This window comes from Bradyrhizobium sp. SBR1B, assembly GCF_014198205.1.
In the GTDB taxonomy this organism is placed as follows: Bacteria; Pseudomonadota; Alphaproteobacteria; order Rhizobiales; family Xanthobacteraceae; genus Bradyrhizobium.
The window spans coordinates 113,765-167,623 of sequence record NZ_JACIHC010000004.1; the positions used below are offsets into that span (position 1 = coordinate 113,765).

59 protein-coding genes and 3 pseudogenes (2 of these 62 only partly in view) are annotated in these 53,859 nt (G+C 64.4%); 29 read left to right on the top strand and 33 right to left on the bottom strand.

The window, feature by feature from the left end; genetic code table 11:
- Nucleotides 1-157, top strand: the 3' portion of a protein-coding gene (locus tag GGD61_RS12250) for a hypothetical protein (protein ID WP_246785924.1). The gene continues 236 nt to the left of window position 1, outside the view; 157 of the gene's 393 nt are visible here — the last part of the coding sequence; its start codon lies beyond the left edge, outside the window; its stop codon occupies nt 155-157.
- A gap of 70 nt (nt 158-227) precedes the next feature.
- On the opposite strand, the gene GGD61_RS12255 is transcribed toward GGD61_RS12250, so the two are convergent.
- Together GGD61_RS12255 and GGD61_RS12260 are read right to left on the bottom strand one after the other, a co-directional pair.
- Nucleotides 228-1,052 (bottom strand): lytic murein transglycosylase, encoded by an 825-nt coding sequence (locus GGD61_RS12255; RefSeq protein WP_018317895.1) that lies wholly within the window; start codon nt 1,050-1,052, stop codon nt 228-230.
- 130 nt (nt 1,053-1,182) lie between these two features.
- A complete protein-coding gene (locus tag GGD61_RS12260) occupies nt 1,183-2,091 on the bottom strand; it encodes a DUF2189 domain-containing protein (protein WP_092257862.1) in 909 nt (302 codons plus the stop codon).
- A 334-nt stretch (nt 2,092-2,425) separates the two neighbouring features.
- On the opposite strand from GGD61_RS12260, the gene GGD61_RS12265 reads away from it, so the two are divergent.
- A complete protein-coding gene (locus GGD61_RS12265) occupies nt 2,426-2,827 on the top strand; it encodes a DUF3597 domain-containing protein (protein ID WP_026201930.1) in 402 nt (133 codons plus the stop codon).
- A 66-nt stretch (nt 2,828-2,893) separates the two neighbouring features.
- Here GGD61_RS12265 and GGD61_RS12270 read toward each other — a convergent pair whose 3' ends face one another.
- Complete coding sequence (locus GGD61_RS12270) at nt 2,894-3,169, bottom strand: GNAT family N-acetyltransferase (protein WP_092257868.1); 276 nt, start codon at nt 3,167-3,169, stop codon at nt 2,894-2,896.
- A 315-nt stretch (nt 3,170-3,484) separates the two neighbouring features.
- On the opposite strand from GGD61_RS12270, the gene GGD61_RS12275 reads away from it, so the two are divergent.
- Complete coding sequence (locus GGD61_RS12275) at nt 3,485-3,880, top strand: SPW repeat protein (RefSeq protein WP_026201931.1); 396 nt, start codon at nt 3,485-3,487, stop codon at nt 3,878-3,880.
- A 49-nt stretch (nt 3,881-3,929) separates the two neighbouring features.
- On the opposite strand, the gene GGD61_RS12280 is transcribed toward GGD61_RS12275, so the two are convergent.
- Together GGD61_RS12280 and GGD61_RS12285 are read right to left on the bottom strand one after the other, a co-directional pair.
- The gene (locus GGD61_RS12280) at nt 3,930-4,205 is read right to left on the bottom strand and encodes a GNAT family N-acetyltransferase (protein WP_092257871.1); all 276 of its coding nucleotides are present in this window, start codon (nt 4,203-4,205) and stop codon (nt 3,930-3,932) included.
- An 85-nt stretch (nt 4,206-4,290) separates the two neighbouring features.
- The gene (locus GGD61_RS12285) at nt 4,291-4,650 is read right to left on the bottom strand and encodes a hypothetical protein (RefSeq protein ID WP_092257874.1); all 360 of its coding nucleotides are present in this window, start codon (nt 4,648-4,650) and stop codon (nt 4,291-4,293) included.
- A 94-nt stretch (nt 4,651-4,744) separates the two neighbouring features.
- On the opposite strand from GGD61_RS12285, the gene GGD61_RS12290 reads away from it, so the two are divergent.
- The 6 genes from GGD61_RS12290 to GGD61_RS12315 all read left to right on the top strand — a co-directional run bounded on the left by GGD61_RS12290 (nt 4,745) and on the right by GGD61_RS12315 (nt 10,966).
- Nucleotides 4,745-5,242, top strand: coding sequence for a hypothetical protein (locus GGD61_RS12290; protein ID WP_092257877.1), 498 nt, complete (start codon nt 4,745-4,747; stop codon nt 5,240-5,242).
- Nucleotides 5,243-5,347: 105 nt separating this feature from the next.
- A complete protein-coding gene (locus GGD61_RS12295) occupies nt 5,348-6,955 on the top strand; it encodes an acyl-CoA synthetase (protein WP_092257880.1) in 1,608 nt (535 codons plus the stop codon).
- Between the two features lie 9 nt (nt 6,956-6,964).
- Nucleotides 6,965-7,825 (top strand): PCC domain-containing protein, encoded by an 861-nt coding sequence (locus GGD61_RS12300; protein ID WP_092257883.1) that lies wholly within the window; start codon nt 6,965-6,967, stop codon nt 7,823-7,825.
- Nucleotides 7,826-7,932: 107 nt separating this feature from the next.
- Complete coding sequence (locus tag GGD61_RS12305) at nt 7,933-8,700, top strand: AAA family ATPase (protein ID WP_092257886.1); 768 nt, start codon at nt 7,933-7,935, stop codon at nt 8,698-8,700.
- A gap of 728 nt (nt 8,701-9,428) precedes the next feature.
- Complete coding sequence (locus GGD61_RS12310) at nt 9,429-10,010, top strand: SRPBCC family protein (RefSeq protein WP_092257889.1); 582 nt, start codon at nt 9,429-9,431, stop codon at nt 10,008-10,010.
- Between the two features lie 2 nt (nt 10,011-10,012).
- Nucleotides 10,013-10,966, top strand: a complete 954-nt coding sequence (locus GGD61_RS12315) for a cytochrome D1 domain-containing protein (RefSeq protein ID WP_183230746.1) — start codon at nt 10,013-10,015, stop codon at nt 10,964-10,966.
- A gap of 72 nt (nt 10,967-11,038) precedes the next feature.
- Here GGD61_RS12315 and GGD61_RS12320 read toward each other — a convergent pair whose 3' ends face one another.
- Nucleotides 11,039-11,677, bottom strand: coding sequence for an HAD family hydrolase (locus GGD61_RS12320; protein ID WP_092257895.1), 639 nt, complete (start codon nt 11,675-11,677; stop codon nt 11,039-11,041).
- A 60-nt stretch (nt 11,678-11,737) separates the two neighbouring features.
- On the opposite strand from GGD61_RS12320, the pseudogene GGD61_RS41640 reads away from it, so the two are divergent.
- Nucleotides 11,738-11,795, top strand: a pseudogene (locus GGD61_RS41640) (RNA--NAD 2'-phosphotransferase); the annotation flags it as partial.
- A 69-nt stretch (nt 11,796-11,864) separates the two neighbouring features.
- Nucleotides 11,865-12,068 (top strand): RNA 2'-phosphotransferase, encoded by a 204-nt coding sequence (locus GGD61_RS41645; protein WP_409362463.1) that lies wholly within the window; start codon nt 11,865-11,867, stop codon nt 12,066-12,068.
- A 49-nt stretch (nt 12,069-12,117) separates the two neighbouring features.
- On the opposite strand, the gene GGD61_RS12330 is transcribed toward GGD61_RS41645, so the two are convergent.
- From GGD61_RS12330 to GGD61_RS12355, 6 genes are all read right to left on the bottom strand, one after another.
- Nucleotides 12,118-12,681: a DinB family protein gene (locus GGD61_RS12330; RefSeq protein WP_092257901.1), complete on the bottom strand. Its 564-nt coding sequence runs from the start codon at nt 12,679-12,681 to the stop codon at nt 12,118-12,120.
- Between the two features lie 47 nt (nt 12,682-12,728).
- On the bottom strand, nt 12,729-13,115 hold the full coding sequence (locus tag GGD61_RS12335; protein WP_092257903.1) for a barstar family protein: 387 nt from the start codon (nt 13,113-13,115) through the stop codon (nt 12,729-12,731).
- A 9-nt stretch (nt 13,116-13,124) separates the two neighbouring features.
- Complete coding sequence (uvrA, locus tag GGD61_RS12340; protein ID WP_092257906.1) at nt 13,125-16,100, bottom strand: excinuclease ABC subunit UvrA; 2,976 nt, start codon at nt 16,098-16,100, stop codon at nt 13,125-13,127.
- Between the two features lie 286 nt (nt 16,101-16,386).
- A complete protein-coding gene (locus GGD61_RS12345; protein WP_026201934.1) occupies nt 16,387-17,133 on the bottom strand; it encodes an outer membrane protein in 747 nt (248 codons plus the stop codon).
- 222 nt (nt 17,134-17,355) lie between these two features.
- Nucleotides 17,356-18,030, bottom strand: coding sequence for an outer membrane protein (locus tag GGD61_RS12350; protein WP_018317911.1), 675 nt, complete (start codon nt 18,028-18,030; stop codon nt 17,356-17,358).
- A 235-nt stretch (nt 18,031-18,265) separates the two neighbouring features.
- Nucleotides 18,266-19,015, bottom strand: coding sequence for an outer membrane protein (locus GGD61_RS12355; protein ID WP_018317912.1), 750 nt, complete (start codon nt 19,013-19,015; stop codon nt 18,266-18,268).
- 447 nt (nt 19,016-19,462) lie between these two features.
- On the opposite strand from GGD61_RS12355, the gene GGD61_RS12360 reads away from it, so the two are divergent.
- Together GGD61_RS12360 and gyrA are read left to right on the top strand one after the other, a co-directional pair.
- Nucleotides 19,463-19,960, top strand: coding sequence for a single-stranded DNA-binding protein (locus tag GGD61_RS12360; protein WP_018317913.1), 498 nt, complete (start codon nt 19,463-19,465; stop codon nt 19,958-19,960).
- Nucleotides 19,961-20,314: 354 nt separating this feature from the next.
- Nucleotides 20,315-23,053 carry a DNA gyrase subunit A gene (gyrA, locus tag GGD61_RS12365; RefSeq protein ID WP_092257908.1) on the top strand — a complete coding sequence of 913 codons (2,739 nt, stop codon included), beginning with the start codon at nt 20,315-20,317 and terminating at the stop codon, nt 23,051-23,053.
- Between the two features lie 9 nt (nt 23,054-23,062).
- Here the strand turns inward: gyrA and GGD61_RS12370 are convergent, their stop codons facing one another.
- From GGD61_RS12370 to GGD61_RS12380, 4 genes and pseudogenes are all read right to left on the bottom strand, one after another.
- A complete protein-coding gene (locus tag GGD61_RS12370) occupies nt 23,063-23,701 on the bottom strand; it encodes a phosphotransferase family protein (RefSeq protein ID WP_244550679.1) in 639 nt (212 codons plus the stop codon).
- 11 nt (nt 23,702-23,712) lie between these two features.
- Nucleotides 23,713-24,027, bottom strand: a complete 315-nt coding sequence (locus GGD61_RS40465; protein WP_244550680.1) for a hypothetical protein — start codon at nt 24,025-24,027, stop codon at nt 23,713-23,715.
- Between the two features lie 110 nt (nt 24,028-24,137).
- Nucleotides 24,138-25,990 (bottom strand): annotated as a pseudogene (locus GGD61_RS12375) (potassium transporter Kup).
- A gap of 174 nt (nt 25,991-26,164) precedes the next feature.
- Nucleotides 26,165-26,422: a hypothetical protein gene (locus GGD61_RS12380; protein WP_092257914.1), complete on the bottom strand. Its 258-nt coding sequence runs from the start codon at nt 26,420-26,422 to the stop codon at nt 26,165-26,167.
- Nucleotides 26,423-26,683: 261 nt separating this feature from the next.
- Between GGD61_RS12380 and coaD the strand changes: the two genes are divergently transcribed.
- The 5 genes and pseudogenes from coaD to queA all read left to right on the top strand — a co-directional run bounded on the left by coaD (nt 26,684) and on the right by queA (nt 29,912).
- Complete coding sequence (coaD, locus tag GGD61_RS12385; protein ID WP_018317918.1) at nt 26,684-27,181, top strand: pantetheine-phosphate adenylyltransferase; 498 nt, start codon at nt 26,684-26,686, stop codon at nt 27,179-27,181.
- 35 nt (nt 27,182-27,216) lie between these two features.
- Entirely contained in the window at nt 27,217-27,780 is a 564-nt protein-coding gene (locus tag GGD61_RS12390; protein WP_092257917.1) for a peptidylprolyl isomerase, read from the top strand.
- Nucleotides 27,781-27,789: 9 nt separating this feature from the next.
- Nucleotides 27,790-28,211, top strand: a pseudogene (locus tag GGD61_RS40470) (hypothetical protein).
- Nucleotides 28,208-28,672 (top strand): peptidylprolyl isomerase, encoded by a 465-nt coding sequence (locus GGD61_RS12395; protein WP_018317921.1) that lies wholly within the window; start codon nt 28,208-28,210, stop codon nt 28,670-28,672. Before GGD61_RS40470 ends, GGD61_RS12395 begins: the two are co-directional and overlap by 4 nt.
- 166 nt (nt 28,673-28,838) lie before the next feature.
- Complete coding sequence (queA, locus tag GGD61_RS12400; RefSeq protein ID WP_092257923.1) at nt 28,839-29,912, top strand: tRNA preQ1(34) S-adenosylmethionine ribosyltransferase-isomerase QueA; 1,074 nt, start codon at nt 28,839-28,841, stop codon at nt 29,910-29,912.
- A 124-nt stretch (nt 29,913-30,036) separates the two neighbouring features.
- On the opposite strand, the gene GGD61_RS12405 is transcribed toward queA, so the two are convergent.
- The 4 genes from GGD61_RS12405 to GGD61_RS12420 form a co-directional block, all read right to left on the bottom strand.
- Complete coding sequence (locus GGD61_RS12405; protein ID WP_092257926.1) at nt 30,037-31,074, bottom strand: aspartate-semialdehyde dehydrogenase; 1,038 nt, start codon at nt 31,072-31,074, stop codon at nt 30,037-30,039.
- Nucleotides 31,075-31,316: 242 nt separating this feature from the next.
- Complete coding sequence (locus GGD61_RS12410) at nt 31,317-31,919, bottom strand: PepSY domain-containing protein (protein ID WP_177237199.1); 603 nt, start codon at nt 31,917-31,919, stop codon at nt 31,317-31,319.
- A gap of 251 nt (nt 31,920-32,170) precedes the next feature.
- Nucleotides 32,171-32,917: a TetR/AcrR family transcriptional regulator gene (locus tag GGD61_RS12415; protein ID WP_177237165.1), complete on the bottom strand. Its 747-nt coding sequence runs from the start codon at nt 32,915-32,917 to the stop codon at nt 32,171-32,173.
- A 136-nt stretch (nt 32,918-33,053) separates the two neighbouring features.
- Nucleotides 33,054-34,238, bottom strand: a complete 1,185-nt coding sequence (locus tag GGD61_RS12420; RefSeq protein ID WP_409362464.1) for a patatin-like phospholipase family protein — start codon at nt 34,236-34,238, stop codon at nt 33,054-33,056.
- Nucleotides 34,239-34,453: 215 nt separating this feature from the next.
- Here GGD61_RS12420 and tgt point away from each other — a divergent pair, with 215 nt between their 5' ends.
- On the top strand, nt 34,454-35,599 hold the full coding sequence (gene tgt / locus GGD61_RS12425; RefSeq protein WP_092257937.1) for a tRNA guanosine(34) transglycosylase Tgt: 1,146 nt from the start codon (nt 34,454-34,456) through the stop codon (nt 35,597-35,599).
- Between the two features lie 10 nt (nt 35,600-35,609).
- Here tgt and GGD61_RS12430 read toward each other — a convergent pair whose 3' ends face one another.
- The gene (locus GGD61_RS12430; protein ID WP_018317928.1) at nt 35,610-35,828 is read right to left on the bottom strand and encodes a hypothetical protein; all 219 of its coding nucleotides are present in this window, start codon (nt 35,826-35,828) and stop codon (nt 35,610-35,612) included.
- 221 nt (nt 35,829-36,049) lie between these two features.
- Between GGD61_RS12430 and cysK the strand changes: the two genes are divergently transcribed.
- Together cysK and GGD61_RS12440 are read left to right on the top strand one after the other, a co-directional pair.
- The gene (gene cysK / locus GGD61_RS12435; RefSeq protein WP_018317929.1) at nt 36,050-37,027 is read left to right on the top strand and encodes a cysteine synthase A; all 978 of its coding nucleotides are present in this window, start codon (nt 36,050-36,052) and stop codon (nt 37,025-37,027) included.
- Between the two features lie 3 nt (nt 37,028-37,030).
- The gene (locus tag GGD61_RS12440) at nt 37,031-37,273 is read left to right on the top strand and encodes a BrnA antitoxin family protein (protein ID WP_092257940.1); all 243 of its coding nucleotides are present in this window, start codon (nt 37,031-37,033) and stop codon (nt 37,271-37,273) included.
- A 94-nt stretch (nt 37,274-37,367) separates the two neighbouring features.
- Here GGD61_RS12440 and GGD61_RS12445 read toward each other — a convergent pair whose 3' ends face one another.
- Nucleotides 37,368-38,801 carry a caspase family protein gene (locus GGD61_RS12445; protein ID WP_018317931.1) on the bottom strand — a complete coding sequence of 478 codons (1,434 nt, stop codon included), beginning with the start codon at nt 38,799-38,801 and terminating at the stop codon, nt 37,368-37,370.
- A 201-nt stretch (nt 38,802-39,002) separates the two neighbouring features.
- Nucleotides 39,003-39,878, bottom strand: coding sequence for a DMT family transporter (locus tag GGD61_RS12450; protein ID WP_092257943.1), 876 nt, complete (start codon nt 39,876-39,878; stop codon nt 39,003-39,005).
- A 152-nt stretch (nt 39,879-40,030) separates the two neighbouring features.
- Between GGD61_RS12450 and GGD61_RS12455 the strand changes: the two genes are divergently transcribed.
- Entirely contained in the window at nt 40,031-40,429 is a 399-nt protein-coding gene (locus GGD61_RS12455) for a RidA family protein (RefSeq protein WP_092257946.1), read from the top strand.
- Between the two features lie 53 nt (nt 40,430-40,482).
- Here the strand turns inward: GGD61_RS12455 and GGD61_RS12460 are convergent, their stop codons facing one another.
- The 3 genes from GGD61_RS12460 to GGD61_RS12470 form a co-directional block, all read right to left on the bottom strand.
- Nucleotides 40,483-41,028: a hypothetical protein gene (locus GGD61_RS12460; protein WP_177237166.1), complete on the bottom strand. Its 546-nt coding sequence runs from the start codon at nt 41,026-41,028 to the stop codon at nt 40,483-40,485.
- Complete coding sequence (locus GGD61_RS12465; RefSeq protein ID WP_183230748.1) at nt 40,973-41,323, bottom strand: hypothetical protein; 351 nt, start codon at nt 41,321-41,323, stop codon at nt 40,973-40,975. The genes GGD61_RS12460 and GGD61_RS12465 overlap by 56 nt, the downstream gene beginning before the upstream one ends.
- 172 nt (nt 41,324-41,495) lie before the next feature.
- On the bottom strand, nt 41,496-42,083 hold the full coding sequence (locus tag GGD61_RS12470; protein WP_018317936.1) for a formyltransferase family protein: 588 nt from the start codon (nt 42,081-42,083) through the stop codon (nt 41,496-41,498).
- Between the two features lie 186 nt (nt 42,084-42,269).
- Between GGD61_RS12470 and GGD61_RS12475 the strand changes: the two genes are divergently transcribed.
- From GGD61_RS12475 to GGD61_RS12485, 3 genes are all read left to right on the top strand, one after another.
- Nucleotides 42,270-42,554: a hypothetical protein gene (locus GGD61_RS12475; RefSeq protein ID WP_092258603.1), complete on the top strand. Its 285-nt coding sequence runs from the start codon at nt 42,270-42,272 to the stop codon at nt 42,552-42,554.
- Nucleotides 42,555-42,940: 386 nt separating this feature from the next.
- Nucleotides 42,941-43,159: a hypothetical protein gene (locus tag GGD61_RS12480; protein ID WP_026201937.1), complete on the top strand. Its 219-nt coding sequence runs from the start codon at nt 42,941-42,943 to the stop codon at nt 43,157-43,159.
- 253 nt (nt 43,160-43,412) lie between these two features.
- Complete coding sequence (locus GGD61_RS12485) at nt 43,413-43,757, top strand: hypothetical protein (RefSeq protein WP_246785925.1); 345 nt, start codon at nt 43,413-43,415, stop codon at nt 43,755-43,757.
- 25 nt (nt 43,758-43,782) lie between these two features.
- Here the strand turns inward: GGD61_RS12485 and GGD61_RS12490 are convergent, their stop codons facing one another.
- From GGD61_RS12490 to GGD61_RS12500, 3 genes are all read right to left on the bottom strand, one after another.
- The gene (locus tag GGD61_RS12490) at nt 43,783-44,085 is read right to left on the bottom strand and encodes a hypothetical protein (RefSeq protein WP_018317940.1); all 303 of its coding nucleotides are present in this window, start codon (nt 44,083-44,085) and stop codon (nt 43,783-43,785) included.
- 137 nt (nt 44,086-44,222) lie between these two features.
- Nucleotides 44,223-44,450, bottom strand: coding sequence for a hypothetical protein (locus GGD61_RS12495; protein ID WP_018317941.1), 228 nt, complete (start codon nt 44,448-44,450; stop codon nt 44,223-44,225).
- Nucleotides 44,451-44,582: 132 nt separating this feature from the next.
- Nucleotides 44,583-44,795 (bottom strand): hypothetical protein, encoded by a 213-nt coding sequence (locus tag GGD61_RS12500; RefSeq protein ID WP_026201938.1) that lies wholly within the window; start codon nt 44,793-44,795, stop codon nt 44,583-44,585.
- Nucleotides 44,796-44,945: 150 nt separating this feature from the next.
- Here GGD61_RS12500 and GGD61_RS12505 point away from each other — a divergent pair, with 150 nt between their 5' ends.
- Both GGD61_RS12505 and GGD61_RS12510 read left to right on the top strand, forming a co-directional pair.
- Entirely contained in the window at nt 44,946-46,025 is a 1,080-nt protein-coding gene (locus GGD61_RS12505) for an AI-2E family transporter (RefSeq protein WP_018317943.1), read from the top strand.
- A gap of 143 nt (nt 46,026-46,168) precedes the next feature.
- Nucleotides 46,169-46,561, top strand: a complete 393-nt coding sequence (locus GGD61_RS12510; protein WP_018317944.1) for an NUDIX hydrolase — start codon at nt 46,169-46,171, stop codon at nt 46,559-46,561.
- Between the two features lie 6 nt (nt 46,562-46,567).
- Here the strand turns inward: GGD61_RS12510 and GGD61_RS12515 are convergent, their stop codons facing one another.
- Nucleotides 46,568-46,852: a hypothetical protein gene (locus GGD61_RS12515; protein ID WP_092257955.1), complete on the bottom strand. Its 285-nt coding sequence runs from the start codon at nt 46,850-46,852 to the stop codon at nt 46,568-46,570.
- Between the two features lie 165 nt (nt 46,853-47,017).
- On the bottom strand, nt 47,018-47,257 hold the full coding sequence (locus tag GGD61_RS12520) for a hypothetical protein (RefSeq protein ID WP_018317945.1): 240 nt from the start codon (nt 47,255-47,257) through the stop codon (nt 47,018-47,020).
- A gap of 562 nt (nt 47,258-47,819) precedes the next feature.
- On the opposite strand from GGD61_RS12520, the gene GGD61_RS12525 reads away from it, so the two are divergent.
- Entirely contained in the window at nt 47,820-51,149 is a 3,330-nt protein-coding gene (locus tag GGD61_RS12525) for a DEAD/DEAH box helicase (protein WP_092257958.1), read from the top strand.
- Between the two features lie 1,208 nt (nt 51,150-52,357).
- Complete coding sequence (locus GGD61_RS12530) at nt 52,358-53,026, top strand: hypothetical protein (protein WP_177237167.1); 669 nt, start codon at nt 52,358-52,360, stop codon at nt 53,024-53,026.
- Nucleotides 53,027-53,086: 60 nt separating this feature from the next.
- Here GGD61_RS12530 and GGD61_RS12535 read toward each other — a convergent pair whose 3' ends face one another.
- Nucleotides 53,087-53,329: a hypothetical protein gene (locus tag GGD61_RS12535; protein WP_026201940.1), complete on the bottom strand. Its 243-nt coding sequence runs from the start codon at nt 53,327-53,329 to the stop codon at nt 53,087-53,089.
- Between the two features lie 400 nt (nt 53,330-53,729).
- A protein-coding gene (locus GGD61_RS12545; protein ID WP_183230850.1) for a hypothetical protein crosses the window boundary here: on the bottom strand, nt 53,730-53,859 show its 3' portion. It continues 116 nt past the right edge of the window; the window shows 130 of its 246 coding nt (coding positions 117-246); its start codon lies off the right edge, out of view; its stop codon occupies nt 53,730-53,732.

Sequence of the window (53,859 nt, forward strand, 5' to 3'; positions counted from 1 at the left end):
GAAGACGGAGACCGCGATCGAGAACATGGCCGACGGCGACAGCAAGTTCGTCGCGCAGAAGGAGATCGCGGCTGCCCAGGATTCGCTGCTCAACGGCAAAATGAGTGCGTGCGGCGCGCATCTGAACAAGGCGATGCACGCCACCATGGCCAAGTGAACGGGTAGGCAAACGCACGAGAGAGGGCCGGTCGTCAGACGATCGGCCCTACGCGTTTGTTGATGGGTCTTTAAGGGGCGCGCGCCAGCTGGGTGGCGAAATAGGCGACGGTCTTGGAATAGACCTCGCTCTTGTTCCACTGCTGCAGCACCGCGAAATTCGGACTGCCCGGCTGCCAATCCTTGCCCTTCTGCCAGCCATAGCCGGCAAGATAATTGGCGGTGGAGGCGAGCACGTCGGGCGCGTTGTGCAGGAGGTCGCGCTTGCCGTTGCCGTCGAAATCGACGGCGTATTTCATCCAGGACGACGGCATGAACTGGGTCTGGCCGAGCTCGCCGGCCCAGGCGCCCTTCATCTCGGCTGGCACGAGATCGCCGCGCTGGACGATGCGCAGTGCGTCGAGCAGCTCGGCGCGAAACTGCTCGGCGCGCCGGCAGTCATAGGCCAGTGTGGCGAGCGACCGGATCGTGGCGAACTTGCCGGTGTTGACGCCGAAATCGGTCTCCAGGCCCCAGATCGCGACCAGAACCTCGCCGGGGACGCCATAGGTTTGTTCGATGCGCGACAGCACCGAGCCGTACTGCTTCATCCTGTTGGAGCCGCGTTCCAGGCGCGGCGGCACCATGCGGCCGGAAAATTCCTCGAAGGTCTGGGCGAAGACCTTTTGCGAGCGGTCGCGGTTGAGCACGCTCTGATCCAGCGTTACGCCGGCAAGACCAGATGCGATGGCCTGCTGTGAGATCCCCTTGGCCGCAGCGTCGGTCTTGAAGTCCGCAAGCCAGGCATCGAAATTGCCCGAGCCGCAGGCAACCGCGGCGAACGCTGGCTGGGCGGACAGGATTGACGCGGAGAGGGCGAAGGCTGCGAGAGCGAGACGAGAAATCGTCGAGGTCATTCGAGGTAACGAATTCCGTGAAGCGATCTGACCGGGGCGCTCAATCTCGATCGGAACCGCGGCCAAAGCAAGGCGTGCGACAGGCCGCGATCCTGCCCGAACCAGGGCAGGATCGCATGTCACGATATCGTCAGGCGCCCGTCCTGTTACGCCAGGGGAAGAGGTTGGCCGGGAAGTCGGCAGCCGGCTTGCGCGGACGATGCGGCGGGGGCGGCACCGGACGTGCACCGGGCTCCGAGACGATCACCTTGCGGTAGAGATGCCAGGTGGCATGGCCGAGCAGGGGGATCACCACGGCAAGGCCGAGGAACGCCGGGATGGTGCCGAGCGCGAGCAGGACCGCGACGATCACGCCCCAGGCCGCCATCGGCACCGGGTTCCTCGCGATCACGCGCAGCGAGGTGCTCATCGCCTCGAACGCGCCGGCATGGCGATCCAGCATCAAGGGGAACGACACGACGCTGATGCAGAGCGCGGCGAGCGCGAACAGGAAACCGACGCCGCAGCCAACCACGATCAGCCACCAGCCCTGCTGCGTCGTCAGCACGCGCGTCATGAAATCCGAGATTCCGGTGACTCCCTCATAGCCGAACGCTGCGACATAGATCGCCTGCGCGGTCGCAACCCAGGTCACGAACAGCGCGAGCAGCAACGTACCGAGGCCGAGCATCGCTCCGAACGAGGGCGAACGCAGCACCTCCATCGCATCCCAGGCGCTTGCTTCCTCATAGCGTTCGCGCCGGCTGGAAAGCTCGTAGAGACCGAGCGCTGCGAAGGGGCCGATCAGCGCGAAGCCGGCGGCGAGCGGAAACAGCAGTGGCAGCACCGAATAGCCCATCACCACGCGGGCGAGCACGAGGCCGAGCACCGGGTAGATCACGCAGAGGAGGATGGCGTGGCTCGGCACCGCCTTGAAATCTTCCCAGCCGCGCCTGAGCGCATCGTGCAGATCAGACAGCTGGATGGTTCGGATCACCGGTCCAGCCGCATCAGTGGGCTGGGCCATCGTGGGGACATTGCCCTGGTAGAGTGTAGCCATGGTCGCTAGCTCCCTTGCCGAGCGGCCGAATTCGGCGCCGGCAAACGGCGCAAGCGGCCGCCATTCTCTGAAGTCCCGCAATTCCGACCAGACGCGAATTCCGGACGACATCGCGAGCTGAGCTGGAAGCGTACGCCCATTTCCGAGTCCTGTCCTCACGCTTGGGTGAAATTCGATGCCGCATCGCAACCTCGACGATGTCATTCGGCCGTCATTTCGCCGCAGATAAGCTGATGCTGGCGGTGGTTCGCAGAACTTCGCGGGCGCCACGCAGTAACTTGGTCTATAAGTGCCACTCAAGGCCCTTCCAACGGATCCTTTTCGGGGAGCAGACATGAGCATTTTCGGGAAAATCATGAGCGCGATCTTCGGCGGCCAGCCGGCTTCCGCCGCGCCCGCCGGTGGCGCGGCGCCGGGCAGTGCGCCCGCAGGGGCCGCGCCTGGAGCGTCGGCGCCGGCTTCCGCGCCCATGGCCGCGGTCGATGTGGCGGCGATCGTCGACAAGGCGGTGGCCGCGCACAAGGGCGAGAAGCTGGAATGGCGCACCTCGATCGTCGACCTGATGAAGGCGCTCGACATCGATTCCAGCCTCGCTGCGCGCAAGGATCTCGCCAAGGAGCTCGGCTACAGCGGCGACATGAACGACTCGGCCAGCATGAACGTCTGGCTGCACAAGCAGGTGATGTCCAAGCTCGCCGCCAATGGCGGCAAGCTGCCGCCTGAGATCAAGCACTGACCTCAAGCACTGACCGAATGCCGGTCGTGCCGCAGGGGCCCGCGATCGCGCGGGCCCTTTTTGCTTTCAGCCGACTAGATCCGCATTCTCCGGATGCCTGTCGAGATAGTCGACCACGAAGCCGCAGCCGGCGATCACCTTGCGGCCGTCGCGCCGGATCAAGTCCAGCGCGCCCTTGATCAGCTCGGAGGCGATGCCGCGGCCGCGCAGCGCGCGGGGCGTCTCGGTGTGGGTGATGATGACCGCCGTCGAGGTCAGCCGGTAATTGGCGAAGGCGACCTCGTTGCCGACATCGAGTTCGAAGCGCCTCCTGTCCTTGTTGTCCCGTACCGATGCCACCATGCAAGATCCTTCCGACGTGGGTCTTAGGCGTTGATCTAGGACCGTCCCGGTCCTTGGCAAGGCGCGGCCATGGGAGCTTGCCGCACGGCAGATATCTGCAAACGCGCGTGCCTGTAGCTGCAGTGCAGTATGAGAAGCCACCCTTGGTGAACACCACGCCGGCTCCAATAATTACCGGCGCCGCTCTTGCAAGTTCCACGGCGGCTCCCACGTCCTCTCAAGGACATACGCCCGAATGCGGCCGGCAGGGTCGCTAGACATTCGGAGTGTCATGATTGCCAGCCGCAGACGTATGCCTCTTTGGAGGAGGTTACGATGTCGGACTTTGGTTTCTTGAATACTCATCGGACATGGGAAGACTGGTGCGGGATGCTGCTCGGCGCGCTCATCGTGGCTTCGCCGTGGTTTCCCGTCCAGGATCCGGCGATTGCCGGGCACCCGACGGCGATCCTGAATGCGGTCGCAATCGGCCTGGTCGTATTTGGCATCAGCCAGCTCGAATATGTCGCCTTGCAGCGTTGGCAGGAGGTGACGACGATCCTCGTCGGACTGTGGCTCATAGCCTCGCCTTACGCCCTCGGCTATTCCGCTGACGGCTTTCTCCGCATCTACCACACGAGCCTCGGCGCGGCGGTGGTGCTGTTGGGCATCCTTCAGCTGTGGCAGGACTGGGATCTGAATGATCAGGACATGCTCAAGCACGGACGATAGGCCGTAGCTGTCGGCAGGCCCGCTGGCTACGGGCGGCGGGCCTGTGCTCTCACCTCGCCACGAGGTCCGCATAATCCGGATGTTTTTCGATCCATGCCTTCACGAACGGGCATTGCGGGATCAGCTTCAATCCGGCGGCGCGGACCTGGTCGAGCGCGCCTTGCACCAGCTTCGAGCCGACGCCCTTGCCGCCGAGCTCCTTTGGTACGTCGGTGTGCTCGAACGTGATGACGCCGCCGTCGAGCTTGTAATGCTCGGTCGCAACATGGCCCTCGACCTCGAGCTCGAAGCAGTGATGGTCCTTGTTGTCGATGACGTCGCTCATGTCGTCGCACCTCCAATTGCGATCCTCGCGCGAAGCGGTAACGCGCGGTCAGGTCGCCTGGTTTCAGTAGCTGAGGTCGTTCGGTTCAATCGGCCGCTTTGGCGAGCCTGGAATCTTCGGGCTGCTGCGGCGGACGCAGGCATCCCTGGCAGATGACCAGGGAGCGGTTGACCCTGGCATCCTGCTCGGCCTCGCTGCCGTCCTGCGCTTGCCACCACTCCTTCGAATGGGGCTGAAGTCCGGCTTGCGAGCCGTTCCGCTCGGATCGGGCCGAGGTCCGCGCTGGCTGTGCTGCTGCCCGCTGCCGATTGGGATCCTCGCCGGCGCCATCCCAGGCATAACGTGCAGGCTTGAACGCGGGATCGGAGGCCAGATGCGCCTGTGGCGCCACGGCGCATCCGGCGAGCGCCAGCGACAACAGGAGGAAGGCGGGCGCTTTGACCATGATGCGACACTCTGTACGCGAGAACTGAGGAAGGGTGCGCCGATCATGTTTAAAATTTTCTGAACGATTGCGGCCGCGCCGGCGACAAACGCGCATGCGCTATTTGATGCTTCTGCTCGCTCTGTTCGCCTCCGCCGCGCGCGCCGAGGATGCAAAGCCGTTCAATCCCTCCGACTATCCGCCCGGCGTGCAGAAGGCAGTGCGCTACGCCAATGAGGAATGCACCAGCCAGGACGGTGGCGAGGTGACCTTCGCGCCCGATACGGTGCGCAAGATCGACCTGACCGGTGACGGCCGCGACGACTACATCGTCGATTTCCAGGACACCAAATGCGGCGATCGCGAGACGACCTATTGCGGAACTGGCGGCTGCGTCATCAACATCCTGGTGACGCTGCCGGACGGCAACATTCGCCCGGTGTTTGACGGCTATGTCCTCCGCTACAAGATCATGGCCCCGCCGATGAAGCGCGGCGCTGCGCGCACCGTCCGCTTCGATCTTCATGGCAGCTTCTGCGGCGGCTTTGGCCCGCAGACCTGCGTCAAGCAGAAGGCGATCACGGCGACGCCGTTTGCGTTCAAGCAACCGTAGGGGAGCCGTGCATCCGGCGGCCTTGCAGGGGCGCGGGCGATGGCGATAAATGGGCTGCAATGAGCCGGCGGCCAGCGCGCCGTCCGCCCTCGAAGAGGAATCCCCATGCAGCCCCTGCGCATGTCGCGCCGCGTCATGAATCTCGCTTACATGCTGACCCAGAATGCCCGGCGACATGGCGCGCGTCCCGGTTTCGTCTGGGGGGACAAATCCTGGAGCTGGCGGCAGATCGATGCGCAGGTCTCGGCGTTGGCCGCAGCGCTCGCCGCGCGTGGCATTGCCAAGGGCGACCGTATCCTGGTCCATTCCAAGAATGGCGACGAGATGTTCTTCTCGATGTTCGCCGCGTTCCGGCTCGGCGCGGTCTGGGTGCCCACCAATTTCCGCCTGATGCCGGATGAGGTCACCTATCTCGCAGAGGCCTCCGGCGCCAAGGCGTTTCTGTGCCATGTCGATTTTCCCGAGCATGCGGCGGCGGTGAAGGGCGGTGCGCTGGAGTTCACCTGGAGCGTCGACGGCAAGGGCGCGTTCGGCGAGCGTTCGGTTGCTGAGGCCATTGCCTCGCAGGCCGGCGCCAATGTTGCGAATGTCGCTGTCGAGCATGACGATCCCTGCTGGTTCTTCTTCACCTCGGGCACCACCGGCCGCTCCAAGGCCGCGGTGCTGACACACGGCCAAATGGGCTTTGTGATCACCAACCATCTCGCCGATCTGACGCCCGGCGTCACCGAGAATGACGCCTCGCTGGTGGTGGCGCCGCTGTCGCATGGCGCCGGCGTGCATCAGCTGGTTCAGACCGCGCGCGGCGTCTGCACTGTCTTGTTGCCGACCGAAAAATTCGACATCAACGAGGCGTTCCGCCTGATCGAGACGCATCGGGTCGCCAATCTCTTCACGGTGCCGACAATTTTGAAGATGATGGTCGAGCACCCCGCCGTCGACAAATACGATCACTCCTCGCTTCGGCACGTGATCTATGCGGGCGCGCCGATGTATCGGGAGGATCAGAAGACCGCGCTGAAGAAGCTCGGCAAGGTCATCGTGCAGTATTTTGGCCTCGGCGAAGTCACCGGCAACATCACCGTGCTGCCGGCAGCGCTGCACGATCCCGAGGACGGCCCGCACGCGAAGATCGGCACCTGCGGCTTTGAGCGCACCGGCATGCAGGTCTCGATCCAGGACGACGAGGGCCGCGAGCTCGCGGCCAACCAGAGCGGCGAGATCTGCGTGATCGGGCCGGCGGTGCTCGCCGGCTATTACGACAATCCCGAAGCCAATACGAAGGCGTTCCGCAACGGCTGGTTCCGCACCGGCGACCTCGGCCACATGGACGAGGAGGGGTTCGTCTACATCACCGGCCGCGCCTCCGACATGTACATCTCCGGCGGCTCCAACATCTATCCGCGCGAGATCGAGGAGAAGATCTTGACTCATCCCGCGGTCGGCGAGGTCGCCGTGCTCGGCGTGCCCGATCCGACCTGGGGCGAGGTTGGCGTCGCCGTCTGCGTGGCGCGCGAAGGTGCGAAGGCGGTGAGCGAGGCCGAAATGGCGGCGTTCCTTTCGCCGAAGGTGCCGCGCTACAAGATGCCGAAGCGGTTCTTCTTCTGGGAGGCCTTGCCGAAATCCGGCTATGGCAAGGTGCCGAAGCGCATGGTGCGTGATGAGCTCGAGGCGCGCGGGCTGCTCGATCTCGACAAGACGAAGGCGGGCTGAGCGCAGGTGATGCGGAATATCAAGCAGCCGGGCGCGCCCATCGCGGAACGCATTCAATGGGTGGAGGCGAGGGGGCGCGCCTTCTCGTTCACGCTTCAGGCAGGTCTGCCGCTGCTGGAAGCCGCGCGGCGCGGCTTTGCGGCCGAAGGTTTTACGAGCGGCGTGCTGAACTTCAGGCAGGGCGCGCTCAAGCCTTTCGCCTATGTCATGCCGGCGCTGTCGAAGACTGGCGAGAATGCGGCGTTCTATAGCGACACGTACCGGCCCGGCGGCGTGACGCGCACGAAGCTCGGCTCCATGACGCTCGGCACGCGCGACGGAGCGCCGTTCTTTCACTGCCATGGGCTGTGGACGGAGGCGGGCGGCAAGACCAGCGGCGGCCACATGCTGCCAGACGAGACTGTTGTCGCCGAACCGTTCGAAGTCGACGCCTTCGGCATTGACGGCGCGATGTTCACCGCCGAGCCCGATCCCGAGACCAATTTCAAGCTGTTCGGGCCGGTGGCGGCTGCGAGCACCGGCGCGCGCACCACGAGCCGCGCCTTCGCGCTCCGGCTGCGCCCTAATCAGGATTTTGCCGGCGCGCTCGAAGAGTTCTGCCGTGCGCACGGCATCGCGGGCGCGAAGATCCATGGCGGCGTCGGCTCGACCATCGGCGCCCGCTTCACCCATGGCGGGGTGACCGAGCCGTTCGCGACTGAGCTTGCGATCACCGCCGGGACGATTGCACCCGGACCCTTTGGCGCGCTCGAAGCTTCGCTCGACGTCGCGCTGATCGATTACACTGGCGGCTTGGCCGAGGGGCGCCTGGTCCGCGGCGACAATCCCGTGCTGATGACGATGGAGCTGGTGCTGGAGGCGCTGGACTAGGCTGCGAACGGGGCTCGCGCCGGGATCCCCTGCCACTTGCGCGGCATCATTGTTCCCGTTACGTTCCGGCTTGGAATGCCGGTGGCGGAATGGACGGAGAGGCGGCTATGAGCCGGCGAGGTCATCGCACGATCAACCTGCCGGCGCCGTATCTGAAGCGGATCTGGCTCGACCCGTCGAAAGTTCACGATCGCGAGGCTTATCCGTTTTGCCTGCCCATCTTCCCGGATGATTTCGAGCTCAGCTTCGACACCGCCATCACGATCATCGTTGGAGAGAACGGCACCGGGAAGTCGACGATCCTCGAAGGCATCGCATCGCTCGCCGGCTACGACGATGCCGGGGGCGGCAAGGGCTACATGCCGGTCGATCATTCAGAGGCGCGCGAGAAGATGGGCGGCCAGCTCGGCAAGGCGCTGCGCGCGAGCTGGCTGCCGAAGATCAGCAATGGCTGGTTTTTTCGTGCCGAGAGCTTTTTCTCGGTCGCGCGGTATCTGGACAAGGCCGCGCGTGATGCCGGCCAGGTCGGTCCCGATTTCCTGTCGCACTCCCACGGCGAAGGCTTCCTGCGCTTTTTCGAGGAGCGCTGTCAGCGCCAGGGCATCTTCATCTTCGACGAGCCGGAATCGGCGCTTTCCCCGGCGCGCCAGATCGAGTTCTTGAAGCTGCTGCGACGCATGGAGGATTCCCGGATCTGCCAGGTCATCATGGCGACCCATTCGCCGATGCTGATGGCTTATCCGAATGCGCGGCTGCTGCGGCTCGGGAAATACGGGCTGGAGCCGGTGACGGTCGAGGAGACGGATCACTACCGGCTATTGCGCGAGTTTTGTTCGGATCCGCACGGGTTCGTCGAGGCGACGCTGGAGGAATGAATGTACCATCCGGTGCTCCTTCGCGCGGTTTCCCGTTCTCGCGGCACATCGTGCCCGAGTTTTGCTTCAGTTGCCGCCCTCAAAAGTGCCGAGGGCGCAGGGAAGGCCGGGTGCCGGCTGGCACCCGCGGTCCACTGTGCGAAAGCGTGTGCTTAAAAAGCTGCACAGCGGCATACAGGTGAAGCCAAACATCCGGCCTTCCCTGCGCAGTGGTTTTACGGCTTATGTCGTGATCTCCCCGGGGAGCGATGCACTATTGCCCCCGTCGCCTTGCGGATGGCTGATGCGCGCGCCCGGTCGGGCCGCAACATCACCGCAACACTTGGCGCACAGACCCCGGGCGCCAGGACCACACGATTTTGCCGTACGCAGGCTGCACCGGTCGTGTGCGCGTTAGTCCTTGCTCACGGTGTGACCCGCCCTGCAAACCACCTTCGCGCCGACGCAGCCCGCGTCCACCACGTCCCATCCCGCGTGTCGTGACGATCGCGATGCGCCCCTCGGCCGGGTTGGGATGCCCTTCTATACGATAATCCGAAGTTCTGATAAAGAGAAATATTTCGGTTCGGTGGCGTTGACCGCCGGGTCGCGCAACAGCTTGTGGGTCGTGCCGAGCTCCGCCGCAACGGCGCCACGAACCGGTCTCCCCTCGGCCCCAAAATGCGCTAGGATGACCGCAGCGCGCATTCCAAGTCGCGCACGATCAACTGGACGTATGAGGAAACGAGATGAGGGTGACGATTGGACGGCGCACGGCCATGGCTGCGGCGCTGGCTGTGGTTGGGGCGGCAGGCTTGACGGCGACCTTGGGTCCGGTTTTTTCACCGGCGGCCTGGGCGCATGGGCCGACCCGGCAGAAGGTGCGGGAATCCATCGAGATCAACGCGCCGCAGGACAAGGTCTGGGCCGCGATCCGCAACTTCCAGGACATGGGCTGGCTTCCGCCCGTCACCAAGACCACCGGCGAGAAGGGCAACGAGGTCGGCGCGACGCGCCAGCTGACGCTGACGGGCGGGGCGACGGTCGATGAGGAGCTCTACAAATACGAGCCCGACATGATGAGCTATTCGTACCGGATCACCAAGGTGGACGTGAAGGTGCTGCCGGTGACCAATTATTCCTCGACGTTGACGGTGTCGCCGGCTTCGGACGGCAAGTCCAAGCTGGAATGGGCCGGGGCGTTCTACCGCGGCTTTCCCAACAACGATCCGCCGCCGGAGCTGAGCGACGAGGCCGCGGTGAAGGCCGTGAGCGGGCTCTACAAGACCGGCCTCGAAGCTCTGAAGAAGAAGATCGAGAGCGGTAGCTGACCGTGCGGATGCTGGTTCTGGCGGCGCTTGCCGCCAGCCTTTGTCATGCCAGCCTCGGCAGCGCCGCTGCCGAGGAGGCGTTCGTCACCAACCAGCTCAGCGACGATCTGATGGTCGTGGATCTCGCCACTTCGCGCAGCGTCGCGACCATCCCGATCGGCGGCAAGCCGGCGGGCGTTGCCGTCAGCGCCGACGGGCGCTTCGCCTATGTCACGAGCCCGGATGCCAAGGCGGTGACGGTGGTGGACGCCGCAACGCGGCAGGTGACGGGGCGGATCGAGGTCGGCGGCGGGCCGCTCGGCATTGCGGTCGCGCCCGATGGCAAGTCCGTCTATGTCGCGGACTGGTACGCGGCGGCGGTGCGGGTGATTGATGCCGCCTCGCGCAGCGTCACCGCCAGCATCGCGGTCGGGGCCTCGCCGTCGGGGCTTGCGGTGACGCCCGACGGCAAGCTGCTGCTCTCGGCGGACCGCGATGACGACAGCGTCTCCGTCGTTGACACCGCGACGCGCCAGCGCAAGGTGACGATCAAGGTCGGCACCCGTCCGTTCGGCGTTACCATCGATGCCGACGGCAAGTACGCCTACACCGCCAATGTCGGCTCCGACGACGTCTCCGTGATCGACATTGCAGAAGGGCGCGAGATCGGCCGCGTGCCGGTCGGCATGCGCCCCTATGCGGTGGCGCTGGCGCTAGGCCGCGGCTTCGTCACCGACCAGTATGGCGGCACCGTCAGCGTGTTCGACATTGCGAGCCTGAAGCCGATCAAGCGCATCAATGTCGGCGACTACCCCGAGGGCATCAATGCGACCGCCGACGGCAAGCGCGTCATCGTGGCGTGCTGGGAAAGCAACACGCTTGATATCATCGACGCAGCCGAGCTGAAAGTGATCGGCGAGATCAAGACCGGCGATGGCCCAAGGGCGTTCGGAGCGTTCCTGCGCCAGACGGAGTAGGGTGTGTAGGGCGGATTAGCGCAGCGTAATCCGCCATCTTGCATCGGCGATCGATCGGCGGATTACGCTGCGCTAATCCGCCCTACGATTGCACACCGCGTCTGCAATCTCCCCCATCCGCTCAAACACGTGATCCGGCCCCAGCGCCCGCAGCGCTGCCGGTGCCGCATAACCCCAGCACACCGCGCCGCAGGCAATCCCGACGCTGCGCGCTGCCTCGATGTCGCGCACCTCGTCGCCGATCTCGATGACCTGGCCGGGCTCCACGCCGGCGCGGCGGATGACGCGGCGGAATTTCGCGGGCTTGCCGAACAGCGAGGCCGAGCATTCGAAATGCGAAAACAGCGCGGCTGCCTCGCCGAGTTTTTCGCGCGCATTGTCCTCGCTGTCGGACGTCACCAGCGCGAGCTGCACGCCGTTGTCGGCCAGCGTCCGCAGCATCGTCTCGACGCCCGCAAACAGCGAAATCTCCGCTGCCGCCTCCGCCTTCAGCCGCCGCGCATGCCGCGCGATCGCCGGCAGCTTCCACAAGGGCACCTCGAGCCGGGTGAGGATGTCGCGGCTCGAAGCATGCCGCAGCGGCTCGATGTCCTCATCCGCAACGCGCCGAAAGCCGAAGCGGTCGGCGACGTCGTTGATGGTGCGCAGGAACCAGGGAAAGCTGTCGGCAAGCGTGCCGTCGAGATCGAAGATGACGAGGGAGTAGGGCATGGAGGAGGGGTGGTCGAGCCAAGTGGCCGGATGTTACAAGCGTGAAACAGGAAGACACAGATGCCGGTCGATCAGGTCCAACTTAGCAAGTTCCTCAGCTTCGTGCTGAGACACAAGCCCGACGAGATCGGCTTGACGCTCGGTGCCGAGGGTTGGGTCAATATCGACGAACTGGTTGAAAAAGCCAATGCGGCGGGGACGACGTTTGACCGCGCCGACCTGCTCGGCGTCCTCCGACGAGGCGACGGCGCAGCGTGTCGGACAGCGCCACGGCAAGCCGCACATCTTCAGGGTCGATGCGGGCGGCATGCATGCGAAGGGGCTCAAGTTCTATCGTGCGGACAACGGAGTGTGGTTGACGGACCATGTGCCGCCGGAATTTCTGAGCTGAGCGGGCATGAGCGTTCGGAACGCCGCTGCGCCGTCTTCCGGGTCACGCGCTAGGACTTCCAGATCGTCGCCTCGGTCCATCCGAGCTCCGCGAACTCGGCGGCTCTGAGCGGCGCCTCTCCCGCCGCGAAGAACTCGTCGAGCTGGGGCGGGGCGACGCTGGTTGCGGACAGCATGGCGTGCGCCTGTCCGCGGTGATGGATCTGATGCTGGAACAGATGCATCAGCAGCCGGTCGCGGCGTTCGGTCTGGACGCTGGTGTCCCGGTTGATCCGGACAAGGCCGTCGAGCAGCTCGGGCGTGAGCGCGTCGCAGATGGCCAGCAGGCGCTTGTCCATCGCGGCCTGGGCAGGCCTCAGTTCGGAAACCGTGGGGTACGGCACCTCGTTCGCCCAGGCCCGTGGTCCGAGCCAGCCGCCCTCCAGTGCATCTAGGTAGAAGAGGTCGATGACGTAGATGTGGTTCAGCGTGCGCTGGATGCTCGGGAAAAAGCCGGTGCGGTGGGCTTCGAATTCCGACTGGCTCAGCGCGGCACAGGCGGTTAGCAGGCGATGGTTGGCCCAGGCATTGTTGTAGGCGAAGGCGCGGTAAGTTTGAATGAGGCTAGCGGACATGTCGGTTTTCCTCCGAGATCAGCGCCAAACCGCCTGCACGTTTGATTCTACGAGCTTTCGCTGGATCGAAGTAGCCACAAGACCTGGTCACGGTATTGGGTGGGAAACATGATCGAAAGCGGATGTTGCTCCGATTTCGACATCTTGCGGGCGGCGCTGTTCAGTATGGCAACGTAGACAATCGCGTTCCGCACATCGTCAACGAGCGGCGCGTCGTCGTGCTTCACGAGTACCCGCCCGGTTGGCAGCCAGGATAGATCGCAGATGCACTCCTCGAGCGCATCCCAATTTCCTCCAAAATAATCCGGAAATCTGAGCTGTGTCGCGATTGCGGCTAGAAGCGCCGTTTTGTGTGCGATGTTCCGGGGGACGTTGGCGCGTACGGTCACGTCAGGAGATGCGCCATCATCTCCAAATTCGAAACCGTACGGCATTGCGTCGTCCTACTCCGCCGCCTCGCTCGTGCTCCGCCGCTTCGGCTTCCCGGCCTTCTTCAGCACCGGCGCCAAAAATTTGCCCGTATAGCTCCGCGGCGCTTTTGCGATGTCTTCCGGGGGGCCCCAGGCGACGATCTCGCCGCCGCCGTCGCCGCCTTCGGGGCCGAGGTCGATGACCCAGTCGGCGGTCTTGATGACTTCGAGATTGTGCTCGATGACGACCACCGTGTTGCCCTGCGCGACCAGCTCGTGCAGCACCTCAAGCAGCTTCTTGACGTCGTGGAAGTGCAGGCCGGTGGTGGGCTCGTCCAGGATGTAGAGCGTGCGGCCGGTGGCGCGCTTCGACAGCTCCTTTGCCAGCTTGACGCGCTGGGCTTCGCCGCCGGACAGGGTCGTCGCCTGCTGGCCCACGTGGATGTAGTCGAGGCCGACGCGGTGCAGGGTCTGGAACGTCTCGCGCACGCGCGGGACCGCCTTGAAGAACTCGGCGGCTTCCTCGACGGTCATGTCGAGCACGTCGGCGATGCTCTTGCCCTTGAACAGGACCTCCAGCGTCTCGCGGTTGTAGCGCTTGCCCTTGCAGACGTCGCAGGTGACGTAGACGTCGGGCAGGAAGTGCATCTCGATCTTGATGACGCCGTCGCCCTGGCAGGCCTCGCAGCGGCCGCCCTTGACGTTGAAGGAGAAGCGGCCGGGCTCGTAGCCGCGCGCCTTGGACTCGGGCAGGCCGGCGAACCATTCGCGGATCGGCGTGAAGGCACCGGTGTAGGTCGCCGGATTCGAGCGCGGGGTGCGGCCGATCGGCGACTGGTCGATGTCGATGATCTTGTCGATGTGCTCGAGGCCCTCGATGCGGTCATGCGGGGCGGCGCCCTCGCTGGCATTGTTCAGCTTGCGGGCGATGGACTTGTAGAGCGTGTCGATCAGCAGCGTCGACTTGCCGCCGCCGGACACGCCGGTGACGGCGGTGAACAGGCCGAGCGGGATTTCGGCGGTGACGTTCTTGAGATTGTTGCCGCGCGCGTTGACCACCTTGATGGTGCGACGATGGTTCGGCGGGCGCCGCTCCGGCACCTCGACCTCGAGCTCGCCGGTCAGGTACTTGCCGGTCAGCGATTTCGGGTTGCGCATGATCTCGGCGGGCGTGCCTTCGGCAATGATGTTGCCGCCATGCATGCCGGCGCCGGGGCCGATGTCGAGGACGTGGTCGGCGAGCAGAATGGCGTCCTCGTCATGCTCGACCACGATCACGGTGTTGCCGAGGTCGCGCAGTCGCTTGAGGGTGTCGAGCAGGCGCGCGTTGTCGCGCTGGTGCAAGCCGATCGAGGGCTCGTCCAGCACGTAGAGCACGCCCGTCAGGCCCGAGCCGATCTGCGAGGCCAGGCGGATGCGCTGGCTCTCGCCGCCGGACAGCGTGCCGGAGGAGCGGGACAAGGTGAGATAGTTGAGGCCGACGTCGAGCAGGAAGGTGAGACGTTCGCGGATCTCCTTGAGAATGCGGCCGGCGATCTCGTTCTGCTGCGCGTTCAGCGCCTCCGGCACGGTCTCGAACCATGCGCCGGCGCCCTTCACGGACAGCTCGGAGATCTCGCCGATATGCTTGCCGCCGATCTTGACGCAGAGCGCCTCGGGCTTGAGCCGAAAGCCCTTGCAGCCCTCGCAGGGCACGTCGTGGAAATACTTCGCCAGCTCCTCACGCGCCCACTCGCTCTCGGTCTCGCGGTAGCGGCGGTTGATGTTGGTGATGACGCCTTCGAACGGCTTCTTGGTGTCGTAGGAGCGCACCCCGTCCTCGTAGGAGAACTTGATCTCGTCCTCGCCGGAGCCGTGGAGGATGGCGTTCTGCGTCTTCTTGGCCAGGTCCTTCCACTTGGTGGTCAGCGTGAACTTGTAGTGCTTGCCGAGCGCGGTCAGCGTCTGCACGTAATAGGGCGACGACGACTTGGCCCAGGGCGCGATCGCGCCCTTGCCGATCGCGAGCTCCTTGTCGGGGATGACGAGGTCTTCGTCGACATGCTGCTCGACGCCGAGGCCGCCGCAGGCCGGACACGCGCCGTAGGGATTGTTGAATGAGAACAGGCGCGGCTCGACCTCGGGAATGGTGAAGCCGGAGACCGGGCAGGCGAACTTTTCCGAGAACAGGATGCGCTCGGGGCCGCTCTTGTCGTGGATCTTCGCCGTCTTCTTTTTCTCTTCCGCGGGCGCGGCCGCGGGTGCGTCGGCGAACTCGACGACGGCAAGGCCTTCGGCGAGCTTCAGCGCGGTCTCAAAGCTCTCTGCGAGGCGCTGGCCGATGTCGGCGCGCACCACGATGCGGTCGACCACGACGTCGATGTCGTGCGGGAATTTCTTGTCGAGAACAGGCGCTTCGGCGAGCTCATGGAAAGTGCCGTCGATCTTGACGCGCTGAAAGCCCTTCTTGAGCCATTCGGCGAGCTCCTTGCGGTACTCGCCCTTGCGGCCGCGCACGACGGGCGCGAGCAGATAGAGGCGGGTGCCCTCGGGCAGCGCCAGCACGCGGTCGACCATCTGCGAGACGGTCTGGCTCTCGATCGGCAGGCCGGTCGCCGGCGAATAGGGCACGCCGACGCGCGCCCAGAGCAGGCGCATGTAGTCATAGATCTCGGTCACGGTGCCGACGGTGGAGCGCGGGTTCTTCGACGTCGTCTTCTGCTCGATCGAGATCGCCGGCGACAGGCCGTCGATCTGGTCGACGTCAGGCTTCTGCATCATCTCGAGGAACTGGCGCGCATAGGCCGACAGCGATTCGACGTAGCGGCGCTGGCCCTCGGCGTAGATGGTGTCGAAGGCGAGCGAGGATTTGCCGGAGCCGGAGAGGCCGGTGAACACCACCAGCTTGTCGCGGGGAATCTCGACGTCGATGTTCTTGAGGTTGTGCTCGCGCGCGCCACGGATCGTAATTGCGCGCAGGCTGGAGCCCGCGTTCTGTTGTTGGCGCTTCGCCTTGATCACTTCATCCATCCGAGTTGCCCTCAAGGAATCCCATGGGTGCGCGACCGCGCCAATAAAAAAGGCGCGCTCGCCCGGAACCGGGATCGGCGCCGATGGGGTTGTCAGCGAACGTAGGAAGAACGGAGACGGATTTCCAGTGGGACTTGCGAATCGTCAACGGAATGTTGGCGCGCTGGCGGCATCTGGCAGCAGGAGCTTTTCGGAACTGCGCGGCAAGGTGCCGCGAAAACAAAAAGGCCGGCGCAAGGCCGGCCTTTCGTGACGATGGGACGTCGGTAGCGATCAGGACTTCAGATCAATACCGGGCGACCACGGGGCCGCCGAAGGTGTAGTTGAGGCGGACTGTGCCCATGTCGACGTCCTGCTTGATCCGGTCGATGCGGTCGTTGACGCCGAGGATCGTGAACGAGTTGTTGCGCTTGCCCATGAACAGGTGGTCGTATTCGATCGCAACAGACCAGTTCGGTGCGAAGCCGAATTCGATGCCGGTGCCGACCGCGCCACCCCAGCGGGTCTCGCTCGCGCTGTCGAGGACGACGCCACCCAGCAGACCGTTATATTTGGCGTGCGTGACGGCCGCGCCACCCTTCACGTACCAGAGCACGTTGTTCCAGGCATAGCCGACCTGGCCGGTGAACAGGCCAATTGCGTCGATCTTGGTCTGGTTGACCAGCGGGCCAAGCACCAAGCTCGTATTCGAGCCCTTCAGGTTGGCCCAGTCGCCCTGAGCTTCGAGGCCGAACACCCAGTTGGCCGACTGCCAGCGATAGCCGACCTGGCCGCCGACGACGCCGCCGGTCGCATTGTGACAGCCTTCAGCCGTGTCCGGACCGGCAATGCCGAAGATATTGTTGACGTCCCAGCAGTTGCGGCTCGAGGCGCCGCCGCCGTTGATACCGATGTAGAAACCGCTCCAATTGTACATCGCGATCGGCGCGACCGGAGCCTTGGTGTAGGGGCGGGCCGCCAAATCGGCCGCCGAGGCGGGTGCCAACGCGCTAAGTGCGAACAAGCTGGCCGAAGCCAGCAAAAGCTTCTTCATATCCATTCCCCAGTTCCGTTTCTCTTTCTGACCTTCCGAAAAGCGGAAGAGCCAGCGGACCTATGACCCGATTAATGTCATTGCTTTACACCATTAAAGCCAAAGGTTGTGTCACCCGGGGGCCACATCTCTGCGAAAACGCGAGCGGGCCGGTTGGCGCGCAAAAAACAAAAAGGCCGGCGCGAGGCCGGCCTTTCGCAACGCGAGGCGTTGAAGTGTAGCTTAGTACTTGGCGACCACGGGGGCGCCGAAGTGATAGTTCACGCCGACCTGCACGGTGTGGAAGTTGAGCGTGCCGGTGGTGACCGGAGCGCCGAGACCGGAGAAGTAGGTCTCGCCGCCGAGGCTGCGATAGAGGTACTCGCCCTTGACCGACCACTGCGGAGCGAAGAACGCCTCGACGCCGGCGCCGACGGTCCAGCCCGAGTGGAACTTGCTGTCGGAGACGGTCACGCCGAGCGCGCTGACGCTGACCTTGTTGTCGATCCAGGCGTAACCACCGGTGCCGTAGAACAGCACGTTGTTGACGGCCCAGCCGATGCGGCCGCGGACGGTGCCGAGCGCGTCGGTCTTGGACGACACGGTGATGCCGAGAGCAGTCGCCGAGGCGCTGACGTCAGCCCAGGAACCATCGGCCTCGATGCCGAACACGACGTTGCCGGCCTGCCAGTTGTAGCCGGCGGTGCCGCCGACGAAGCCACCCTTCATCTTCGGGTCGCCGGAAGCGTTTTCCCAGGCGCCGCCACCGACGATACCGAGATAGAAGCCGGTCCAGTTGTAGACGGCAGCCGCCGGAGCGATCGGAGCCTTGGTGTAGGGGCGGGCTGCGAGGTCGGCCGCCGAAGCGGGCGCAGCGAGAGCGAACAAACAGGCCGAAGCCAACAAAACCTTCTTCATTTTCAACTAATCCCAGTCCCAGTTTCTGTTGTTGCCTTCCTGACCGGAAGGGCAGCGGACTCAACGGCCCAACTAATGCCGTGCTTACACCACTAAAGCCGCAAGTTGTGTCTCCGAAAAGCCACAGCAGTCGAAAAGGTGATGGTTACTGACTTATTGCTTCCGTTTCACGTCGCGCCAAACGAAAAAGGCCGGCGCGAGGCCGGCCTTAGACGTCAATGATGTCAGAGGGATATCAGTACCGCGCGACGCCCTGCGCACCCCAGTTGAAGTGATAGTTCACGCCTGCCTTGACCGTGTGGACGGTATCGGTCCACTCGGACCGGTTGGTCACGACGGGGCTGTACTGAATCGTGCTCTTGCCGAAGTCGATATAGTTGTATTCGACCTTGGCCGACCAGTTCGGAGCGAACATGTATTCCGCGCCGGCGCCGACGGTCCAACCCCAGCGGGTGTTGTTCTGGATGAAGACGTTTCCGGGGACGCCATCGTAGCGATGCTGAATGTCGCCGACCGCAGCGCCGCCGCTGACGAAGAAGAGAGCGGGGCCGGTCGAGTAGCCGAGACGGCCCTTGATGTCGCCGAAGCCGCGGATTCTCGTGAAATAGGTGTCGCCGAGGCCGGCATTGATCTCGGCCGAACGACCGTTGATGTCAGCCCAATGATAGTCGCCCTCGATGCCGAACACCCAGTTGGCCGCCTGCCAGTTGTAGCCGACCACGCCACCGACAAAGCCGCCGGTGGTGTCGTAGTTCTGACTTCCCGCAAAGAGCGCCGTATTCGGACCGCCAAAGAAGGTTTCGTCGCTGCGGCCCCAGGCACCGCCGCCCTGCACACCGAGGTAGAAGCCGGTCCAGGTATAGATCGGAGCGGGGGGCGCGACCGGCGCCTTTGTATAGGGACGCGCTGCGAGATCCGCAGCACCGGCCGGAGCCGAGAGGGTCAGCGCAACCGCGCCGGCGAAGCCAAACAAAATCTTCTTCACTGTAATCTCCCCAGTCGTGTCCGCCTCTCTGAGTTCCCCAAGGCGGACGATCAGGCGCGAGGCCCATTGCATCAATTCCAGGCACGACGATAGCTCGATTCTGCGGCAGAGTCCGTGCCCGGAGTGCAACAGTTGGATGTAATCGACCTACCTCTAACTTAATGAATGTTAAGTAGTTTTTGGCGTTCACGGGAACCCGATTTGGTTCCATCCCGATTGCCATCGCAGCGCCATCTGGATGCCATCGCGTCTCCACATTGGCGGCGATTTCTGGAGGAACAAATCTGGAACAGATCGCCGGTCGGTGCTATATGTGGGGATAACCTCGGGGGTGATGGGCTGATCAGCCCCTGCAAGCGTATAGGGTCGCCTTAACAGGGCGCAGAGGAACGCGGGCAGCGCGCTCGGCCTTAGGAAATTCAGTGGCATTCGGAGTGGAGAGCGGCGATGGCGGGAAGCGTCAACAAGGTCATTCTGGTTGGAAATCTCGGCAAGGATCCTGAAATCCGCCGCACCCAGGACGGGCGGCCGATCGCGAATCTGAGCATCGCCACCTCCGAGACCTGGCGCGACAAGAACAGCGGCGAGCGCAAGGAAAAGACCGAGTGGCATCGCGTCGTGATCTTCAATGAAGGGCTCTGCAAGGTCGCCGAGCAATACCTGAAGAAGGGCGCGAAGGTTTACATCGAGGGCGCGCTCCAGACCCGCAAATGGACCGACCAGAGCGGCGTCGAGAAGTACTCGACCGAGGTCGTGCTCCAGGGCTTCAATTCGACGCTCACGATGCTCGATGGCCGTGGCGGCGGCGGAGGAGGCGGCAGCTTCGGCGACGAGCCGGGCGGCGATTTCGGCTCCTCCGGTCCAGTCAGCAGCGCGCCGCGCCGTCCCGTCGCCGCCGGCGGCGGTGGCCGCAACAGCGACATGGACGACGACATCCCGTTCTGAGAACGGACCGGACGATCAGGGGGCGCTGCCGGCTGAGCGGCGCCTTCTCATTTCGTGTCAGCAAACCTTACTAATCGGCAGGAAGGGCTCGGGTTTTCCGGGCCCGCTTCATGTTTGGGTTGAACTCGGATTGCCCAGCGCAATCGCGTCGAAGGGCGCGTTGACGCGCGATCGACAGGGGTCCCAGAGGCGATTTCGGAAGGCCTGTTCCCGGTCCCTCCGAGACGCTCCCCTTAAGGCCGTAAGTTATTGGAAAAATAAGCGGAAAAAGCGCTTCCCTGAAGCCTGCGAGGGTGGTTATCAGGGTCTCGATGCGCTATATGATTCCCAGATAAAACCTCACCGGATTTCCCCTTGGCTGACGACGACGACAAGCCCGGCGACCAGCCGGGGCAACCCTCGGATATTCGCCCCGTCTCCATCTTCGAGGAGATGAAGAAGTCCTATCTCGACTACGCCATGAGCGTGATCGTGGCGCGGGCGCTGCCTGATGCCCGGGACGGTCTGAAGCCGGTGCACCGCCGCATCCTGTTCTCGATGAACGAGCAGGGGCACACGCCCGACAAGAAGTACGTCAAATCCGCCCGCGTGGTCGGTGACGTCATCGGTAAGTATCACCCGCACGGCGACCAGTCGATTTACGACGCCATGGTCCGCATGGCGCAGGACTTCTCGATGCGCGTGCCGTTGATCGACGGCCAGGGCAATTTCGGCTCGGTCGACGGCGATCCCCCGGCTGCCTATCGTTACACCGAAGCGCGCCTGACCAAGGCCGCGCTGGCCCTGCTGGCCGACATCGACAAGGACACTGTCGACTTCCAGCCGAACTACGACAACAACGAGACCGAGCCGTCGGTCTTGCCGGCCAAGTTCCCGAACCTTCTCGTCAACGGCGCCGGCGGCATCGCGGTCGGCATGGCGACCAATATCCCGCCGCACAATCTAGGCGAGGTCATCGACGCCTGCGTCGCGCTGATCGACAACCCCGCGCTCACCATCGACGAGCTCATCAACATCGTGCCCGGACCGGATTTCCCGACCGGCGGCGTCATTCTCGGACGGCAGGGCATCCGCTCCGCCTATCACCTCGGCCGCGGCTCGATCGTCATGCGCGGCAAGGTCGCGATCGAGACCATCCGCAAGGAGCGTGAGGCGCTCATCATCACCGAGATTCCCTACCAGGTGAACAAGGCGACGATGGTCGAGCGCATCGCCGAGCTGGTGAAGGAAAAGAAGATCGAGGGCATCGGCGACCTGCGCGATGAATCGGATCGCGAAGGCTACCGCGTCGTCATCGAATTGAAGCGCGACGCCGTGCCGGATGTGGTGCTGAACCAGCTGTACCGTTTCACGCCGCTGCAGACCAGCTTCGGCGTCAACATGGTGGCGCTCGACAGCGGCCGTCCGCGGATCATGCATCTGAAGGACCTGCTCGCGATCTTCGTCGACTTCCGTGAGCGGGTCGTCACGCGGCGCACCAAGTACCTGCTCGCCAAGGCGCGCGACCGCGCCCATATTTTGGTCGGTCTGGCGATCGCGGTTGCCAATATCGACGAGATGATCCGCGTGATCCGGACCTCGCCGGACCCGACCACCGCGCGCGACACGCTGATGTCGCGCGACTGGCCGGCCCGGGACGTCGAGGACATGCTGACCCTGATCGACGATCCCCGTCACCGCATCAGCGCGGACGGCACGATCCGGCTGTCGATGGAGCAGGCGAGGGCCATTCTCGACCTGCGCCTTCAGCGCCTCACCGCACTCGGCCGCGACGAAATCCGCGACGAGCTCGACAAGCTTGCCGGCGAGATTGCCGATTATCTCGACATCCTGCGCTCGCGCGAGCGCGTGCTGGGCATCATCAAGACCGAGCTTGCCGAGGTGAAGGCCGAGTTCGCCACCCCGCGGCGCACCGTCATCATCGAGCAGGAAGGCGAGGTCGAGGACGAGGACCTGATCCAGCGCGAGGACATGGTCGTCACGGTGTCCCACGCCGGCTACGTCAAGCGTGTGCCGCTGTCGGCCTACCGGGCGCAGCGCCGCGGCGGCAAGGGCCGCGCCGGCATGCAGACCCGCGACGAGGATTTCGTCTCGCGCCTGTTCGTGGCCTCCACGCACACGCCGGTTCTGTTCTTCTCCTCGCGCGGCCAGGTCTACAAGGAGAAGGTCTGGCGTCTGCCGATGGCCGCGCCGAACGCGCGCGGCAAGGCGCTGATTAACATCCTGCCGCTGGAGCAGGGCGAGCGCATCACCACCATCATGCCGCTGCCGGAGGACGAATCCACCTGGGGCGAGCTCGACGTGATGTTCGCCACGACAGGCGGCAATGTCCGCCGCAACAAGCTGTCCGACTTCGTCGACGTCCGCCGCTCCGGCATCATCGCCATGAAGTTGGACGACGGCGAGTCGATCGTCGACGTGCAGATCTGCACCGAGCGCGACGACGTGCTGCTGACCGCCGCCGGCGGCCAGTGTATCCGCTTCCCGGTCCCCGATGTGCGCGTGTTCACCGGGCGCACCTCGATGGGCGTGCGCGGAATCGCGCTCGGCGAAGGCGACAAGGTGATCTCGCTGGCGATCCTGCGCCATGTCGAGACCACCTCGGACGAGCGCTCGGCCTACCTGAAGATGCGCCGCGCCGTCGCCGGCGAAGCTGTGGCCGAAGATGCCGCCGCGGACGCCGAGGCCGAGGAGACCTCCGGCAGCTTCCAGCTCGCGCAGGAGCGTTACGCCGAGATGTCGGCGCAGGAGCAGGTCGTGCTCACCGTCTCCGTCAACGGTTATGGCAAGCGGACATTGTCCTACGAGTACCGCACCACCGGCCGCGGCGGCAAAGGCATCGTCGCCATGAGCGTCAACAACCGCAACGGCAATCTGGTCGCGTCCTTCCCGGTGGAAGATGCCGACCAGATCATGCTGGTCACCGACAAGGGCCAGCTGATCCGCTGCCCGGTCGAAGGCATCCGCATCGCCGGCCGCTCGACGCAAGGCGTGATCGTGTTCGACACCGCCGAGGACGAGCATGTCGTCTCGGTCGAGCACATCACGGAAGAGGCCGAGAGCGGGAATGGCGAGAACGGGAACGGGGCGTGATGCCCCGTTCTACACGCCGTTCGCAAGCTCGCTCGTGAGGTCGGCAAGCGCCTCTCGCTTGCCGATCTGTGCCATCCAGCACCAGAGCTCCAGCGTGCAGTACAGCCGATAGAGACCGAGCGTCTCCTGCCAGTCGGGGCGCCCCATCTGACCACAGCCGGCGAGCAATCCGTCGCGCTTTGGCGCATCCTTCGGCGTGAAATAGTACAGCGCCTTCGCGATATCCATCAACGGATCGCCCGATGTCGCGTTCTCGAAGTCGACGATGCCCGTCAGGCGTGGTGCGCCCTGCGACGTCACCAGCACATTGCCGGCATGGAAATCGTAGTGGCACAGTCGAGGGGTGATTGCTGCCTCGAACAGTTGCTGTCGTGCCGTGACGCTGTCGCGAAGACGCGCGGCTAAAGCTGGATCGCCGCCGCGTGTGAGAAACTCCCTGAGCTTTCGGTCGAACTGCGCCGACATGTAGGCTTGGTTGCTCGGATGGGCCGTCCAGACCCCGTTGGGGCCGATATAGCCGAAGCTGTCGAGCGTGATGTCGTTGATCCGGCGCAGCGTCGCGCCCATCTCGGCGTAGATCGCAAACAGCTCGGTCTCCGACAGCGTTGCCGCGCGTCGGCCAAGCACGACGCCCTCCAACTTGGTCATGAGCACATAGTTCAGCTCGATACCGATCGCGTGTCGTCGGCAAGCAGGATTTTGGGAATGGACGTGCCGAGGTCTCGCAGGAGCCCCAGGACGTAAACCTCCTTGGCCATCTTCCATTGCAGCGATTCCGGATAGACCTTGAGGATGCAGGGGCGCGCATCCGCCAGCGCGATCTCGAGCACGGTGCTGATCTCCCCGCCATGTAGCTCTGTGATGCCGAGCAGCGATGCCTGCGGGTATATCCGGCGGATGATCGCTTGCACCTGATCGGCCGAGACCGGCAGGCGTGGCTTCAGCTTCAAGGAAGGAGCGTCACTGGTTGTCATGGCTTCAAGGTCAGGCTTGTATCCTGGATGGAGCAAAGCGAAATCCGGGTTCTCGCAAGGTTCAAAAGTCCCGGATTGCGCTGCGCTCCATCCGGGCTACGCGCCATGCCCTAAATCTCCAGCTCCGTGCCGAACTCCACCACCTGCTTGGTCGGCACGCCGAAGAACGCGGCCGATCGTTCGGCGTTGCGCTGGAGGAAGGCGAACACGCCTTCGCGCCAGACCCACATGCCCGGAATGTCCTCGCTGGGAATGATGGTCTCGCGGCCGACATAATAGGTGATGTCGGAGAGGTCGATGCCGGGCAGCTTGCTCTGGCGGCAGACGAGATTCAGGCCTTCATAGATCGTCGGGTTCTGCATGAAGCCGTAATGCAGGATCACGCGGGTGATGCCGGGAATGATCTCGATCACCTCGGCGCGGTCCTCGTCCGCGATGTGCGGCAGCTCCTCGATCAGCACGGTGACCAGCAGCACGCGTTCGTGCAGCACGCGGTTGTGCCTGACGAACTGGGTGAGCGCGAGCGGCACGCCGCGCGGTGCGGAGGCCAGGAACACGGCGGTGCCGGGCAGCCTTGCGCTGCACTTGTTCACGGCGGTCTCGATCAGATCTTCCTCGGGCTGCCGCAGCCGGCCCCTCGCGGCCTCGACCAGCTTCACGCCGGCGCGCCAGGTCAGCATCAGGAAGGCGACGAGGCCGGCGAGCAGCAGCGGAAACCAGCCGCCCTCGAACAGCTTGATCGAGTTGGCCGAGAAGAAGATCACGTCGATGACGAAGAAGGCGCCGTTCACGGCCACCACGAGCCAGGGCGAATAGCCCCACTGGATCGCGACCAGCGCGGCGAGCAGCGTCGTGATCGCCATCAGCAGCGACACCGCGATGCCGTAGGCGCCGGCAAGCGCGTCCGACGTGCCGAAGCTCAGGACTGCCCCGAGCGTCGCAGCTGCAAGCAGCCAGTTCACCAGCGGCACGTAGATCTGGCCGATCGCGTGGCTCGTGGTGTGACGGATCAGCATGCGCGGCAGGAAGCCGAGCTGGATCGACTGCTGGGTCAGCGAGAACACGCCGGAGATGATCGCCTGCGAGGCGATCACGGTCGCGACCGTCGAGAATGCGACCAGCAGATAGTGCAGGGCGTCGGGGCAGAGCTGGAAGAACGGATTTTCGATCATCGTGGGATCGGTGATCAAGAGAGCAGCCTGGCCGAAATAATTCAGCACCAGCGCGGGCAGGCAGATGGCGAACCAGGCGAGGCGGATCGGCAGGCGGCCGAAATGTCCCATGTCGGCATACATGGCCTCACCGCCGGTCACCGCGAGAAAGGCCGCGCCGAGAATTCCGAACGAGATGTGGAAATCCTGGTGGATCAGGAAGTCGAAGGCGTAGAGCGGGCTGAGCGCCACCAGCACCGCCGGCGCCTTGACGATGCCGTGGATGCCGAGCGCCGCGAGCACGACGAACCAGGCCAGCATCACCGGCCCGAAGATGCGGCCGATGAAGCCGGTGCCCTGCTTCTGCATCATGAACAGGCCGATCAGGATGGCGACGGTCACGGGCACCACGGCCGGCGCAAGCGAGGGGGCGTCGACCTTGAGGCCCTCGATGGCTGAGAGCACCGAGATGGCCGGCGTGATCGCGCCGTCGCCATAGAGCAGCGCAGCGCCGACGAGCCCGCCACCAGGAGATGGGCGCGCCATGTGCCTGGCTGGGCGTGGCGGGCATGCAGCAGCGCCAGCAGGGCGACAATGCCGCCTTCGCCGCGATTGTCCGCGCGCAGGATCAGCAGCGCATATTTCAGGGAGATGATCAGCAGCAGGGCCCAGAGGATCAGCGAGGCAATCCCCAGGACAGCATCGTGACTGAGTGTGCCGCCATGGGCAGCCGCCTTGGCGGCTTCCTTCAGGGCATAGAGCGGGCTGGTACCGATATCGCCATAGACCACCCCGAGGGCGCCCATGGTCATGGCAAGCGGTAGCGGATCAGGATGGTGGCCGGAAACGACAGCGGGCGTACTGGACAATGGCAACCCCCCGATAGGATCGCGCCCGACGGGCCATTCCGGCGGGCGCGAGCAACGCAGTCTGCGACGAGACGTCGCAAAACTCCATCGGGATTATGTGACGTGAAGCTGACAGGCCTACGGGGTGCGGTTGGCGGTCACGAGGCGAGCCTCGCGGACATTCGCCTTGGTGCCGGCCTTGCGCAGGCAGGAGGCCTCGAAATTCGGCCAGGCCTGCTGCGAGCAGTCCTTGCCGATGGCGCGGATATCGAGCCGGTCGCTCTTGGCCAGCGGCTGCGGCACGCTGGCCTCGACGCTCGGGGCAAAGCCGGGCAGGAGGGTCAGGGCGGCGGCGACACACGCAGACAGAGCGATCGCTGAAAGAGTCTTGATCATTTGACAGTCCCCTGTGATGCGGCCGCCTACGCCCAGTGTGCGGCCCGTCATTCGTTGGCCGGATTAGTAACCATGGCCAGTTTCCGGACGTCTTCGCCGGCACGGGAAATGGTTTCGTATCCGCGCCGCTTTGTTTCGTGGTCGCACTCAGGACGAAACAAACCGGCCATCGCCGACAGGGCCGGCGGGATATTTCGCCGGAAAATGGCTGGGGAACCGGCCCGGCTTGCCGGGCCGGGCCGGGCGCGGTAGGAGGGGACTATGCCGCGCATTGCCTTCTATCCCGGTTCCTTCGACCCCATCACCAACGGCCATCTGGACGTGGTCCGGCACAGCGTCTCCCTGTGCGACCGGCTCGTGGTTGCGATCGGGGTCCACCCCGGCAAGAAGCCGCTGTTCTCGACCGAGGAGCGGCTGCAGATGCTCCATGACGTCTGCGGGCCGCTGGCCGCCAAGGCCGGCTGCGTGCTCGAAGCTGTGACGTTTGATGATTTGTCGGTCACGGCGGCGCGCAAGCACGGTGCGACGATCATGATTCGGGGCCTGCGTGACGGCAGCGATCTCGACTACGAGATGCAGCTCGCCGGCATGAACGAGGCGATGGCGCCGGAGGTGCATACGGTCTTCCTGCCGGCCTCTCCCATGGTTCGCCCGATCACCGCCACTTTGGTGCGCCAGATCGCCGGCATGGGCGGGGACGTCTCGGCCTTCGTCCCGCCGCAGGTTGCGGCCCAGCTCAAGGCAAAATTCGCCGCATAACGGCGCGCTTCCTTTCTCTCTGATCCGGAGTTGTCATGATCCGAATTCTCGCAGTTCTTGCCGCGCTTCTGTTCGCGGTACCGGCGGTGGCGCAGCAATTGCCGGCCAATCTCGACAAGGCCAACGCCATCGTCATCGATACCACCAAGGGCCGCATCGTCATCAAGCTGCGCACCGATATCGCGCCCCAGCATGCCGAGCGCATCAAGCAGCTCGCGCGCGAGGGCTATTACAACAACGTGCCGTTCCATCGTGTCATGGACGGCTTCATGGCGCAGACCGGCGACGGCCAGAACTTCAACGGTACCGGCGGATCGAAATATCCGAACCTGAAGCAGGAATTTTCCAAGGTGCATTTCGCCCGCGGCATCGTCGGCATGGCCCGGCGCGGCGACAGCGTCGACAGTGCCAACTCGCAGTTCTTCATCATGTTCGCCGACGGCGGCAGCCTCGATAACCAGTACACCGTGATCGGCGAGGTCGTGCAGGGCATGGACGTCGTCGACAAGCTGAAGAAGGCTCCTCCCGGCTCCCCCGGCGGCGCCGTGACCGATCCCGACAAGATGGTGAAGGTGCAGGTCGCCTCCGACATCAAATAGGAGAAGGCGATGGCACGCTGTGGCGACAGGCTCCTGCTGGTTGCTGCGGTGCTGTTGCTCGGCGTGTCCAGTGCGGCCGCCGAGGATAGGCAGGTCAATACCATCCAGGATATCTTCCGGCACCTGCGCACCTGCTGGAAACCGCCGCCGGCCGCCAAGGCCAGGCCACTCGACATCACCGTCGTCGTGAGCTTTAACCGGTCCGGCGACATTCTGGGCCATCCGAGGATCTCCTATGAATCCGCGGAGGCCTCCGACAATGACCGGCTGCAATACCGGATCGCGGTGATGGAGGCGTTGCAACGCTGCACGCCGATGCCATTTACCGAGGCAATGGCCGGTGCCGCCGCGGGACGTCCATTCGCGATCCAGTTCCGCAGCCGCAAACGCCTGACAAGACTTCACCCCCAACGCAAGAGAGACGAGCATGAGCGCCACCGAAAACACCCTGATCCTCGAGACCACCCAGGGCCCGGTCACCATCGAGATGCGGCCCGACCTCGCGCCCGGCCATGTCGCGCGCATCAAGGAGCTGGTCCGGGAGGGCTTCTACGACGGAATCGTGTTCCACCGCGTGATCGACGGCTTCATGGCGCAGACCGGCTGCCCGCAGGGCACCGGCACCGGCGGCTCGGGCAAGAAGCTGAAGGCCGAGTTCAACAAGGAGCCGCATGTGCGCGGCACCACCTCGATGGCGCGCGCCGCCAACCCGGATTCCGGCGACAGCCAGTTCTTCATCTGCTTCGACGACGCCCGCTTCCTCGACAACCAGTACACGGTGTGGGGCAAGGTCACCGAGGGCATGGAGAACGTCGACAAGATCAAGCGCGGCGAGCCGGTGCAGAACCCCGACAAGATCGTCAAGGCGCGGATGGCGGCTGACGCTGAGTAAGCGTTCCCCCTCATGGTGAGGAGGCGCGAAGCGCCGTCTACGGACGATGCTTTGCATCGCCGAGCGAATCATGAAGGCCGAGCTGATGCAGCCGGGCCTTCATCCTTCGAGACGCGCGTTCCGCGCTCCTCAGGATGAGGAGTGACTGCACGGCGCTGAGCCCGACATGCGCACCGACCTGTTCGATTTCGACCTGCCCGCCGAGCGCATCGCGTTGCGCCCGGCGAGCCCGCGCGACTCCGCGAAGATGCTGGTCGTCGAGAACGGCGCGCTGCGCGACCAGACCATCGCCGATCTCGCACAATGGCTGAAACCGGGCGACCAGCTCGTCGTCAACGACACCAAGGTGATCGCGGCGCAATTGAAGGGCCGCCGCATCGGCCGCGAGACCGAGCCCAGAATCGAGGCGACGCTGATCAAGCGGCTCGACGGCTCGCGCTGGCAGGCGCTGGTAAAGCCCGCGAAGAAGCTTGTCGCCGGCGACCGCATCCGCTTCGGCAATGAAGGCAAGGTCTGCCTGCTCGGCCATCTCGATGCCGAGGTCGAGGCCAAGGGCCTCGAAGGCGAGGTCACGTTGTCGTTCTCGTTCCACGGCCCGGCGCTGGATCAGGCCATCGCCGATCTCGGCAGTCCGCCGCTGCCGCCCTACATCGCCTCCAAGCGCACGACCGACGATCAGGATCTCGCCGACTACCAGACCATGTTCGCTGTAAACGAAGGCGCGGTCGCAGCGCCCACCGCGGGACTGCACTTCACCCCGGCGCTGGAGCAGGCGCTGCGCGCGCGCGGCGTCGGCATCAACCAGGTCACGCTGCATGTCGGGGCAGGGACGTTTTTGCCGGTGAAGGTGGACGACACCGAAGGCCACAAGATGCACGCGGAGTGGGGCACGATCTCCGCCGAGACGGCGGAGCAGCTCAACGCGGCACGAAAGAACGGCGGCCGTATCATAGCCGTCGGCACCACGTCATTGCGCTTGCTCGAGAGCGCCGCGAGCGAAGACGGCACCATCCAGCCGTTCGCGGCCGAGACCTCGATCTTCATCACCCCCGGCTATCGCTTTCGCGCGGTCGATATCCTGATGACCAATTTCCATTTGCCGAAATCGACGCTGTTCATGCTGGTGTCGGCGTTTTCGGGGCTGGAGACGATGAAGCAGGCCTACGCGCATGCGATTGCGAGCGGGTATCGGTTCTATTCGTATGGCGATGCGTGCTTGCTCTTCAGGTCGCGCGGCTAAGCGCTGGCGCTGTAGGGTGGGCAAAGCGAAGCGTGCCCACGTCTTTCTTGAATGCGGAGAAGAACGGTGGGCACGACGCTTGCGCGCCTTTGCCCACCCTACGATACCTACCCTACGACACCGGTTACGCCATCACCCGCTGCGGCAGCAGCTCCGCAATCTGCACCGCGTTGAGCGCCGCACCCTTCAAGAGCTGATCCGCCGCCACGAACATCGAGATCGAATGCCCGGAGGGATCGCTGAGGTCCTTGCGGATGCGGCCGACCAGGACGTCGTCCTGACCCGAGGCGTCGATCGGCATCGGGAAGTAGTTCTTGACGCGGTCGTCGACGACCTTCACGCCGGGCGCCCGGGCCATGATGGCGCGGACCTGGTCCTCGGTGATCTCCTTCTCGCATTCGAAGGTGATGGCCTCGCAATGCGCGCGCAGCACCGGCACGCGCACGCAGGTGACGCCGATCGCGATCCTCTCGTCCTCGAAGATCTTGCGGGTCTCCTTGATGACCTTGGTCTCTTCGTCGTTGTAGCCGGTGTCAGGGTCGACGGCAGTGTTGTGGTTGAAGAGGTTGAACGCGTAGGGGTGCGGCATCACCTTCGGCGTATAGACCTGCCCGTTGAGATTGGCGCGGGTGGATTCGACCAGTTCCTCCATCGCGGCCGCGCCGGCGCCGCTGGCGGCCTGGTACGTCGAGATGATGACGCGCTTGATGCGGTTCTTCTGGTGGATCGGCCACAGCGGCACCAGCGCGGTGATCGCGGCGCAGTTCGGGTTCGCGATAATGCCCTTGTGGTCGCGGATGCGGTTCGCGTTGATCTCGGGGATCACGAGCGGCACGTTCGGATCCATGCGGAAGGCGGAGGAGTTGTCGACCACGACCGCGCCGGACTTCACTGCGATCGGCGCAAACTTCTTGGAGATGCTGCCGCCAGCGGAGAACAGGGCGATATCGACCCCTTCGAAGGAGCGCTCGGTCAGCTCCTCGATCACGACCGGCTGGCCGCGGAACGACACTGTCTTGCCGGCCGAGCGGGCACTGGCCAGCGCCTTGAGCTTGCCGACGCGAAAGCCGCGCTTGTCCATGGTGGCGATGAATTCGGCGCCCACTGCACCGGTGACGCCGACAATCGCGACGACGGGATCGTTACTCACTTTGTCCTCCATTGCATTTCGGTTGAGCTGAGACTTAGGCAACAAAAAAGCCCCGGACCAACGAGGGCGGGGCTTGCCGTAGAGCTGATGCGTTTTAGTCGACGACTACGCGCGCACGCCTCCCCGGGCCCCTGAGGCCGTGGTGGTTTTGGTCGTGCGTTTGGTGGTCGTGAACATGGCGGCGACTTATGCGGGAGAGTTTTGCGCCCGTCAATGGCTTTTCACCCCGGTCGATGCCCGGGGCCGGACTCCCGCTATTTCGCCCTGGCGCCCGGCGGCTCAAGGGTGACCTCCTTGAGGTCGTCGCCGCTGACGACGACGATCGAAAAGTTCAGTCGGCCGCGTTCGCGCACCAAGCCGCCGCTGATCGCCTTGCCCGAGGCGGCGCGTTCGGCGACGCGGACGGCATCGGCGAGGCGGTGCCTGATCGCACCGAGCGCTGCGAGGTTGTCGCGGTCCTCGTGGTCGAGCTCAGTGAGGGGGAGGGCGGCTTCGCCGCCGACGAGCTCGCCGGTCGATGCATTGATGGTATGGCGCCAGATCCGGTCGTTGTGCAGGGTCTTCACCCGATACACCGGCACGCGGGCGGCCCCGTCGAAACTCACATCCGCCGTGGTGGCGCCGGCGTGCCGGGCTTCGGCGATCGACATGGCCTGGCTGATCGAGATCGACGAGCTGCGGAAGCGCTCGATCTCGCGGCTGACGGCTTGGCGGTCGGCCTCGGCATCACCATCTGTGTCGCTGTGAAGGGCGGTCGGCGTACCCGCGGTCACGATCGCCCGCGCAGGCGCGGCGAGGAGGAGTGCGGAGAAGGCGATCGCAAGCAATCGCGAGATATGTCGTTCAGCTGTCTTCATGCTCGAAACCTCTGGCCGGCGAGCGGGCCTGATCATCCGAAAGAAGACGCGGCCGACCTTGGGCATCGGTCGGCCGCGGAGCGTCGTGACGGGCTGTACCCGCCGCGGCGATCGAAGCGATACGGACCTCTTTGGGGCTGGTGAAAAAGCGGTCCGTATCGCCTTATAACTAAACCATACCGTATCGTTTTATTTTGGTCAATGCCGTCGGCCTCACCCCCATGGGGATAGATCGCGCGCTCACGGAATTGTCAGCGGGAGGGGCGGCGGCGCTGTGTGCTGCCCTTGGTCTCCTGGGCGCGGTCGGCAGGCCCCAGCGCGCCGGCCAGGAACAGCTTGATGGCCGCGCGCATGCGCTTTTCGGCGGCCTTCATCTCGAGGGCGGTTCCGAAGGTCGCCATGCGGTGGGTGTGACCGACGACCACGTCGAGAAACACCTCGGCTGCAATGTTGGTGTCCTCGACGTCGAGCGCGCCTTGCGCCACCAGACGGTCGAAGAAGCGCGCCGTGGTGGCGACGGCTTTCATCCAGCCTTCCTCCTTGCCGAGCTTGGCAACGTCGGGGAAGTTGATGGCCTGCGACGTCATCATGCGGCTGAAGGCGACGGCGTCGGGTCCGCAGGTGAATGTCAGCATCTCGCGCCCGATCTCCACCAGGCGCTGCTCGACCGAGATGTCGGAGGCGCTGGAGAGCTGCGTCTCGGCGGCGGCCGACAATGGCGCAAGCCAGCGCGCAATCTCGCGCCTCAGCACGGCGGCAAACAGGCCGCGCTTGTCTCCGTAGCGGGAATAGACGGTGGGCTTGCTGACCCGGGCCGCTTCCGCGACCGCGTCGAGCGAGGTGGCGTCGAAGCCGCGGTCCAGGAACAGGCGGGTGGCGACCTCGATCAGCCGCTGGTCGCGCTCGATGGCGGCGGTCTTCGTCGGCCGGCCGCCGCGGGATTTCGGCACCTCGCGCCGCGGCGCTGCTGGTCTCGTCCTGGTCGCAGTCAATCCCATGCCCAATGATTCCTGCGCGTTTCTGACACTCGTCATTCGCTCTATATCGCGCAGGAGGGGAGGCGTCATCGCGAATCTGGCCGAATTGGCCGTATCGTCAACGGTTTCGGCAGGGCCTCGTTCCGTCTCCGGAAGCTCATGGCACCGTCGAGCTCCAGGCCTGACCGGCAGCGGCCTTGTCATATCCGTATTGGTAGAGCGCCCGCATATAGGCGGTGTCGAACCCTTCCGAAGGCGGCGCCGGATACTCGCGCGCGATGTAGGAGAGGTGGAAGCCGAGACGGTTGCGCTTGGCGAAATCATAGGTCGAGAAGATGATCGAGCGCGTCTGCGACTGGGTGATCGCCGACAGGCTGCGCGAGGCGACATCGATGGTGCCGTTGGAGACCAGCTCGAAATTGCGTTCGATCTTCTTGTTGACGAGGATGTAGATGTCCATCTTCGCGTTGCCGGGCAGGCGGTTGCCCTGGAAAAGCAGGGCTTCCGGCAGCGTCAGCACCGGCGCGGTCACGCCGCCGTCGACATGCATCTCCTGAAACTTGCGGCCCTGACCCTCGGCGTCGATCATGATCGGCGGAAACACAAGGGGGATGCTGGCGGAGGCCGCCATCACGTCGCGAAAAAGTTTGAGCGCCTCGGGCGTGCCGACCGCGGCGATCTCGCCCATGTCCCAGATCGCGGTGCGCTGGGTGTCGAGATCGGTCGTCACCACCAACAGCTTTCGGCCCTTGGCATTCTCGCGCGCGACTTGCGCCATGACCTCCGGCCCGACATAGCGGGCGACGAGCTCGCGCAGCCTCGTGTTGCCGAACAGGCCGGATCCGAACAGCACGCGCATGATGCTGGGATCGTTCAACAGGGTCTCGGCGATGCCGCTGGTATAGACCTCCTTCAGCGTGTCGTCGTATTGCGAGCCCAGAAATGCAAACGGTGCGATCAGGCCGCCGGTGCTCACGCCCGAGACGACGGAGAAGGTGGGCCGGGTTCTGGCCGCGGTCCAGCCGTTGAGCACGCCGACGCCGTAGGCGCCATCGGCGCCGCCGCCGGAGAGCGCCAGATAGGACTTCGTCGCGGTGCTGGTGTCCTTCTCGAAGCTGAATTTCGTGATGGGCTCGTCGGCGTAGCGCCTGAGGCCATCGATCTCGAGCACGCGCGATGTGCTGGCTTCTGCGGCCGTATAAGGTGTCCGGGGCAGCGAGGTGCAGGTGCCGAGCACCAGGCTGCACGCCAGGACCAGAAATCCGGCCAGGCGGCCGCCTGTCTGCCTGATCCAGTCATGCGAGCGGCCGGCGACGTCAGTCGAGCAGGAAGCGAAGGGCATTGTCGGTGGCTGGCGATCACGCATTTACCGCCGCCGGCAAATTCGCCGCGGCATCTCGTCCAGCCCCCAGGATAAAACTACACTGTATCGTTTTGTTTAACAAGGGTGGCGGTACGAGTTTTCGCGTCGATTATGTCCCAGTCCGAGGCACTGACCGGCCACTGTGTGGGTTGGGCGGGTTGATCGGCTTCCTCCGACACGCAATAAGCACGGCCATGAATCCGGACCATGATCTTCCCAATCACTTTGAATTGCTCGGCACTGATGGTGCCGCGCGGACCGGGCGCCTGACCACGCCTCATGGCGTGGTGCGCACGCCCGCCTTCATGCCGGTCGGCACCGCTGGCGCCATGAAGGGTATGCACTGGCGCGAGGTGCGCGATGCCGGCGCCGACATCGTGCTTGGCAACACCTATCACCTGATGCTGCGTCCGAGCGCCGAGCGGATCGCAGCCCTTGGCGGCTTGCAGCAGTTCACCGGCTGGAACGGGCCGATGCTGACGGATTCCGGCGGCTTCCAGGTGATGTCGCTGTCGGACCTGCGGAAGGTCACCGAGAACGCCGTCACCTTCCGTTCGCATATCGACGGTGCCAAGGTCGAACTGTCGCCGGAGCGCTCGATCGAAGTGCAGCGCTTGCTTGGCTCCGATATCGCCATGCAGATGGACGAGTGCGTGCGGCTGCCGGCCGAGCGCGCCGACATTGAGCGTGCGATGCAATTGTCGCTGCGCTGGGCCGAGCGAAGCAAGCGCGCCTTCGAGAGCGCGCCCGACGGCTACATGCTGTTCGGCATCGTGCAGGGCGGCGACGTCCCGCAGCTTCGCCACGAGAGCGTGCAAGGTCTCGTGGCGACCGGTTTCCACGGCTATGCGATCGGCGGCCTTGCCGTCGGCGAGCCGCAGGCGGTGATGCTGGCGATGATCGACGAGACCGCACCATTGCTGCCGAAAGAGCGCCCGCGCTATCTGATGGGCGTCGGCACGCCCGACGACATCCTCGAAGCCGTCAAACGCGGCATCGACATGTTCGATTGCGTGATGCCGACGCGCAATGGCCGGCACGGCGTCGCCTTCACCCGCTTCGGCCAGGTGAATTTGCGCAATGCCCGCCACGCCGACGATCCGCGTCCGCTGGATGAGGAGAGCTCATGGCCGTCGGCGCGCAACTGCGCGCGCGCCTATCTGCATCACCTCGTCAAGGCGGGCGAGACGCTGGGGGCGATGCTGCTGTCTGAAATCAATATCGCTTACTACCAGTTCCTGATGCAGGGCATCCGGGACGCGATCGCACATGGAAAATTCGATGAGTTCTATCAGCGTACGCGCGCGGACTGGGCGAGGGGCGATATCGCCCCGCGCTAGGGAAATAACGCTAGTTGCACACGATCCGCTGCTTGACGGCGTGCTTGGTGACAAAGCCATAGCCGCAATTGTCGCAGGTCCAGAGATAGCTGATGAAATGGTCCGACACATACGCAGATGCTTCGGCGGCGACCATGGAGTCGGCGCACACGGGACAGGTCGGCAACTCGCTGCAACGCGGATCACGCCTTAGCGCTACGGTCGGCATCACTTCAGCAACTGCTGACATCGTGTGACCTCCCTGCTTTGAGACCTAAGTCTAACATAAGCAGAATCAGTTGACGAGGTCGCAACACAAATGCGTTGGTTTTCTGCTAATTGAAGCTCACGCGATTTTGCGATGCAGCGTATTTAACATGTGCCGCATTCTCGCTTGCGTGTCGTCGCAGGCTATCCGTAACTGCGCATGAGCTGCGTAAGAAGCGCAAGTGTCGTCACAGGGAGTTCATCATGGACGCATCGTCCACCACGGGTGCAGCGCACCAACCCGGCCGGGGCCGGATCTATGACTCGATCGTCGACGCCTTCGGCAATACGCCGACCGTGCGCTTGCGCCGGCTGCCCGGCATGCACGATGTGAATGCCACGATTTTGGCAAAACTTGAATATTTCAATCCGGCCGCGAGCGTGAAGGACCGCATCGGCGCGGCCATGATCATCGCGATGGAGAAAGCGGGCATCGTCAAGCCCGACACCGTGCTGATCGAGCCGACCTCCGGCAATACCGGCATCGCGCTCGCCTTCGTGGCGGCTTCACGCGGCTACCGCCTCAAGCTGGTGATGCCGGAATCGATGTCGATCGAGCGGCGCAAGATGCTGGCTTTTCTCGGTGCCGAGCTGGTGCTGACGCCGGCGGCGCAGGGCATGAAAGGCGCGATCGCCGCCGCCGAGGAGCTGTTGAAGACGACGCCGAACTCGGTGATGCCGCAGCAGTTCAAGAACCTCGCCAATCCCGAGGTGCACCGCCGCACCACCGCAGAGGAGATCTGGAACGACACCGGCGGCAATATCGATTTCTTCGTGGCCGGGGTTGGCACCGGCGGCACGATCACCGGCGTCGGCCAGGTGCTCAAGCCGCGCAAGGCCTCACTTCGCGTCGTCGCGGTCGAGCCGGAGGAAAGCCCGGTGCTGTCAGGCGGACAGCATACGCCGCACAAGATCCAGGGCATCGGCGCCGGCTTCGTTCCCGACATCCTCGACCGCGCCGTGATCGACGAGATCGTGAAGATCAACTCGACGACGGCGATCGAGACCTCGCGCGCGCTGGCGCGGCATGAGGGCATTCCAGGCGGCATCTCCTCGGGCGCGGCGATCGCTGCGGCGATCCAGATCGGCAAGCGGCCGGAAGCGGCGGGAAAGACCATCCTGGCGATCGTGCCGTCCTTCTCGGAGCGGTATCTTTCGACAGCGCTGTTTGAGGGAATCTAGGACATGGCGGATCAACCCCCGAGGCGGCCGCGCACACTCGGAGATGCCAGGACCGAGGCCGAGGCGGCATTCAAGAAGGTGACAGCCAAGGTCGCCGCGGCCCCGCCGAAGCCGAACGTGGCGCCGGGAATCAGGGAGCAGGTGACGCTGCGCATCGATCAGGACGTGCTGGAGTTTTTCCAGGAGGGCGGACCGGGTTGGCAGGACCGCATCAACGAGGCGTTGCGCAAGGCCGCGGGGAAGTAGCTAACCTCGCAATGGCGGGCATGCTGCGACACCGTCGCACCAAAGAAAAGGCCCGGCGCGAGCCGGGCTTTTGTGTTTTCAAGCTTACCGCATCTCAGCGGCGGAACATGCCGCCCATCATGCCACCGACGACGCCGCCCACGAACGCCGCGCCGGCGGCATCGCCGGGATTGCTGCGCTGGGGAGCCGGTGCCGGTGCCGGTGCGCTGCTGCCTGCGGGCGCGGCGGCACGGCGGGCCGCCTTCTGGCTGTTGTCGCTCGCGGTCGGCGGGGCGGCCTGGACCTCCGAGATCAGGGCCTTGTGCTGGTGCTTGTTGAGGTAACCCGATGAGGGATAGCCGCGCGCGGCCTGCCAGCGCTTGAGCACGGTCCGGGTCTCATCACTGAACACGCCGGTCTGCTTGGTGTCGAAGCCGAGCCCGGTGAGGCGACGCTGCACGTCGCGGCGCTGGGTCTTGTCGAGGCCGATCTGATCCTCGGTGAGCTGGGTGGCCTCGTCGGTAAAGGTCGCCGGATCGACGCCGGCGTTGAGGGTGCGCGTCGCGGTCGACGGGCCGCTCTTGATGGCCGCGAGGCGTGCCAGCGCCAGCGCCTTGAACTGACCGTTCGGATAGGCGGAGAGATAGGCGTTGAGCTCTTCCGGCTTGTTGGACTCTTTCACCGAGCGCCAATATTCGAGCTCGACGCCGTCCGAGCTGCCGCTCGCCGCCGGCACGATGCCAGAAGCGGTCGGCGCCGCGTTGGCGACCTGGGTTGTCGGAGCCTGGTTGAGATAGACCGAGCCGGTCAAGTTGGTGTGGCCCCAGGGCAGCTGACCCTTGCGGGTCTCTTCATTGACTTGGGCGCGCACCGACGTCATCGCCTGCTGGATCTCGATGCCGGGCTTGGTGATGTTGTCGATCAGCGCACGGGTGAACGGGCTGTTGTTGCCCTCCTGACCGTCGAGCGCGGTCTGGCCGGGGCCGGTGGCGAACGCGATGAGAGTGCCTTCACCGGATTTCATCTCGGCAAGACCGCTCTGTACGTTGACGCTGCGCGTCGCGGAGTTCGACTTGATCTTGGCGGCGAACGGATTGTCGCGGCAGGCATCCAGGAAGACGAGCTTGACCTTGGCATCGCCCATGGTCTGCTCGAGCGTCAGATCGATGTTGATGGCGGCGCCCAGCTTGACGTCCATCTCCGACTTGATGTCGGCGTCGACCGGCAGCAGGTAATTGGTGCCGCTGACGGCGATGCCGTGGCCGGCATAATAGAACAGCGCGATGTCGGAGCCCTGCGCCTTGCGCCCGAAGTCGAGCAGCTTCTCCGTCATCTGGTCGCGGCTGAGATTGGAGCCTTCGATCACCTCGAAGCCGACATTGCGCAGCGTCGCCGCCATCGCCTTGGCATCGATCGGCGGGTTCGGCAATTGTGCGACGTTCTTGTAGGAGCCGTTGCCGACGACGAAGGCGACACGACGGTCCGCCTTCGCGGCACTGACCGACAGTGCCACGCACATGAGCGAAGCGAGGAGCGTGAGATAGCGCATTCTGAAATCCCCAGAATCGAATTGCAGGCAGCAACGAATTGGCAACAAACCTACACGAAGTGCCCGACTTCGCGCCACCGAAACGGCGGTCCGTTGCGTGCAACCCGCTGCTGTGTGGCCGAATGTGCACGATGGAAATGATTCCCAACGTGATCCAAATCACACGGCCACTTTGTTTTGTCGCGCGAGGCAGCGCGAGGTTCACGGCGCGCGGGCGGGAACCGCTGAGGCCGGCTTCAAATTCAGCAGATTGCCACAGAGGATCAGCACAGCGCCGAGCACGGTCCAGGCGTCGAGCCGCTCGGAATACAGCAGCCAGCCGGCCGTCGCAGTCAGTGGAACCCGGAGGAAGTCCATGGGAACCACGATTGTCGCATCGGCATGTCGGAGCGCGCTGGCAAGGCAATAATGCGAGAAAGTGCCGCAGACACCGATGACGAAGAGCCATCCCCAAAGGTAGGCTGACGGCCAGGTCCAGACGGCGAATGTCGGCACCAGGCCCACGACCATCTGCACGATGATCATCCAGAACAGGATCGACAAGGCGCTCTCGGTCCGAGTCAGCGATTTCGCCAGGATCATCGAGACGCTGAAGCCGATTGCAGCCCCGAGCGCGATCAGTTGGCCCGGATTGATCTCGCTGGTGGCGGGTCGCACGATCATGACGACGCCGACGATGCCGAGCACGACGGCGGCGATCTTCCAGATCGTCATGCGTTCAGACAGGAACGTTGCGGCCAGCACCGCAGTCCAGATCGGCATGGTGAACTCGATCGCCACCACCTGCCCGATTCCGATCAGCGTCAGTGCGTAGAACCAGCCGAGCTGCGCGAAATAATGGACCCCATTGCGTGCAAGGTGCTGCGGCAGGCGTTTGGTCGCGACCGCCTTGAAGCCGCCGGCGCGGTAGATGAGCGGCAGGAGCAGCGTGAGACCGATCACCGAACGCACTTCCATGATCTGGAAGACGTTGAGCTCCCGCGTGGTCTCGCGCCCGGCAACCGCCATGACCAGCATCAGCGACAGCCAGCCGGCCATCCACAATGCAGCCATCGTTTTGGACGGTGTCGAGCTCATTGGGGCAGGGTGCTGGTGGATGGAATGTGAAAGGACGGCCGGTATCGACGACATCGCCACCGTTTGCAACGGCCAAATCTGCGGATGCAGCGATGCAGGGCGACGTGCTAAGGCATCAACGAACAACGACAGAAAATGGGAGAAATCCGCTCATGCAGATCTTGCAGCCGGCCGAATGGAAAAAACCGCGCGGCTTCTCTCACGGCATTGTGGCGGAAGGCCCTGGCCGCTGGGTGGTTTTGGCCGGCCAGACCGGCGGCGACGAGGCCGGCAATTACACGCCCGACATGGCCGCGCAGGTCGGAGCCGCGCTGAAGCGGATCATCAAGCTTCTGGCCGAGGCCGGCGCCGGCCCCGAGCACATCGTCCGCCTGACCTGGTACCTGACCAGCCGCAGCGAATATGAAACAGCCGGTGCCGGCATCGGCGCCGCCTGGAAGGAAACGCTCGGACGCAATTTCCCGCCTTCGACGCTGCTCTATATCGGTGGCCTCGTGGACGAGCGGGCCAAGGTCGAGATCGAGGTCACGGCGTTCGTGCCCGGCGCATAAAAAAAGTCGACCCGGCGCGCTCGCCGGATCGACTGCCGTGTCGCTTTACGGTCTTACTTCGACAGCGAGATGTTGGCGCCGCGGAATTGGCTATCCGCGCGGATCGAGACGTTCTGCTTGTTGCCGGACGTCTTCAGCGAGAGGTTGGCATTGAAACCGGCGGCCGAGGCGACCAGCTCGTAGTTTCCGCCGGCACCGCGGCCCTGAAGCGAGCCAGAGATGTTGCGGCTGGCCTCTGACCAGCTGCCGGCGATCGCGCCGCCTTCAGCCTTGACGTTGGCTCCGAGGTTGAACTTGTAGGCGTCGCTGGCGCAGGTCAGCGACATCTCCATGGTCGGTCCGATCGGGGCGTATCTGGCCCGGCAGCGGATCCGCTCGGTCGAGCCGTCGTCCAGGGTGACGACGCCGCCGCCGCTCCAGGTACCCGCCAGCGGGGCGAAGGGGCCCGACTGGGCCATGCTTTCGGTGTTGGCGATCCCTGCCGCAAACAAAACGGCGGCCGCAATCAGCAGCCGCCGGTTCCGGGCGCGAGCCTCAATTGGTTTATTGGCGCGATGCTTCCCACCGCCCGCTGCACGGTATGCCTGCAGATGCTCCATTCCACTTCCCCGATCCGGCGTTGCCGCTGAGTTGACCGTTGGCATATGCACCATTGATCGAAACTTTCACAAGTCCCCCGCTGCCGATGGTGCCGGAAACGTTAGCGCCGGGCGCGGTGATCCGGCCGTCGGCAACCGTCAGCATGGAGCTTGCGGTGGGGTCGCAGGTGCCGCTCTTGGTGACGATGATGACCTGCCAGTTGCCGTCATAGGGGCTCTGGGCGAGGGCGGGAGCGGCGAGGGTGCCGGTCAAAACTGCAGCGGCACAGAACGCCGCGATGCGACCAAAACGCATGAATTCCGTCCTTGAATTTGTCTGATATGCTGACGCTTATTCGGACGAAATGTGACGGAAATTTGTTGCAATGCCAAATCGAAAATTGTTCCTGTGGAAACAATGGTTTATTTGCGGTCCCGGCTCCAATTTTCGAAGCGGAATCAAGGCCCCTTCACGTAAAGGGTAAACGTCAGGAGAGACTCGGTGCAGAGGTCGCGAACTGCTCGTCCTGAGTCTTCGACGGCAGCGCCTTGTGGACCTTGGCATAATCGATCACGTCGGCGAGCAATTTGAGGCCGAGCGGAGCGAGCGCGCGCTCCCAGAGCTCGCGGGCGGTCTCGCCCTTCTTGACGAAGCACCAATCCTGGGCGGCGATGGCGCCAGCGTCCATGCGGTCGGCGAGATGATAGATCGTGCCGCCGGCAATCGGATCGCCTTCCTTGATGGTCCATTCCACGGCGGCCTTGCCGCGATGGCGTGGCAGCAGCGAGGGGTGGTAGCCGATCCCGCCGAACTTGGCGGCGGCGAGCGCGTCCCTGCCGATCCGGGCGTGGCTGTGCGCCGTGATGATCAGGTCGGTATCGGGGGCAATCTCGGAGGCCACCACCAGCTTCGGATTGGCTTGGACCGCGACCTCGATGCCGGCCGCCTTGGCGGACGCGGCCAGCCGATCCTCGGCATCGGCGACGACGACCCGGACGACCGAGACGCCATGCTCCCGGAGCATGTTCAGGGTGGTCACGCCGAAATGGCGGGAGCCGACGAGGGTAATGCGCATGAGTGTCCGATCCGGTCTCGCAACTGCGTCATCCTCCCGATAACACGTCCGGACGCCCTGTCACCCCCCGCGCGGCGTTTGCGCCGGTTATCAACAATGTGCCGGCGGGGCGCGACGGATTTCGCGATTGCGCAGGCGACCGTTCCGGTGCTCCATAGCTGCATTGCACGGCTCGGGAGCGAGTGCATGCGAGGCGCCTGGCTTTTCCTTTTCGGGATGCTGATCGTAGCCCCTCCGGCCCATGCCGGCGGGCCGTACCCTGCTGTGCCGCCGGAGACGGGTGTCGCGCCGTTCGTGGGGCCGACTTGGGACGCCTATCGTTGCGCCGGAGGGCCGGTCACCAATTTCTATCACGGTGCCTATTACGGTGAGGAGCCGCCGGCGCTCTATCGCGGCTATGCTTACCGGCCGTACTATCGCTACGGCGCCTATCGCAGATATCCGCGCACCTATTTCTGCGTCACGGATTAAAGCGTGATCCGGAGAACCGCTGCGCACTTTTCCGGAGCATGTTTTGGCGTTGCCGCACGGCCACGACGGGTCTGCATGCGGGCGATAAAACCGGTTCCTATGTTTCGTTTTTAACAGAGGTATTTGCGGCCGGCTGCTAGACCTGCGCCTACCGGGGCTGGCGACATTTCAACCCGCATCCGTTTTCGAACCCGGCTTTGGCCGCTGGCATAATCGCCAGCGGCCTTTTCGTGCCACGCATCACGAAATCATCGAATGGTAACACGATCTCAACCAGCCTGGCGTATCGACGAATCCGTCGCGGATTTGTATTGCGTACCGCGACACCGAAAATGTCCCGCCGGCCTTTGTGCGCCGCGCGGGCCTTTTTCGCCGGGACAGATTTCATGCCGAGCGCAATTGAGCAGATTGTCGACAGCTATGTGCGGCTGAAGAACCGGCGCGGGCTCGATCAGCTGATGATGCACAGACAGCGGCTCGCGGTCGATCTGAAGAGCAGGTCCGGCTATGATTTCAGCCTGCCGATCGGCCAGATCGACGAGGAGATCGCGATCATCGAGGCCGGCCTTGGCCGGCTCAAGGCGGAAAATTCCAACCCGGTCTAGCGGGGGCGGCGAGGCGGGCTCCCGCGCGGAGTGGGGACGACGCATCGTCGCAGGCCGAAAACCGGTTCATGCATGGTTCAGGCCGGCCATGTCTCAATCCCCGGGTTGTTTCGTGGGACACGAATCCTGCTAGGCTTGTCCCCGTGATTTGGAGGAGACGTCATGATCGAGCTTGCGCTGGCCGGCCTGCTTGCATTCGCAACCGTGCCTGCGGCATCGCCGGAGCCCATGGTGCAGCAAGTTCAGTTCAGGGGTGGTCCGGGCGGGACAATGTCCGCACGGCTATGATTACAACCACTCGAACGGCCGCTGCTATCCCAACGACTATCATTCGCCGGGTGTCTATACCCGGGATCCAGGGCCAGGCGAATACTACGGACGACGACGCGGCGGCGGCCTCTGTCCGCACGGCTACGACTACAATTACTCGAACGGCAGCTGCTATCCGAACGGGGCGCACGGGCCCGGCGCTTACGGGCGTCCCGAAGCCTACGGCGGACGACGCGGCGGACTCTGCCCGGACGGCTACGATTACAACTATTCGAGCGGACAGTGCTATCCGAACCGCGCACGTGCGCCCGGCATGTACGGGCGGTAATCGATCGCCGTCCTGAGGCGGGCGCTCAGTCGCGCCGGCCGCCGTCGATCACCGTGAATAGCGGCCGAGCCGGGGTCGGCTCGACCAGCAATTCCTCCACCAGCGCGGTGGCTGCATCGACATATTTGCGTGTCGGCTTGTCGAGAGGGCGCTTGGCCTCGTCGTCGAGCGCGATCTTTGCGGCTTCGACAAGCTTGCGCATGCGCGCCGCATGGTCGTCGCCCGCCGTCAGCGTCGCGCGCGCCAATGAGCGCAGCACGAACAGCTCGCCCTCGAGACGGAGCAGGCGGTCGTTGAGCCTGGTAAGGACGGCGTTGAGGTCGGCCATGTCTGCTGTTCGGCGCGAAGGATCCGTCCTGATCTAGCGACGATCGGTGAACGGAGTCCAAACGGTACCGGTGCAATTCGGCCGATCCTCCGGTCCGTCCAGGATGAGTGGCACGGCGCAATCAGAGGTTGGACAGCCTACCACTCGACGTCGGCCCAGCGCTTGCCGAACACGGGCGGCCGTGTCTTCACGGCTTGCCAGCCGAAGAAATGATGCTTGCCGGACCAGGCATGCACCACGCCGCTACAGATGCTGCATTTGAAGCTGCCGGTGTGGGCTTCGCTGTGCTCTTCCCTGGTCGCGGTGTAATTCATGCCGCAACCTGCACAGGAGAATTCTTCGATCGTCCAGATGCTGTTGGCCATTTGATGGAATGCTTTTTGTTGACCTCGACCCAAGGTAGTCACGGGCGTTTGCAACGGCGTAAACCGGGGCAGGGAAATCCGGTTAACGGGCGTTAGCCAAGCCCGGCCGCCGTCGCGGGCTGCGCAGCCGGATCAGCTGCCGTTTCGCATGTCCCGGTCGATGCGCATCTGCACCCGCCTGATTGCGAGCTGCCGCAGCCTGCCTTGCACCCGTCCGGAGCGGACCCTGCCGCCGATCGCATAGGCATATTGCCAATAGCCCGGCGCGGCGTTCGGCCTCAGGGAATAGCGGATACCGCGGTGCATTCCCGCGCGTGCATCGGATTCGCCGGGAGGGTCTGTCATCGTCTTTCGAATGCGGGATGGCCCCGATGTGTTCCTAATCGTGGGCCCCGGCAGTTCCAGTCGCCTTGACGGCGGATGCGTTGCTGGCAATAACGGCTAGACCTCGCAAGCACCGGAAGTTGCGTTCATGCCGCAAGGAAAGCAGTGCCCGTGAAAAGTCTCCGTCAGCTCCTGACGGGAGAGGATGTCATCCAGCTCGTGATCCGGCTCGGCCTGCTCGCCCTGCTGATCATCTGGACCTTCCTGATCATCCGCCCGTTCGTGCCGATCCTGGCCTGGAGCGGCGTGCTCGCGGTCGCGTTCTATCCGGCCTTCAGTTGGGTCGCCAAAATCCTCGGCGGCCGGCCCAAGACGGCAGCAGTGATCCTGACCCTGATCACGCTCGGCATCGTCATCGGCCCGGCGACCTGGCTCGGCATCAGCGCGGTGGACGGCGTGCGTGAGCTGGCGCATCAGCTCGGCACCGGCGATCTGGCGCTTCAGGCCGCGCCCGAACAGCTCAAATCGTGGCCGCTGGTCGGCCCCTTGCTCTACGAACTCTGGGACCAGGCCTACACCAACGTCCGCGCGGTGGTACGCGAGGTGGCGCCGTATCTGCAGCCGCTGGCGGGACCGCTGCTTTCGCTCGCCGGCGATGCCGGCGTCGGCACGCTCCAGTTCCTGGTGTCGGTGTTCGTGGCGGGCTTCTTGTTTCCACATGGGCCGCGGCTGGTCGCGGCCAGCCGCGGTTTCCTGTTTCGCATCGTGCCCGAGCAGACCGAGCATTTCCTGTCGCTCGCGGGTGCGACCATCCGCGCCGTGGCGCAGGGCGTGATCGGCGTCGCGATCGTGCAGGCGCTGCTCGCCGGCATCGGTTTCAAGCTCGCGGCGGTGCCGAGCGCCGGCCTTCTCGCCTTCATCGTGCTGTTGCTCTCGATCGTGCAGATCGGCGCCTTCCTCGTGCTGCTGCCTGTCATCATCTGGATCTGGACCGCCAAGGACGTCACCACGGCGCTGCTGCTCACCGTGTTTCTCGTCGTCGTCGGCTTCCTCGACACCATGTTGAAGCCGCTCGTGATGGGACGCGGCCTGACCACGCCGACCATCGTGATCTTCGTCGGCGTCATCGGCGGCACGCTGGCCCATGGCATCGTCGGCCTGTTTATCGGGCCGATCATCCTGTCGGTGGCCTGGGAGATGATGATGGCCTGGATCAGGACGGAGGATCGGGCAGGGGCGTCCGAGGGCTGATCTCGCCTCGAACGGCGCGATCCTTCCGCCGTGTCGCGCCAGGACCCGAGGGATCGCGGCCTGTGATCAAAACGTGCCGGGAACTTGTCTGTTCGACTAGACAAGTTACGATCGGGACGATTCTGGTTTCAATGACGGCAGCAATGGCGAAGTCTTCCAAACTGGTTGCCGCCCGGCGCGGCAAGGTCTTGTTGGTCAGACGCCGGTCGGACGGCCTGTGGATGTTCCCGGGCGGTCGCAAGCGCGCGCGCGAGTCCGACAAGGATTGCCTGCGGCGTGAGATCAGGGAAGAGCTGCCCAAGCTGAAGCTTGGTAGGATCAGCCTCTGGAAGGAAGTGACGGCGAGAAACAAGCGTTCCGGTCGCAAGATGAGCGACGCGATCTTCATTGCCAAGACCGCCAAAGGCAGGCTGGCGATCGGCGACAAGAAGGAGATCGACCGCGCCGCCTGGCAGAAGCCGCGCGGCATCCGTCTGACGCCGACCTCGCGCTATATCCGCGACCGCCTGTTTCCGAGGAAGCAGAGGCGGCGGTGAGCTAGGCTAGTCCTCGCGTCCCGCCGATCGCGTTCGTCCGGCGAACCTCCTCGACTGCGCCCCCTGCGGTTCGGGCGCAGCAAGCTTCGCGGCCTCGGCCTCGCGCATCTCCTTGCGGACCTTGCGCGCATCGCGCATCGCGCGCTTGACGAAAGGATGTTGGGAATCCTCGGCGAAGAACAGCACCACTTCGCAGCTCGGACATTGCCTCGAATAGCCGTCCTGCAACCGCCCGGCGCGATCGCGAAACACGTTCTTGCACCGCGTGCACTGAATCTGGACTGAACTCATGCGCGCACAACAATGACTTTGGGAGATGGATCGTCAGCTGATCCCAAATGTCTGAAGAAAGCTTGAATGCCTTGGTGGCGGAATGCTCGCAGACCGCGCGGGCAAGCGCCATCGGCCGGCCGTGGCCGGCGGTGGAAGAGGCCGCTTGGAACAGCCGGGCAGTCGCTATTGCTTGGCCGCCATCGTGTCCAGGCACTGGTTGAGAAAGGCGGTGCGATCCCTCGGCAGCACTTTCTCGAGGTCCGCCTTCAGCGCGCATTCGCGCTGGCGCAACTGCTCGGCCCGGCGCTTCTCGGCCGCCTCGCGGAATTCGGGAGCAACCTTGTTGGGATCGACCAGCGGCTGAGAGCGTGCGGGAGCCGTCGCAAGCAGTGCAATGGCGGCGATGAAAATGACTGGTTTCAAATGAGCCTCCGTAAAATGAGGCATCCTAGCGCGCGACGGGTGCGCGCTCAAACCGGGGAATGCGGTACTCCGTTCCGGCGTGCTTTGCCGCGCGGGCGAACCTCCGCCGGCGACTTTGGAACGACTTGGCACGGCAAACGTCGAATCCTGGCTCCCGGCCCATCCCCAAGCCCCAAAACCCCCAGGCCGGGAGTAAACCTTCCCCACAAAGGTTGGCGACCTCGGTCTCACCGAGGTCGTTTGTTTGGCGTGTGTGAACCAGTTCACAAGCGCGAGGTGAAATCGCTGCTATGAAGACGTCATTGCTTGACCAGTTCATTTTGCTCGAAACGCCCCAGCGTGGCTCCAAGCGCTGGGGTTTTTCGTTTCTCTCCGGGCGCAGAATGTTTACAATCGCGCCAAGCGTCGCATCGACAGACGCAGATCTCGCGCCGCGCTAGTTCCGGCCCGAGCTCGATCAACAGCCAAATTGTCGGGATCGCGGCGCCGCGCCGAACGTTGCCACCAGGCGTGCGTTCACCGGGCAAATCCCATATGCAAGGCGAGAAGTCGCCGAATCGGAATGAGGGCGGCTGGCGTTCAGTTGACGACGGCTTACGACCAGAAACGGATTCAAGTGAGGCTTACCAAAAAGGCGCGGGTGGCCAAGACGCCGCCGAAGAAGGCGTCACCGCACAAGACGTCACCGAGCAAGACGTCGCCACGCAAGGCGCTGCCAACCAAGACGTCGCCAAGGAAGAGCAAAGCGGCGCAGCGCGCTGCGATCTCGTCCTCGTCGCCGCTCGGCATGCTGGCGCTCCATCTGCTTGCCCAATGGACGCAGTCCGGACGCAGCGGCATCGTCTTTCTCGCCGAGAACGAGAACAGGGCGGAGCGGCTCGGCAGTGTCATTCACGCGCTCGACCCCTCCTGTGAGGTCTTGGTATTTCCGCGATTGAACACTCTGCCGTTCGATCAGCTCGAGCCGTCGCACGAGCTCGCAGGGCGCAGAGCCTCCGTCCTGAGGCGCCTCGCGAAATCCAAGAAGCCACTCTTTCTCGTCTCGACCGCCGAAGCCGTGATGGAGCGACTGCCGCCGCCGGCGAGCCTGTCGCGCCTGAGCGTGAGCCTGAAGGTGGGCGGCACGTTCTCCGAACAGGATCTGGAGGCGCACCTCGAAGCGCTCGGATACGATCTCGACGACGAGCCGGATTATCCGGGCGGGGCGCTGTTCCACGGCCAGACCTTCGAGATATTTCCGGCCGGCGCGCTGGGGCCGTTCCGGATCGAGCATTCGGATCGCGCGATCAGGCGGATCGTGGCGTTCGATCCGAACGAGCACAGGATCATCTTCGAGACCAGGGAGCTTGTCGTCGATCCCATGTCGGAGCGGCTTGGCCTTGCCGGCAAACGCGGCAAGCGCGCGAGCCTGTTCGACTATTGCGGACGCGCCAAATGGATCGCCGATGCGGGCGTGCCGGTGCATGCCGACGGCTGGTTCGACACGATCGAGGAGGCCGCGCCGCGTGCGGAGCGTGAGCGCGAATATCTCGGACGGCGGGACTGGAAGCAGCTCTCCCGGGGCATGAAGGTGTTGCCGCGCGCGTCGTCCTTCCAGACCGTCCCGGAGTTTTCGAAACTGACTTCCTCCAGGAAAGCGCTGCGTGCCTTCGTCGAGGAGACGCGCCGGGCCGGATCGCGACTGATCCTCGCCGCAGCGCATGAAGACGATCTGCGCGTGATAGAGCGGATGAGCGGCCTCAAGGCGCAGCGTTGCGAAGATTGGGACGACGCGACGCGGGGGCGGAGCGGTGAGGCGGCGCTGCTGGCCGATCTCGATGCAGGCTTCGTGATGCCGGGCAAGAAGCCTCTCGTCGTCGTGACGGCGTCCGACGTGCTCGGCAGCCGGGCGCATCATCCGCAGCCGATGGCGCGCGCCTGGAGCGCGGCCTTCGATCATGCCGACGTGCCCGAGCAGGGCACGGTGGTCGTCCATCTCCAGCGCGGCCTTGGCGTGCTCGACGGCCTGCAGACCGTGAACACCGGCGGCGGCGCAATGCGGGAGATGATCCGCCTGAAGTTCGCCGGCGACAATGCGGTGCTGGTGCCGCCGCCCGATCTGGCCCTGATGTGGCCTTACGCGGCCGAGCTCGGCAAGCTCTCGCTCGACAAGGCGGACGGCAGCACATGGTGGGCCCGCCGCGGTGAGGCCGAGCGCGAAATCCAGGTCGCCGGCAAGGCGCTCGCCCAGCACATCAGCCAGCGCCGCAAGCGGCGCGGCGAAAAGCTGGTTCCGCCGGGATCGGCCTATGAGAAGTTCGTCGCGCGTTTTCCTTACTTCACGACGACCGACCAGGCCAAGGCGATCGCCGACGTGCTGGACGATCTTGCCTCCGGCCACCCGATGGACCGGGTGATCTGCGGCGACGTCGGATTTGGCAAGACCGAGGTGGCGCTGCGTGCGGCGGCCGCCGTCGTGCTGTCCGGCAAGCAGGTGGCGATCGCAGTGCCGACGACGGTGCTGGCTCGGCAGCATGTCGCAACGTTTCAGAAGCGATTTGCGCCGTTCGGCATCGAGGTCGGAAACCTGTCGCGGGCAACCTCGGGCGCGGAGCTGCGCGAGACCAAGGAGGGACTGCGCAGCGGCCGGATCAAGGTCGTGATCGGCACGCAGGCGCTCGGTGGCAAGGACGTCAAGTTTGACGATCTCGGCCTGGTCATCATCGACGAGGAGCAGCATTTTGGTGCGGCCGAGAAGGCCAAGCTGTCCGGCCTCGCCAAGAACGTCCATGTGCTGATGATGAGCGCGACGCCGATCCCGCGTACGCTTGCCGCGGGCCTGGCTGGCTTCCGCAACCTCAGCGTGATCGCTTCGCCCCCGGTGCACCGGCTGCCGGTCGCGACCAGGATCGCGCCGCTGTCGGATGCGGCGATCGCCTCCGCGCTGCTGCGCGAGCAGCGCCGCCACGGCCAGAGTTTCCTGATCTGTCCGCGCATCCAGGATCTCGATCCCATGCTGGCGCGTGTGCAGGCGGTGGCGCCGGACTTAAGCATTGTCTGCCTGCACGGCAGGTTGGCGGCCGACGAGATCGACGACCGCATGATGAGTTTCGTTGAGGGCAGGGCCGACGTCCTGCTCGCGACCAACATCGTCGAGAGCGGCCTCGACATTCCCCGCGCCAACACCATCGTGGTGTGCTGGCCGGAAAAGTTCGGCCTCGCCCAGCTGCATCAGCTGCGCGGGCGCGTCGGCCGCGGCGGCATCCGCGCCTTCTCCCATCTGTTGACCGAGACGCAGTCCGGACAATCCGAGAAGCGGTTGGCTGTGCTCGAAGAGTTCAGCCGGCCCGGCGCGGGCTTTGCCATCAGCGAGCGCGACCTCGATCTGCGAGGCGCAGGCGATCTGTTCTCGGAGCAGCAATCCGGCCACGTCCAGGTGTTCGGGCCGGTGCTCTACAGCCACCTCCTGAAGATGGCTTCGGAGAAGCTCGACGAGGGGCAGGCGGTGTGGGTGCCCGACCTGAACCTGCCGGTCGCGGACATGCTGCCCGAGACCTATGTGCAGTCCGAGCCGGTGCGGCTCGAGCTCTATGCGCGCGCCGCAAGATGCACCGACGAGGACGACCTCGAAGACCTCGAGGAGGAAACCTCCCGCCGCTTCGGCCCGCTGCCGAAGGTCGCGCGCGACTTCTTCGCCGCAGCCAGGCTCAGGCTGGAATGCAAGCGCAGAGGCATCATCCGCCTCGACGTCGGCCCTGAAGCTGCGGCCGCAACGTTCCTGCCCGGACGCCTGCGGAAGTCGAAGGGAAGATCGCTGCAACGCGACGGCGACCGCGTGGTCCATCACGCCAAGATGCAGGACGCGCCGCTCGAGCGGGTGGAGGAGCTGTTCGAGCTGCTGGACGAGGGGTGAGGGCTCGCGCGTTCGTCAGCGCGAACAACTGCGAATTCGTAGCGGAGTCCCTGTTCCACCATTATAGTTAATCGGGGCGTGGCGAAGGAGATTGTCCGATGTCACATGCCATTCCTCCGATCATTGTCGCGATTGTCGCAAGCTCGTGTCTGTTGACCCTGGTGCAAGCAGGCGGCGCAAATGCCGGGTCGGCAGGAGCGGGCATGGGAACGGGGCCGGGTAGCGCTGGCGGCTCGGCGCCTTCTGGAATGGGGACGGGAGCGGGCAATGCAGGTCCTTCCGCACCCGCGGGGATGGGGACGAAGGACACCGCCGCCGGCGGAGATCTGGGCACCAACAGCCAACCGACCAATCCGAACGTTCAGCCCGCCACGCCCGCGAGGTCGCGGGCGGCAACTCAGGCTGCGAGAAATGCCGGGGTTGGTCACGCTCAAAATGGCCTGCCGATCGGCGCGATTGGAAGCGGCACGAGCAATGAGGATCAAAAGGCCACTGGTTCGGCGTCCTCCCAAAACAGATTACGGCCGGCAACACAGGCTCAGGGAAACACCGGCGTTGGCTCGGATGCTCTGGCAGGCAGAGGCTCGAGCCTTTCAGACCAGCGAGCCGCACGAGCTGGAGACAAGGTGCTGGATGCCAAGGCCCAGGTCGAGCGGCGAACGACTGTGTCGCGCAAACGCGGTACGAGCCCGATAGGACCAGGTTTGTAATCTGCGAGTGGAGGAGCTGTTCGGAGTGCTGGATGAGGCGAGAGCGCATCAAAATGCGAAAACAACCCCATGCACAGTAGCTAAGTGCTGCTGGCACAAGGTGTTTTGAATCCGGCGGCAAGGCTCGTTTGCTCCGTCGGGCAAAACAGAGGCATTCTGCCAAATTCGGAAAGGCCTGGTCAGATGCTGACCTAGGAACGGCTGCCGTAGGGTGGGCAAAGGCGCAGAGCGCCGTGCCACGTCTTCTTTCATTGCAGCAGAAGCATGGTGGGCAAAGGCGCAGAGAACGCCTTTGCCCACCCTACGGCAGCTGTCAGCGTAGCGCCTCTGGTCTTCGCACGTTCCCCGTAATCGGCCGGGGGCGGCGTAGTCGGCCGCTAACGTGGAATTAATCCAAAATGCTCACAATTTTAGGCAGTTGTGTAAGGGTGCTGCGTACAAGGGGTCGTCGCGCGGGCGGTCCAGGGGCGGTTTCCTGTTGCTCGCTCACTGGGGTCAATGCAAATGACCACGACCTTCGAAATGCAAAGCTTCGCCCAAGAACTCGACGCAGTAGCACTTGCAGCCGCCGCAGCGGAGCAGGAACCCGCGGTCCAGGAAGCCCCGGTTCCGATCAAGCAGTCCAGCCGGAAATCGGTCCTGGCCCTGTCGGTGTGTGCCTTGGCCATCAACGGCGCGGCGGCCATCTACACCTCGCCGTCCGATTTTCGGTCGCTGAATGTCGGCAGCCTGGCTGAACCGCTTCCGCGCCTGGAAGCATCCGTGCCAAAGCCTGATCCGGTCGTCGCGGTCTTGAAGGACATTCAGTCGGCCCAGCAGCAACACACCGCGTTGCTGCAACAGACCAATCAGGCAACGGACCAGAACTCGGTTTTGCTGCAGCAGGATTCAATGGTGCTGCTGTCGCTGCGACAGAGCATCACGGACGAACGGGTCGACGTGAAGAAGATATCGTCGCAGCTGTCCACGCTGATCGCGAAGATCGATACGCTGCAAAATGCGATGACGTCGGACGTCACCTCGTCCATCCGAAGAGCGCATGCGCGCTACGGACTATCCGCCGCGATGCGCAAGCGGATGGTTCGCGAAGCAAAGCCCCTCGGTCCCGTTTCGGTCGGAGGCGCGCCGTTGACTGTGCCGGCTGCGACGGCGGCTCCGGAAAGCTGACGACTGCAACTTCGGGATTGACCGAGGTCGCCCGGATTGACCGTCAGGCCTGACAGTCCGTCACTTCGCGACGTGGTCGATCTTGTGCTGCAGATGCCCGGTGTCGTGATCGCGACGCAACTGGCTCAGCGATGTCTCGTTCAGCTGCAGCAGGACCTCGCTGAGTTCAGTCGTATCGGGATAGCCGGCCGCAAAACCTCTTCCGTAAATCTTGCGCAACGTGCCGACCAGCGTGTTGCCGTGCTTCTTGCTGATCGCGCCATCCTTGTCACGGTGGCGGCCATCCAGGCCGTGTTCCTTCATGGTTCGCTCCCTGTGCGGCGTCTTGAGCGCCTCGAGAGAGCCTGCTCCCAAACGAGTTGACTGGCAATGGCATGGTGCGCGGCAGTCGCGAGCTGCCTGCACCAGCGCAGGTGCCCGCGCTTCTCTCCTGCTTGTGAAGCCGCAATCGGTTGTGGTGAGCCGATCGGCGCATGAGATGACAGCGGGCGATAGCTCGATTGGAGTTGATGCGATGCGCGCTCTTCTTGCCATGGGTCTGTTGCTGGCGCTGTGCGCCTCCGCGAATGCCGCGCCGGTGCATCACCCTCGCGCACGCCATCCTGCGGTGGACCGGCCCCGCGCGAATGCAATTCCGGCGGCGCGCTTTGCCGTCCCTGGCTGGAGCGACGATGCAACGCTGCGCTGGCTGAACAACGCCTCGTCAAACGTCGGCCGAGGCGGATAGCCGCGGAAACGGGCGCTGATGATGGTTCGAATGGCCCGGAAGGGCGGGGCGGCTAGGCGGCCTGCTCCTCGAACGAGTGTAGACCCGGCCGGCGGGATCAACGACC

What these genes read in the sequence shown, in the direction of transcription:
- GGD61_RS12255 (WP_018317895.1), bottom strand. Translation starts at nt 1,052, where the DNA reads ATGACCTCGACGATTTCTCGTCTCGCTCTCGCAGCCTTCGCCCTCTCC.
- GGD61_RS12260 (WP_092257862.1), bottom strand. Translation starts at nt 2,091, where the DNA reads ATGGCTACACTCTACCAGGGCAATGTCCCCACGATGGCCCAGCCCACT.
- GGD61_RS12265 (WP_026201930.1), top strand. Translation starts at nt 2,426, where the DNA reads ATGAGCATTTTCGGGAAAATCATGAGCGCGATCTTCGGCGGCCAGCCG.
- GGD61_RS12270 (WP_092257868.1), bottom strand. Translation starts at nt 3,169, where the DNA reads ATGGTGGCATCGGTACGGGACAACAAGGACAGGAGGCGCTTCGAACTC.
- GGD61_RS12275 (WP_026201931.1), top strand. Translation starts at nt 3,485, where the DNA reads ATGTCGGACTTTGGTTTCTTGAATACTCATCGGACATGGGAAGACTGG.
- GGD61_RS12280 (WP_092257871.1), bottom strand. Translation starts at nt 4,205, where the DNA reads ATGAGCGACGTCATCGACAACAAGGACCATCACTGCTTCGAGCTCGAG.
- GGD61_RS12285 (WP_092257874.1), bottom strand. Translation starts at nt 4,650, where the DNA reads ATGGTCAAAGCGCCCGCCTTCCTCCTGTTGTCGCTGGCGCTCGCCGGA.
- GGD61_RS12290 (WP_092257877.1), top strand. Translation starts at nt 4,745, where the DNA reads ATGCGCTATTTGATGCTTCTGCTCGCTCTGTTCGCCTCCGCCGCGCGC.
- GGD61_RS12295 (WP_092257880.1), top strand. Translation starts at nt 5,348, where the DNA reads ATGCAGCCCCTGCGCATGTCGCGCCGCGTCATGAATCTCGCTTACATG.
- GGD61_RS12300 (WP_092257883.1), top strand. Translation starts at nt 6,965, where the DNA reads ATGCGGAATATCAAGCAGCCGGGCGCGCCCATCGCGGAACGCATTCAA.
- GGD61_RS12305 (WP_092257886.1), top strand. Translation starts at nt 7,933, where the DNA reads ATGAGCCGGCGAGGTCATCGCACGATCAACCTGCCGGCGCCGTATCTG.
- GGD61_RS12310 (WP_092257889.1), top strand. Translation starts at nt 9,429, where the DNA reads ATGAGGGTGACGATTGGACGGCGCACGGCCATGGCTGCGGCGCTGGCT.
- GGD61_RS12320 (WP_092257895.1), bottom strand. Translation starts at nt 11,677, where the DNA reads ATGCCCTACTCCCTCGTCATCTTCGATCTCGACGGCACGCTTGCCGAC.
- GGD61_RS41645 (WP_409362463.1), top strand. Translation starts at nt 11,865, where the DNA reads ATGCGGCGGGGACGACGTTTGACCGCGCCGACCTGCTCGGCGTCCTCC.
- GGD61_RS12330 (WP_092257901.1), bottom strand. Translation starts at nt 12,681, where the DNA reads ATGTCCGCTAGCCTCATTCAAACTTACCGCGCCTTCGCCTACAACAAT.
- GGD61_RS12335 (WP_092257903.1), bottom strand. Translation starts at nt 13,115, where the DNA reads ATGCCGTACGGTTTCGAATTTGGAGATGATGGCGCATCTCCTGACGTG.
- uvrA (WP_092257906.1), bottom strand. Translation starts at nt 16,100, where the DNA reads ATGGATGAAGTGATCAAGGCGAAGCGCCAACAACAGAACGCGGGCTCC.
- GGD61_RS12345 (WP_026201934.1), bottom strand. Translation starts at nt 17,133, where the DNA reads ATGAAGAAGCTTTTGCTGGCTTCGGCCAGCTTGTTCGCACTTAGCGCG.
- GGD61_RS12350 (WP_018317911.1), bottom strand. Translation starts at nt 18,030, where the DNA reads ATGAAGAAGGTTTTGTTGGCTTCGGCCTGTTTGTTCGCTCTCGCTGCG.
- GGD61_RS12360 (WP_018317913.1), top strand. Translation starts at nt 19,463, where the DNA reads ATGGCGGGAAGCGTCAACAAGGTCATTCTGGTTGGAAATCTCGGCAAG.
- GGD61_RS12370 (WP_244550679.1), bottom strand. Translation starts at nt 23,701, where the DNA reads ATGACCAAGTTGGAGGGCGTCGTGCTTGGCCGACGCGCGGCAACGCTG.
- GGD61_RS40465 (WP_244550680.1), bottom strand. Translation starts at nt 24,027, where the DNA reads ATGACAACCAGTGACGCTCCTTCCTTGAAGCTGAAGCCACGCCTGCCG.
- GGD61_RS12380 (WP_092257914.1), bottom strand. Translation starts at nt 26,422, where the DNA reads ATGATCAAGACTCTTTCAGCGATCGCTCTGTCTGCGTGTGTCGCCGCC.
- coaD (WP_018317918.1), top strand. Translation starts at nt 26,684, where the DNA reads ATGCCGCGCATTGCCTTCTATCCCGGTTCCTTCGACCCCATCACCAAC.
- GGD61_RS12390 (WP_092257917.1), top strand. Translation starts at nt 27,217, where the DNA reads ATGATCCGAATTCTCGCAGTTCTTGCCGCGCTTCTGTTCGCGGTACCG.
- GGD61_RS12395 (WP_018317921.1), top strand. Translation starts at nt 28,208, where the DNA reads ATGAGCGCCACCGAAAACACCCTGATCCTCGAGACCACCCAGGGCCCG.
- queA (WP_092257923.1), top strand. Translation starts at nt 28,839, where the DNA reads ATGCGCACCGACCTGTTCGATTTCGACCTGCCCGCCGAGCGCATCGCG.
- GGD61_RS12405 (WP_092257926.1), bottom strand. Translation starts at nt 31,074, where the DNA reads ATGGAGGACAAAGTGAGTAACGATCCCGTCGTCGCGATTGTCGGCGTC.
- GGD61_RS12410 (WP_177237199.1), bottom strand. Translation starts at nt 31,919, where the DNA reads ATGAAGACAGCTGAACGACATATCTCGCGATTGCTTGCGATCGCCTTC.
- GGD61_RS12415 (WP_177237165.1), bottom strand. Translation starts at nt 32,917, where the DNA reads ATGGGATTGACTGCGACCAGGACGAGACCAGCAGCGCCGCGGCGCGAG.
- GGD61_RS12420 (WP_409362464.1), bottom strand. Translation starts at nt 34,238, where the DNA reads ATGCCCTTCGCTTCCTGCTCGACTGACGTCGCCGGCCGCTCGCATGAC.
- tgt (WP_092257937.1), top strand. Translation starts at nt 34,454, where the DNA reads ATGAATCCGGACCATGATCTTCCCAATCACTTTGAATTGCTCGGCACT.
- GGD61_RS12430 (WP_018317928.1), bottom strand. Translation starts at nt 35,828, where the DNA reads ATGTCAGCAGTTGCTGAAGTGATGCCGACCGTAGCGCTAAGGCGTGAT.
- cysK (WP_018317929.1), top strand. Translation starts at nt 36,050, where the DNA reads ATGGACGCATCGTCCACCACGGGTGCAGCGCACCAACCCGGCCGGGGC.
- GGD61_RS12440 (WP_092257940.1), top strand. Translation starts at nt 37,031, where the DNA reads ATGGCGGATCAACCCCCGAGGCGGCCGCGCACACTCGGAGATGCCAGG.
- GGD61_RS12445 (WP_018317931.1), bottom strand. Translation starts at nt 38,801, where the DNA reads ATGCGCTATCTCACGCTCCTCGCTTCGCTCATGTGCGTGGCACTGTCG.
- GGD61_RS12450 (WP_092257943.1), bottom strand. Translation starts at nt 39,878, where the DNA reads ATGAGCTCGACACCGTCCAAAACGATGGCTGCATTGTGGATGGCCGGC.
- GGD61_RS12455 (WP_092257946.1), top strand. Translation starts at nt 40,031, where the DNA reads ATGCAGATCTTGCAGCCGGCCGAATGGAAAAAACCGCGCGGCTTCTCT.
- GGD61_RS12460 (WP_177237166.1), bottom strand. Translation starts at nt 41,028, where the DNA reads ATGGAGCATCTGCAGGCATACCGTGCAGCGGGCGGTGGGAAGCATCGC.
- GGD61_RS12465 (WP_183230748.1), bottom strand. Translation starts at nt 41,323, where the DNA reads ATGCGTTTTGGTCGCATCGCGGCGTTCTGTGCCGCTGCAGTTTTGACC.
- GGD61_RS12470 (WP_018317936.1), bottom strand. Translation starts at nt 42,083, where the DNA reads ATGCGCATTACCCTCGTCGGCTCCCGCCATTTCGGCGTGACCACCCTG.
- GGD61_RS12475 (WP_092258603.1), top strand. Translation starts at nt 42,270, where the DNA reads ATGCGAGGCGCCTGGCTTTTCCTTTTCGGGATGCTGATCGTAGCCCCT.
- GGD61_RS12480 (WP_026201937.1), top strand. Translation starts at nt 42,941, where the DNA reads ATGCCGAGCGCAATTGAGCAGATTGTCGACAGCTATGTGCGGCTGAAG.
- GGD61_RS12490 (WP_018317940.1), bottom strand. Translation starts at nt 44,085, where the DNA reads ATGGCCGACCTCAACGCCGTCCTTACCAGGCTCAACGACCGCCTGCTC.
- GGD61_RS12495 (WP_018317941.1), bottom strand. Translation starts at nt 44,450, where the DNA reads ATGGCCAACAGCATCTGGACGATCGAAGAATTCTCCTGTGCAGGTTGC.
- GGD61_RS12500 (WP_026201938.1), bottom strand. Translation starts at nt 44,795, where the DNA reads ATGACAGACCCTCCCGGCGAATCCGATGCACGCGCGGGAATGCACCGC.
- GGD61_RS12510 (WP_018317944.1), top strand. Translation starts at nt 46,169, where the DNA reads ATGGCGAAGTCTTCCAAACTGGTTGCCGCCCGGCGCGGCAAGGTCTTG.
- GGD61_RS12515 (WP_092257955.1), bottom strand. Translation starts at nt 46,852, where the DNA reads ATGAGTTCAGTCCAGATTCAGTGCACGCGGTGCAAGAACGTGTTTCGC.
- GGD61_RS12525 (WP_092257958.1), top strand. Translation starts at nt 47,820, where the DNA reads ATGAGGGCGGCTGGCGTTCAGTTGACGACGGCTTACGACCAGAAACGG.
- GGD61_RS12530 (WP_177237167.1), top strand. Translation starts at nt 52,358, where the DNA reads ATGCAAATGACCACGACCTTCGAAATGCAAAGCTTCGCCCAAGAACTC.
- GGD61_RS12535 (WP_026201940.1), bottom strand. Translation starts at nt 53,329, where the DNA reads ATGAAGGAACACGGCCTGGATGGCCGCCACCGTGACAAGGATGGCGCG.